We start from the raw sequence: 57,671 nt of genomic DNA, 5'->3' as shown, positions 1-57,671 counted from the left end.
CCACATAGCGGGTCTTGGCCAGGTTGGCTGCTTCGGCGCGATCGCGTGCGGACTGCAGTTCAGCATCGGTTCGGCGGTGCGCGTCGATCTCTTTGAGCAACAGCTGAGTTTGGCGCTCGGACTCATCTTGTGCCATACGCCGGCTGTCATTGGTCAGCACAATCCACCAGGCGCTGACGGCGGCCAGAGCTGCCAACAGGGCAAAAACCTTCAGGAACGGCCATTGCAATTCGGCCACATCACCTTGCGCGCTTTCCTGGGCATACACCAGGCCGAATAGAAACGCCATGGTCGCGCTCAAAGTGATGAAGACCATGAGGTAGTGGCCGAGCCGGAAGTTCACACGAGAGGCCATGCGAGCGGGGAGCAGCAGATGCAGCCAACTGCGGATCTGGTCGGCTCCCCTCGAATCTGTCTTGCAGCGGTCGTGGCAGCGTGATTCCAGAGAGCAGCACAGTGAGCAGATGGGGCCGCCAAAGGCTGGGCAACTCGCCATATCCTCGGACTCAAAGTGGTTGTTGCACACCACGCAGTTCACGGACTCGCCGGGCGCCCACTGGTCGTGCGGTTGGCGCGCCAGATAGTATCGACCGCCCGTCAGCGCCGCCAGCAAAGGAGAAAGCGCCATGGCCAAACACAGGGCAATGAAGGGTGAAAACGCTTGGGCCGCTTCTCCCATCAGCCCGGCATAGGCCATGCTGGAAATGGCTGCAGCGATCACCATCGAGCCAATACCCACCGGGTTGAAGTCATAGAGGTAGGCGCGGCGGAACTCGATCCCGCGCGGGCTGAGGCCCAGGGGCTTGTTGATGACCAGATCTGCCACCAGAGCACCCACCCAGGCGATGGCCACGTTGCTGTAGACGCTGAGCACCTTTTCAAGACCGCTGAAGACGCCAAGCAGCATGAGCAGGGTGGCAATAGAGACATTGAACACCAGCCACACCACGCGGCCAGGGTGGCTGCGTGTGACGCGGGCAAAGAAGTTGGACCAGGCTAATGAACCTGCGTAGGCGTTGGTCAGATTGATCTTGATTTGCGAGATGATGACAAACACCACCGTCACCGCCACGGCCAGTGCAGGCATGGACAGCGACTGCGTAAAACCGGCCAGGTACATCTGCGTTGGCTCAATGGCGTGCTGAGGCGCGACGCCAAGCTGCATGGCGGCAAATGCGAGGAAGGCGCCTCCTGCCATTCTCAGCATGCCCATGACTATCCAGCCGGGACCGCTGACCAACACCGCACCCCACCAGCGCCAGCGGTTCTCGCGGGACTTCTCAGGCAGGAAACGCAAAAAATCAACTTGCTCGCCGATTTGCACGACGAGCGCAAAGATGACCGTGGTGGCGGCGCCAAAGAGGAGTGGCGAAAATTCGCTGGAGCCTGATTTCAAGCCTTTGAGACTGGCGAAGTCGGTGAACATCTGGGGTTGCGCGAGCGCGATCCAGATGAAAGGAAAGACCAGCAGAAACAGCCATACAGGTTGTGTCCAGGCTTGCAATTTGCTGATCAAGGTAATGCCGCGAATGACCAGGGGCACTACCACCAGGGCGGAGACCAGATAGCAAACGGGCAATGACCAGCCGGTCGCCATCTGCACGGCAAGCGCCATGATGACGGCCTCCAATGCAAAAAATATGAACGTAAAGACGGCGTAGATCAGCGACGTGATGGTTGAGCCGAGATAACCGAAGCCCGCACCACGAGTGAGCAGGTCCATGTCCAGACCGTACCGCGCCGCGTAGTAGGCAATCGGCAAGCCAGTGAAGAAAATCACCAGCCCCACCACCAGAATGGCCCACATGGCATTGGAGAAGCCGTAGTTGATGGCAATCGCGCCTCCAATGGCTTCCAGGGCCAGGAAGGAGAGCGAGCCGAACGCGGTGTTGGCTACACGCCACTCACTCCACTTTCGGAAGGACCGTGGCGTGTAGCGCAACGCGTAATCCTCCATCGTCTCATCTGCAACCCAGGAGTTGTACTGCCGCCGGGAGGCAGAGATTTGTTGCGGGACGATGGGGATGGTGCGAGCAGTCCGGTTCATGGGGCTCAGGCGGCAACCTGCGGGAAAGTGGCTTTCAGTGGGCTTGGCACCAAGGCGGTGCATGGGTGGGTGCATGCACGCTCAAAGTGCGCACGGTGTTGGTGCCACCACGTCCCTGGAAAGTGCATGACGCACTGAACCGCAAGAATCATTCCAGCGGAGGCTTACGTTGTTTGACGTATGGGCGCGAATGCGGGTCAACCCTAATCTAGCGGCAAGTCGGCAACAGGCCGATTTCCTTAACCAGCCCTAGGAGTCCATCCATGAAAAAGTCCTCTCCCGAGTCCGACCGGTCTCTACTTGAGACGCCCGCAGCCAGCCGCCGCCGCATTCTCAAGACCATGGGCGCTGCAGGCCTGGCAGGCTTGCCGGCATGGAGCTTTGGCCAGCCAACTGCCTCGGTCAACACCACCAAGTTGGCCGTCACTGACAGCGAAGTGACCGTTGGCATCTTGCATTCGTCCACCGGGACCATGGCCATTTCCGAGACGGGCTCCATCCAGGCAGAGCAACTGGCTATTGATCAAATCAATGCTGCCGGGGGCATTCTGGGTCGCAAGATCAAGGTCATCAAGGAAGACGGTGCTTCTGATTGGCCCACGTTCGCGGAAAAGAGCAAGAAGCTGCTCATCAACGACCGCTGCGCCGCCATCTTCGGCTGCTGGACATCTGCCTCACGCAAGGCTGTGCTTCCGATTTTCGAGAAAGAAAACGGCTTGCTGTACTACCCCACGTTCTACGAAGGCCTGGAGCAATCCAAGAATGTGATCTACACCGGCCAGGAAGCGACGCAGCAAATTCTGTACAGCCTGGACTGGGCCAAGAAAGACAAAGGTGCCAAGACCTTCTTCCTGATTGGCTCCGACTACATCTGGCCGCGCACCTCCATGAAGATCGCTCGCAAGCACATCGAGAACTTCCAGAAGGGCAAAGTCGTTGGCGAGGAGTACTACCCCTTGAGCGCCACGAACTTCGGTTCCCTGGTGAACAAGATCAAACTGCAAAAACCGGACTGCATCTTCTGTGCAGTGGTAGGCGGCTCCAACGTGGCGTTCTACAAGGCGCTCAAAGCAGCGGGTTTGACTGGCGACAAGCAACTGCTCGTGACACTGTCGGTGACAGAGGACGAAATGACTGGCGTAGGCGGCGAGAACTTCAAGGGCTTCTATTCGTCCATGAAGTACTTCCAGACTCTGGACAACGAAAACAACAAGAAGTTCGTTGCCGCTTTCAAAGCCAAGTACGGCCCCAACGCCGTGATTGGTGATGTCACGCAGGCAGCCTACCTCGGCCCTTGGCTCTGGAAAGCCGCCGTGGAGAAAGCCAAGAGCTTTGACGTCGCCAAAGTGGTGGCGGCTTCGCCCGGGATTGAGCTCAAGACGGCACCTGAGGGCTACGTCAAGATCGACGCCAACCACCACCTGTGGAGCAAGTCGCGTATTGCACAGGGACAGGCGGACGGCACGTTCAAGGTGGTTTCCGAATCGCCCGATCTGATCAAGCCAGATCCGTTTCCAAAAGGCTATCAGTGATCCCCTGCACGGCGGCTTGACGCCGTGCAGTCCTCAAGAATTGCGTGCGGTCTGCCTGGAGTCAGCGCCGCCGCATCTTGAGGCCGTGAGTTTTGCATTCTTCGCTTCATTTTTCTCTCCGGAGTCGTACCATGGCTTTCAACGACATGCTCAACATTGGCCTGATGCAGGGTTTCGCAGGCTTGAGCCTGTTCGCCGTCCTGTTGCTCATGGGCCTGGGCCTTGCCATCATCTTCGGCCAGATGGGCGTCATCAATATGGCGCACGGCGAGTTCATGACCATTGGCGCCTACACGATCTTTCTGGGCTCCACGCTGGCTGAAATGCTGGGCGGGACCGCGACGTCGTGGTACTTCCCGATAGCGATCGTCGCAGCGTTCGGGTTCGCGTTTCTGGCTGGATGGCTGCTCGAATGGGCGCTTATCCGGCATCTTTATCAGCGCCCGCTGGATACCTTGCTGGCGACCTGGGGCGTCAGTCTTGCGTTGCAGCAGACGTTTCGCACCTTCATCGGCCCGAAAGAGGTCAGCCCCACGCTGCCTGAATGGCTGATGGGTTCCTGGGCACCTGCGGAGGGCCTGGACATTCCCATCAACGGCATGTTCGTGCTGGCGCTCACCTTTGTCGTGACCGTGGGAGTTTTGCTGGCGCTCTACAAGAGCCGTTGGGGCTTGAGGGTTCGCGCCACGGTGGCCAATCGCGGTATGGCCAATGCCATTGGCATCAATACACAAAAGACAGACCGCCTCACCTTCGCTATTGGCTGCGGCATTGCAGGCGCAGCAGGCGCGGCCTTCACGACCATTGGTTCCACCGGTCCCACTTCCGGCTCGCTCTACATCGTCGACTCTTTCCTGGTGGTCACATTCGGCGGTGCAGCAAGCCTGCTGGGTACGGTAATTTCTGCCTTCGGTATTGCACAGACGCAATCGATTTCAGAGTTCTTCATGGGCGGCTCCATGGCCAAAGTGCTCACGCTCTCCATCATCGTCGTGATCCTGATGTTCCGTCCACAGGGTCTATTCGCCAGCAAGATTCGCCGCTGATTACCAGGAGAACCTTTCATGAACACCTTAAAAGCCTGGATCAACCGATATCAGTTCGGAAGCCTTCTCATCCTGACCGGACTGCTGGTGGTGGTCCTGCCACTGTCGCTGGACATCTTCCGTCTTAACCTGGTCGGCAAATACCTGACCTACGCCTTTGTGGCCATTGGCCTGGTCATGCTCTGGGGCTATGGGGGTGTGCTCAGCCTCGGGCAAGGGGTTTTCTTCGGTCTCGGGGGCTATGCGATGGCCATGTTCCTCAAGCTCGAAGCCTCCGACCCGGAGAGCACCAAGATTCAGTCTACGCCGGGCATTCCCGACTTCATGGATTGGAACCAGTTGACTGAGCTGCCTACGTTCTGGCTGCCCTTCAAGAGCCTTCCGTTTTCCCTCGCGGCAGTCATTGTGCTGCCCACGCTGCTGGCGTTCGTCATCAGCTTCGCGATGTTCAAGAGGCGGGTGGGGGGCGTGTACTTCGCCATCATCACGCAGGCTGTGGCCCTGATTCTGACCGTGCTCATCATCGGCCAGCAAGGCTACACCGGCGGTGTCAATGGCATGACCGATCTCAAGACCCTGATGGGCTGGGACGTGCGCACCGACAGCGCCAAGTACATCCTGTACTTTGTCTGCGTGGGCCTGTTGCTGGCGTCCATCGTGCTCTGCCGATGGATCCAGACCAGCAAGCTGGGAACACTGCTGCTGGCTATGCGCGACAAGGAAGACCGCGTGCGGTTCTCGGGTTACGACGTCGCGAGCTTCCGTATCTTCGTCTTCTGCCTGGCCGCTGCGCTTTCAGGTATTGGCGGCGCCATGTTTACGCTGCAGGTGGGCTTCATGTCGCCCAGCTTCGTGGGCATCGTTCCCTCCATCGAGATGGTCATCTTCGCTGCGGTGGGTGGTCGGATGAGCCTCGTGGGTGCGGTGTACGGGGCCTTGCTGGTGAACTGGGGCAAGACCTACTTCTCGGAGACTTTTCCAGATATGTGGCTGTTCCTGGTGGCCGCGCTCTTCATCGGCGTGACCATGGCGTTTCCGATGGGCTTGGCCGGTCTGTGGGCCGACAAGATCGTTCCCTGGTGGAAGTCGCGCCGCACCTCTGTTTCCAAGGCGGGCGAGCTGCCGCCACCCAAGGCCAAGCCTATGCCCGTGACGCAGGAAGCTGAAACGCCTGCATCTTCCATCCCCGCGGCCTGAAGTGCCGGTGGGCTTGAGAAAAACCTGAGGATTCGCAAAATGGGCAATGTAGATTTCGCGTTGACGGTGGAGGATCTCACCGTCTCTTTTGACGGCTTCAAGGCCATAGACAACCTTGCTCTCTATATCGACAAGAATGAGCTGCGAGTGATCATCGGCCCCAATGGCGCTGGCAAGACCACGCTGCTGGATCTGATCTGTGGCAAGACGCGTGCAAGTGCTGGCAGCATCAAGTTCAAGGACGAAGAGATCATCGGGCTGCCCGAACATGTGCGCGTGCGCCGTGGCATAGGCCGCAAGTTCCAGACGCCTTCCATTTACGAGAACCTCTCCGTCTTTCAGAACCTGGAGGTGTCCTACCCCAGTGGACGTTCGGTGTTTGGCGCCCTCGCTTTCAAATGTACGGAGGAAGTGCGCTCACGCATCGAAGCGGTGGCGGCTGAGATTGGCCTTCCAGACAAGCTGGAAACCGAGGCCGGCTTGCTCTCGCACGGCCAGAAGCAATGGCTGGAGATCGGCATGTTGCTGATGCAGGAGCCTGAGTTGTTGATGCTCGACGAACCTATTGCGGGCATGAGCGCCAAGGAGCGCGATCTCACTGCAGAGTTGCTGCACCGAATCTGCAAGAACCGTTCAGTGATTGTGATTGAGCACGACATGGATTTCGTCAAGAAGATCGCCCACAAGGTCACGGTCATGCACCAGGGAAAGATTCTGGCCGAAGGGTCCATGGAAAAAGTGCAGGCCGATCCGAAGGTCATCGATGTCTACCTGGGTCACTGAGACCACGCGCAAGGGAGAAACGCAATGCTGAAAGTCAAAGATCTGTTCGTGGCCTACGGGCAAAGCGAGGCCTTGCACGGCATCTCGTTCGAAGCTGAGGCGAACGAAACGGTAGCGATCATGGGTCGCAATGGGATGGGTAAGACCACGCTGTTCAAGAGCCTCATGGGGGTCTTGCCCAGCAAAAGCGGCCAGGTCACGGTAGCTGGCCAAGACATCTCCAAAGACCCGAGCTTTCGCCGGGTAGCCAAGGGTATTGCCTACGTGCCGCAGGGCCGAATGATTTTCCCCACCCTGACGGTGACGGAGAACATCCAGACCGGGCTGGAGAACGCCAAGGACAAATCCATTCCTGACGAAATCTATTCGCTCTTTCCTGTGTTGTGGGATATGCGTGGGCGCAAGGGAGGCAACCTCTCCGGTGGCCAGCAGCAGCAGTTGGCTATCGCGCGCGCGCTGGTCACGAACCCCAAAGTCCTTCTGCTCGACGAGCCGACGGAAGGCATTCAGCCATCCATCATCAAGGACATTGCCCGCGCGCTCAATGAGATTCGCAAGATGCGCAAGTTGACCATCGTGGTGTCCGAGCAGGTGCTCTCTTTCGCGATGGATGTAGCCGATCGCCTGTTCGTGATCGAAGGCGGACGCCTGGTACACGAAACAGCCCGCGCAGATACAGACCAGGCACGCATCAAGTCCTATCTCTCCGTTTGATTTTTCAGTCTCAGGTCGCTCCAGCACTTAAAGCCAGGAGCCCACTTCATTTCCAGTTAACCACAAGGAGCATGTCATGGCAGAAACCCTAGTCAAGGTCGATCTTTCGCAACCCGCCACCACCAACGAAAAGGTTCACAACCGCTGGCATCCGGACATTCCCATGGCTTGCTGGGTCAATCCTGGTGACGATTTCATTCTCGAGACCTACGATTGGACCGGCGGGTTCATCAAGAACAATGACAGTGCCGATGACGTCCGTGATGTTGATCTGACCACGGTGCACTATCTCTCGGGACCCGTGGGTGTGAAAGGCGCCGAGCCTGGAGATCTGCTGGTGGTGGAATTGCTGGACATTGGTGCCAAACAAGACAGCCAGTGGGGATTCAACGGATTCTTCTCGCAGAAAAATGGCGGTGGTTTCCTGACCGATCACTTTCCCCTGGCGCAAAAGTCCATCTGGGATTTCGAAGGAATGTTCACCAAGTCACGGCACATTCCTGGCGTGCGCTACGCGGGTCTGATTCACCCCGGTTTGATCGGTACGCTGCCCGATCCGAAGATGCTGGAAAACTGGAATACCCGTGAGCAAAAGCTCATCGACACCAACCCCACCGGCAACCTGGCCAACCCTCCCTTTGCGGGCACCGCTCACATGGGTTCGTTGAAAGGTGAAGCACGCGACAAGGCCGCCGCCACGGGCGCACGCACAGTTCCTCCACGCGAGCACGGCGGCAACTGCGACATCAAGGATTTGTCGCGCGGCTCCAAAGTGTTTTTCCCGGTCTACGTGGATGGCGCAGGTCTGTCTGTAGGTGACTTGCACTTCAGCCAGGGCGATGGCGAAATCACTTTCTGCGGCGCTATCGAGATGGCCGGATGGGTGCACATGAAGGTGCAGATCATCAAGGGCGGCATGGCCAAGTACGGCATCAAGAATCCGATCTTCAAGCCCAGCATCATCACACCTGCCTACAACGACTACGTGATCTTTGAAGGCATCAGCGTCGACGAGAGCGGCAAGCAGTACTACCTTGATGTGAACGTGGCCTACAAGCAAGCTTGCCTGAACGCCATTGAGTACCTGAAGAAGTTTGGCTATTCAGGTGCGCAGGCCTATTCCATTCTCGGTACGGCTCCAGTGCAAGGGCATATCAGTGGCGTGGTCGATGTGCCCAACGCATGCGCGACGTTGTGGCTGCCGACGCAGATCTTCGACTTCGACATCAACCCCAATGCTTCGGGACCGATCAAGCACATTGATGGCAGCATCGATATGCCGATCTCTCAAGACAAATAAGGAAGCCGTCATGCCAACCTACGACTATGCATGTGATGACTGCGGCGAATTCGATGCGATTCGCAGGCTGGCAGATCGCAACGAGCCTTGTGACTGCCCGTGGTGCGGAACCGCTTCGCGGCGCGTCATGTCACAGGCGCCGGCCCTGGCCTGCACCACACCACAGCAGCGCCGTGCGGTGGAGCTCAACGAGCGATCGCGGCACGCGCCGCGCTCCTCGCGCGATGTGGATCCAGGCAACTACGGGCGACTGCGCCACCCCAGTGGTTGCGGTTGCTGCGGCACCAAAACCAAAGCCAAGGCCACCCCGGCGGAGCAACCAGCCATGAAAGCTCAGGTTGGCCGGCGCCCCTGGATGATCAGTCACTAAGAACTTAAGAGCGTTTCACCATGATCCACGGCGATATTTCGAGCAGTGACGACACAGTAGGTGTGGCCGTCGTGAACTACAAGATGCCACGCCTGCATAACAAGGCAGAAGTGCTGGCGAATGCCCACAAGATTGCCGACATGCTGATTGGCATGAAGCGGGGTCTACCCGGCATGGATCTGGTGATTTTTCCGGAATACAGCACCCAGGGGATCATGTACGACTCGCAAGAGATGTACGACACCGCGGCCAGTATTCCCGGCGACGAAACGGAGATTTTTTCGGCCGCCTGCCGCAAGGCCAAAGTCTGGGGTGTGTTCTCTCTGACGGGAGAGCGCCATGAAGAGCATCCCAACAAGGCGCCTTACAACACGCTCATCTTGATGAACGACCAGGGCGAGATCGTGCAGAAATACCGCAAGATCATGCCCTGGGTGCCCATCGAAGGCTGGTATCCGGGCAACTGCACCTATGTGAGCGAGGGTCCCAAGGGGCTGAAGGTCAGCCTCATCATCTGCGACGACGGCAACTATCCCGAGATCTGGCGTGATTGCGCCATGAAAGGCGCTGAACTCATCGTGCGCTGCCAAGGCTATATGTACCCGGCCAAGGAGCAGCAGATCCTGATCAGCAAAGCCATGGCGTTTGCGAACAACACCTATGTGGCGGTAGCCAATGCGGCGGGTTTCGATGGTGTCTACAGCTATTTTGGCCACAGCGCGCTCATCGGCTTCGACGGTCGGACACTGGGCGAATGCGGCGAGGAAGAGTATGGCGTGCAGTATGCGGCGCTGTCCAAAAGCCTCATTCGAGACTTTCGCAAGAACGGACAGAGCGAGAACCACTTGTTCAAGCTGGTGCACCGAGGCTATACCGGCATGATCAACTCGGGAGATGGCATACAAGGCGAAGCCAACTGCCCTTATGACTTCTATGCCCGGTGGATCAATGACCCCGAAGGCACGCGCAAGTCCGTGGAGGCTTTCACGCGCAGCACGGTGGGCACACCAGAGTGCCCCATTGAAGGCATCCCCAATCAGGAGCCTGAGCATCGCTGAGGTGTTGGTTGTGGAGGAGAGGAAAGTGGTGCCGCATCCGCTGGATGGATTTCGTTTGGTCCATGAGCCCTACTATGCCCCGGTAGCAGGCGAGATTGATCTCTTCGAGCGGGCATGGAAGCACCGCTTGCCACTGCTCCTGAAAGGGCCCACGGGTTGCGGCAAGACGCGATTCGTCGAGCACATGGCCTGGCGATTGGGCTTGCCGCTGATCACGGTAGCCTGCAACGAAGACATGACCGCCGCTGATCTCACGGGCCGCTACCTGCTGGATGCCGGTGGCACATTCTGGCAGGATGGGCCGCTGACCATGGCCGCCCGGCACGGGGGCATCTGCTATCTCGACGAGATTGTTGAAGCGCACGCCGACACCACGACGGCCATACACCCGCTGACCGATGCACGCCGCATATTGCCGCTGGAACGCCACGGCGAGTTGCTGCGCGCTCATCCTGATTTCCTGTTGGTGGCTTCCTACAACCCAGGCTACCAGGGAAGAGGCAAGGGGCTGAAAGCCTCCACGCGGCAGCGATTTGGGAGCTTTTCATTCGGCTATCCGGTGCCAGAGGCCGAGGCCGCGATCGTGGCGCACGAATCAGGCGTGGCGCTGGAAGTGGCCGAGCAGCTTGTGAAGCTGGCAGGGCGCACGCGCGACTTGCTGGACGATGGTCTCGATGAGGGAGCCTCCACACGCATGTTGATTCGTGCGGGGTATTTGATTCGCGATGGTGCAGACATCATGGATGCGGTGCGTTTGAACGTCACTCAAGCCCTTAGCGACGATCCTGAGGTGGAAGCCAGCCTGCATGCGCTGGCCCAAGCCTGTGTCGGCTGATCATCCTGATAACCTGGCGAGAGGCGAAGCGCTGCTTTTACACGCGCTTTCCGGCAGGTCCGGGCATGTGCAGCTCTTGCAAGCCGAAGAGGGTAACCAGGCTCTGGCCTTCGCTCGGCCCGTGTTGACCGATTCCGCCTTGCTGCTCACACCTGATCTGCCCAAGGCGGAGCGTTACGCCGCAGTGGCCCATGGCGCGGCGCACTGGTTGTATTCCACCCCAAACCAATCCACTGGGGCAATGAAGCCCATGGGACTCGCCGTCATATCGAGTCTGGAGGATGCTCGGGTGGAGCATCTTCTTGTTCAGCGATTTCCCGGCACGCGCCACTGGTTTCTCAACGCGCTGCGTGCGTCCTCCGCTGAAGGTCTGGGCTTGGAGGACTTGCTGGCGCGGCTTAGCCGTGCGCTCTGGGATGAAGAGTGGGTAGATCCCAATCCTTGGGTGGGCAAAGCGCGTGAGCGCGTGGCTCAAGCTGTAGCTCAGTTTGGCTGGGGCGATGCGGCTGTGTTTCGCCGATTGGCAAGCGTGCTGGCCAACGAACTGGGGCAGATGCGCGTGCGCATGGAGCCGAACCACAGGCAACCCATTGCCTACCGTGACGACCACAGCTGGCTTTGGCTGCACGAGGCGACCAGTGCGCAAGCGAGCACGGTAGAGACATCAAACGCTTCTGAAGGCTCAAGCTCTGGCGCTGCCGAGACCAGCCCGCAGCTTGCCACTCCGTCCATTCATTGGTACCCAGAGTGGGACTATCGAATCAAGCACCTGAAGCCTGCTTGGGCTGCAGTGCATGAGTATGCCAACGTAGCCTTTCCCTTGCCGGGAGCCGGTGCGCGTACCTCATCCTTGCTGAATGAAAACAGTTCCCGCCCCCTTAAGCGGCAGATGGATGGCTCGTCGCTGGATCTGGATTCCTGCGTGCGTCTACGCGTGGACCGAGCCATGGGTGCGGCACCTGATGGGCGAGTGTTTGAGCGCCCGCATGCGAGGCCGCAGCCTTTTGCCTTGCTCGTGCTGCTCGATCTCTCATCTTCCATGAACGCCGAACTTCCCCAAGGGGGCAGCTTGCTGGCACTTGCTCAGAGTGCCAGCCTGTCTGTCTTGAGAGTGGCCCGTTCCATGGGCGGAAGGGCTGCGATTCATGGCTTCAATTCGAATACTCGACAAGCCGTACGCTACGAATGCCTGCTGGACTTTGATACGCCCACGGGCGAAACAAGCCGCTTACACAGTGCGCAGGCCCAGCACTCCACTCGCCTGGGCAGCGCCCTGCGCCATGCCACGAAGCGCCTTGACGCGCGGGCAGAACACCATCGCTTGCTGTTGGTACTGACCGATGGTGCACCTAGCGATGTCGATGTTTTCGAGCCGCGTTATCTGGTCGAAGATGCACGCCACGCCGTGATGAAGGCGCACCGCGCGGGCATTCATACGATGTGCCTGGCGGGAGGGGGCGAAGACCGTCCCGCTATTGCCCGCATCTTCGGGCATCAGGCTCATGCCACTCAAGCCCTGCACCGCATGCCCCGGCAGTTGCAGGGAATGCTTCTGCGGGCTCTGCAGTAGATGCTGCGAATCTGGCTGGGGAGAAGCGAAAAGGAATGCGACGAGCCAACGCCCCTGTGATCCAGGGGCGCTGAGGCTTCAGAGAACGCCTTAGGCGGGAAACAGTTTGTTGGCTGTCTCGGCGATCAGTTTGCCTTGGTGGCGTGCACCGTCGAGTTCAATGGCGCTAGGCTGGCGCTGGCCTTGGCCACCAGCGATGGTGGTCGCGCCGTAAGGGCTGCCGCCCACGATTTCGTCGATGGTCATCTGACCGGCATGGCTGTAAGGCAGGCCGACCACCACCATGCCGAAATGCATCAGGTTGGTGATGATGGAAAACAGCGTCACTTCCTGGCCACCGTGTTGTGTGGCGGTGGAGGTGAATGCACCGCCTACCTTGCCATTGAGGGCACCCCGGGCCCACAACCCGCCGGCCTGATCCAGAAAAGCCGCCATTTGGGAGGGCATGCGGCCAAAGCGTGTAGGCGCACCAATCACGATCGCATCGTAGTTGGCAAGTTCTTCGACAGTGGCTACGGGCGCTGCCTGGTCCAACTTGAAATGGGCAGCTTTCGCCACTTCGGTCGGCGCAGTTTCAGGTACACGCTTGACGTCGACCTGGGCACCGGTGGCGCGAGCGCCTTCAGCCACGGCGTTAGCCATGGTTTCAAGGTGGCCGTAAGAGGAATAGTAGAGAACCAGAACTTTGGACATGATGACGATGATCGAAAAAAGGTTGAGAAGGTGTTGCGAAGAACGATCGTCTTCGTAGGGCTCAACCTTACCGGCAATCCGCGGTGACAAACACCCATCTTGGTTCAACACACTGTTTCACAGATGGGGGTAATCGACGGGAGCTGTAACTCCCTCATCCTCTGGCAGAGGGCGGGGCGGGGTCGGCCAACCGGTGAGGGCAAGCGGCGGTTGAGTTGTTGTCTGTGCTTTCTAATTACCTTCTGCTCTCTCATTGAGGTCGGAGGCCGGGGAGTGCGCCCGGCAGCGCAGCCACCTTCTTTCGGCCGGCGCTCCGGTGCTCCGCCAAAAGAACCTGGCGCAAGAAAAGGCGGCCCCACTGTCCGCGACCCTTCGCTTCGCTACGGGCAACCTCCGGTGCTCGGTCCAGGGGCGGTGCGGCAGAACTCGCTGCTTTCGCTCCGCTCAATACGCTCAAACAGCTGCCGCAAGCTAGTTCACGAAGCAAGAGCATCTTGCAGTGCTCTTGCCCGCCCCTGGCCCTGCGCTCCTCGGCACGGCCAAAGGGGTGGGACACCCACTCGGGCCATTGCTGCGCTCGGCCCTCGAATATCTGGTCGCTGGCGCGAAAAGACGCGATCAGCGGCTTTCAGTGATATCCGGCATCCGCCAGCACCTTGCCCTTGAACACGCTATACGACCAAGCGGTGTAACCCAGAATGAGCGGCAACAGAAAGACCAGGCCCCATAGCGCGAAAGCTTGAGATTCGGGTGGCGATGCCGCATCCCAGATGGTCAGTTGGGGGGGCACTATGAAGGGCCACATGCCCAGCAGCAAACCGGCAAAGCCGAGCAAAAAGAGCAGCAGCGTCCAGAGAAACGGTCGGGCGTCATGGGGCGTTCTGCCCGCCGAGGGCAGGGCGTCTCGCCAGAGCAGGAAAGCCGTGCCTAACGTGAGCACGGGCACAGGTGAGAGCCAGAGGAAGTTGTCAGCCGCAAACCAGCGCGACATCAGGCGAGAGTCCAGAAACGGCAGGCTGGCGCTCACCAGTCCCATGAACACCAGTACGGCCAGTACCAGAGGCCGCGCCATGCTTCGCGCTCTGCGGTGCAGGTCGCCTTCGGTTTTCATGATCAGCCAACCGGCGCCGAGCAGCGCGTAGCCGAACACCAAGGCGGCTCCGGTGAGTGTTGAGAAAAGGCCGAACCAGCCAAACGCCCCGCCGGTGTACCGACCATCGGTCAAGGGCAAGCCTGTGACCAGCGCCCCCAGAATGACGCCCTGCATGAACGCCGTCACGATGGAGCCCAGACTGAATGCAGCGCCCCAGGCACGCTTGGCAAACCCCTGACCCTTGAAACGGAATTCAAACGCCACGCCACGGAAGATCAGGGCCAGCAGCATCAACAGGACCGGTAGATACAAGGACGAGAGCACCACGGCGTAGGCTTTGGGAAATGCCGCCAACAGTCCGGCCCCTCCCAGCACCAGCCAGGTTTCGTTGCCATCCCAGATGGGGGCAGCCGTATTCATCATGTGATCGAGTTGCGCCTCATCTTTCGCAAAAGGCGCAAGGATGCCCAAACCGAGCACAAAGCCATCAAGCAGCACATACATCAGGACCCCGAAGCCAATGACGCCAAACCAGACCACGGGTAACCATTCGCTGGCAGTCATGGGGAACCTCTTTCGGCAATGTCGGATTCGTCTGCGGCAGACAGCGGACGCGCTGGCGTTTTCAAGCCTCCTTCTGGGTCCGGTGCTTTTTCATGGGGCTGGGGGCCCTTTTTCAGAAGGCGATACAAATACCAGATGCCCGCGCCGAAGACGACCGCGTAGACACTGGCATAGCTCGCCAGAGAAGTGGCCACCTGCGCCGTAGTCAGATTGGGGCTCACGGCCTCCGACGTGCGCATGAGCCCATACACCACCCAGGGCTGGCGTCCGATTTCGGTGACATACCACCCTGACAGCAAGGCGATGAACCCGGCTGGGCTGAGCAATCTCCAGGCGTTCAGGAGCAGGGCAGAGCGAAGCAGCCAGCCGCGCCACCATGCAAAAGCCGACACCGTGACCACCAGGAGCATGAGCATTCCCAGCCCCACCATCACGCGAAAGGCATAGAAAACCGGAGCCACCGGAGGGCGATTTTCTGGCGGCACGGCGGTGAGGGGGGGAATGGTGCCGTCGAGGGTGTGGGTCAGAATCAGGCTGCCGAGTCTGGGTATGGCGATTTCGTAGTCATTGCGTGCCTCGGCTTGCCGGGGTATGGCAAACAATATCAATGGCACTCCCTCGCCGGGGGGGCCATCTTCCCAATGTGCTTCCATGGCCGCCACCTTGGTAGGCTGATGCTTGAGCGTGTTCAGCCCGTGTTGATCGCCCACCAGCACTTGAAGCGGCACGGCAATCACGCCAAACGCGACCGCCAGTTTCAGCATGCGAGCGGCCAGATCGGGCTGTGTGCCGCGCCGCAAATGCCAGGCACTGACCCCACCAATGACGAAGCAGGTAGTAATAAAGGCTGCCAGCACCATGTGCGCCAGGCGGTAAGGCATGGAGGGATTGAAGATGATGGCCCACCAATCGGCCGGTACGAAAATTCCGCCCACCACCTCGTGGCCTTGCGGTGTATGCATCCAGCTGATGGCCGAGATGATCCAGAAGGTGGAAATCAGGGTGCCCAGGGCCACCATGCATGTACAGAAAAAGTGCACAGCTGCGGGCACCTTTTTTTGCCCGAACAGCATCACACCCAGAAAACCTGCTTCCAGAAAGAAGGCGGTGAGCACTTCGTAGCTGAGCAAAGGCCCTATCACGCTGCCTGCACGCTCGGAGAGCAGGGCCCAGTTGGTGCCAAACTGAAAGCTCATCACGATGCCAGACACTACGCCCATGCCAAAGGAAATGGCAAAAACCTTGACCCAGAATTGGTAAAGGTCCATCCAGGCTTGCTTGCGGGTGCGCAGCCAGCATCCTTCCAGGAACATCAACCAACTGGCAAGACCAATGGTGAATGCGGGGAAAAGAATGTGGAACGAAATGACGAATCCGAACTGGATCCGCGATAGAAACAGGGCGTCCATTCCTCATTCTGATCCCATTCGCCCTTATCTCCTATATGACAATTTGCCGCCCTGGGAAAAGGCCCGGCGGGCGATCTTCATGACATTAGGCAAGCATCGTGTAATCAGGGTATGGGATGATCAGAAAATAACGCCGCCGCGTTTTGTCAAAATACGCAGCGCGACTGATGCTCCCTGAACCGCCTTTTTCGGCAGTTCAGGCGTGGCAAGCAGAACCAGATTACCGGAGAAAACACATGAGCGACAAGACATCTACCATCGTCTACACCCTTACCGACGAGGCGCCATTGCTGGCGACAGCGTCGTTTTTGCCCATCATCCGCACCTTTGCGGCGCCTGCTGGTATTACCGTCGAAACAAGCGATATCTCGGTGTCCGGCCGCATTTTGGGTCAGTTCCCGGAATTTCTGAGCGAAGAACAGCGTGTGACTGACAATCTGTCCGAACTGGGCAAGCGCACACTGAAGGCTGACGCCAACATCATCAAACTGCCCAATATCAGTGCATCCGTGGCGCAACTGAAAAGTGCCATCAAGGAACTGCAGGAAAAGGGCTACAAGGTTCCTGACTATCCCGAGAACCCACGGGATGACAAGGAAAAAGACATTCTTGCGCGCTATAACAAGTGCATCGGCAGCGCTGTGAACCCCGTGCTGCGTGAAGGCAATTCCGATCGCCGGGCGCCCCGGGCCGTGAAGGAGTATGCGCGCAAGAACCCGCACAGCATGGCTGATTGGAGCCAGGCGTCACGCAGCCATGTCTCGCACATGCACAGCGGCGACTTCTATCACGGCGAAAAGTCCATGACGCTGGATCGCGCGCGTGACGTCAAGATGGAGCTCATCACCAAAAGCGGCAAAACCATTGTGCTCAAGCCCAAGGTTTCCCTGCAAGACCGTGAGGTGATCGACTCCATGTTCATGAGCAAGAAGGCGATCCTGGAGTTCTATGAAAAAGAGATCGAAGACGCCCACAAAACCGGCGTCATGTTCTCTCTGCACGTGAAAGCCACCATGATGAAGGTCTCGCACCCCATCGTGTTTGGTCACTGCGTGCGAATTTTCTATCGTGAAGCGTTCGAAAAACACGCCAAGACATTCGACGAGCTGGGCGTCAACGTCAACAACGGCATGGTTGATCTCTACAACAAGATCGCCACCCTGCCGCAGAGCACGCAAGATGAGATCAAGCGCGATCTGCACGCCTGCCATGAATACCGTCCTGAGCTGGCCATGGTGGACTCTGCCAAGGGCATTACCAACTTCCACTCCCCCAACGACGTCATCGTGGACGCTTCCATGCCCGCCATGATTCGCAACGGCGGCAAGATGTGGGGTGCTGATGGCCGCCTGAAAGACGTCAAGGCTGTCATGCCTGAGTCCACCTTTGCGCGTATCTACCAGGAGATCATCAACTTCTGCAAATGGCATGGCGCGTTTGATCCCAAGACCATGGGCACCGTGCCCAACGTGGGCTTGATGGCGCAGCAAGCAGAAGAATATGGCTCGCACGACAAGACTTTTGAAGTGCCAGAAGAAGGCGTTGCGAACATCACCGATCTGAACACCGGCGAAGTCTTGATGAGCCAGAACGTGGAGGCCGGCGACATCTGGCGTATGTGCCAGGTCAAGGACGCCGCCATTCGCGACTGGGTCAAGCTTGCTGTTTCACGCGCTCGCAATTCCGGCATGCCAGTCGTGTTCTGGCTTGATGCCTACCGTCCACACGAAGCGCAGCTGATCACCAAGGTCAAGATGTACCTGCATGAGCACGACACCAATGGCCTGGACATCCAGATCATGAGCCAGGTGCGTGCCATGCGCTACACGCTAGAGCGTGTGGCTCGCGGGCTGGATACCATCAGCGCCACGGGCAACATCCTGCGCGATTACCTGACGGACCTGTTCCCCATCATGGAACTGGGCACCAGCGCCAAAATGCTTTCCATCGTGCCTTTGATGGCGGGTGGCGGAATGTACGAAACAGGTGCTGGTGGCTCTGCCCCCAAGCACGTTCAACAGCTGGTAGAAGAAAACCACCTGCGCTGGGATTCACTGGGTGAGTTCCTGGCACTGGCCGTGTCGCTGGAGGACCTGGGCCTGAAAAACGGGAATTCCAAGGCGAAACTGCTTGCCAAGACCCTGGATGCCGCCACTGGACAACTGTTGGACAACAACAAGAACCCCAGCCCCCGCACCGGGCAGCTTGACAACCGTGGCAGCCAGTTCTACCTGGCCATGTACTGGGCCCAGGAGCTGGCAAGTCAAACCGAAGATGCCGAGCTGGCTGCCCGCTTCAAGCCCCTGGCCAAAGCGCTGACCGAAAACGAGCAGACCATTGTCAAAGAGCTGGCCGATGTCCAGGGCAAGGCAGTCGATATCGGTGGATACTACAAGCCAGATACAGAGAAACTTGCCAAGGTCATGCGCCCCAGCGCTACCTTTAACAAGGCGCTGGAAACTGTAGGCGCCTGAGTTTTTCACGGCTCGTTCCAGCATGAGACGTCCGGGAAAGCTCGCGCTTTCCCTGGCGTCTTTTTTATTCCTACAGGAAACTACATGAGTACCGATTTCCCCGCTGTTGTTCTGAATGAGGCCCAAAATCGCTTCGAAATGGTTGTGGATGGCCACACGGCCTTCGAGGTTTTCGAGCGATTTCCTGGCGGCATTGCGTACTTGCACACCATCGTTCCCAAGGAGTTGGGTGGCCGGGGAATTGGAAGTGCTTTGGTCAAGCACATCCTCGACTACGCGGTAAGCCATGATCTGAAGGTTCGGCCTGATTGTTCCTTCGTGAAGGCCTACATCGACAAACACCCTCAATACCAGGCCATTTCCCTGGCCCACATCGCGAGGTAAGCCATGACTTCTTTTGCCCCTGCTCAGCGTTACACCAGCCGTATCTCCGTCGTCGGTGAAGATACCCCGGTCGCCCGGGCGCTGCCCTACCGTGAACGCCGGACTGTTGGCGCATGGTGCTTTCTGGATCACGCTGGGCCTCAGCAATTCGCGCCCGGCAAAGGCATGCACGTGGGGGCACATCCGCACATTGGCCTGCAAACATTCACCTGGTTGATCGAAGGCGAAGTGGTTCACCGTGATTCTTTGGGTAATGAGCAGATCATTCGCCCTGGTCAGGTCAATCTCATGACAGCTGGACGCGGTATTTCGCATACCGAAGACTCGCTGCAAGATGGCACCAGGTTGCATGCAGCGCAACTCTGGATTGCTTTACCCAAGGGAGAGCACGAACGTGAGCCGGCGTTTGAGAACTATCCAGATTTGCCTCGCCTTGATGTGGGTGGATTTCGTGCCACGGTATTGGCGGGCACTGCCTGGGATCAGACTTCTCCCGCCAGCATTTACTCCCCGTTGGTGGGCGTCGATTTCTCTTCTGACGGCGCGGCACTCACTGAAGTGCCTCTTCGCGCTGATTTCGAATACGCCGCCATGGCCTTGCGTGGCAGCCTGTCGGTGGGCGGCGAATCGATACAACCTGGCGAATGGCTGTACTACTCGCCAGGCCGTACCACTTTGGAGGTGGCTTGCGAGGGCGAGGCGCAACTGCTGTTGCTTGGCGGCGTGCCCTTTGGCGAAGACATCATCGTGTGGTGGAACTTCGTGGCGCGTACCCAGGCCGAACTTGAACAGGCGCTGGCAGACTGGAATGCCCATCCCAATACCGGCGGCCGGTTCGGAAGCGTTCGGCCAGGCTGTCTGGCGGCGCCCTTGAACGCCCCCAGCCTGGAAGGCGTTCGGCTCAAGGGGGGCTGAATACCGGCCTGCTGCGGTCAGCTAAATGGCCGCCATGCCAGTTCAATGCCCAGCAAGATCAGGAACAGCAAAAAGAACTGCTTGAAGCGTTTGGGGCTGATGCGCGCGCGCACTTTCTGACCCAGCCACATGCCGGCCAATGACGGAATGATGGCCAGTGCGGACAGGCCCCATTGATCCAGCTTGAACGCTCCATGCGCCATCAAGCCCAGGGCCAATGCCACGGTGGATACGGTAAAAGAGAGGCCTAGAGCTTGAACAAGTTCGTCCTTGTCTAGCCGCAAAGCCTGCAAGAACGGCACTGCTGGCATGGCAAACACGCCAGTGGCCCCCGTGATCACCCCTGTGACAAGCCCGATGATGGGAGACAGCCAGGACTCCAAGCGTGGTGGAACGGCAAGATCCGGGGATACCAAGGCATACGCCGCATAGGCTATGAGCAATAGGCCCAGCGTTGTTCTCGAGAGGTTGGGGTCTACCCAGACCAGCAGAGCCGCCCCCGCCACGGTACCCAGCACAATGCACAGCATCATGGGCCACAGCCGGCGCACCAGTCTCCCCGTAGACGGGCCTGCAAAAAGTTGCCAGACATTGGTGACGAAAGAGGGCATGACCAGCATCGCCGCTGCGGTGGCTGGGGGCATGCCGGTGCCCAGCAGCCCCATGGCGACTGTGGGCAGGCCCATACCCGTCACACCTTTGACCAGGCCTGCGGCAAGGAAGGTAAGAGTAAAAAGCACCAGGGGCATGGAAAATTCGTTCATATATGCATTGGAGCCGCACCAGCGATTTCAGACAATGCGGTATTTTCAGTCTATCCTTCGGCCAATCCGAAGTCTTGGGAAGGTGGCCCTTCTGACCTTTACCTTCCGATCTTCTGACCGACTGAGCTTTAAAGCCTATGAGACTCGATATTGCCGACCTCCACCTGTTCCTGTGCGTGGTCGACGCGGGCAGCATCACCCATGGGGCCGAGCGCGCCAATCTGGCTTTGGCCTCCGCCAGTGAGCGCTTGCGTAACATGGAAGCAGATTCGGGTGTCCGGCTACTCGAGCGGCGCGCGCGTGGCGTCGCTGCCACTGAAGCAGGGGAGGCGCTGGCCCACCATGCCCGATCGATTTTGAGGCAGCAGGCTGTTCTCAAGGACGAGCTGAGGGATTTTGCCGCCGGGGCGCGGGGTACGCTTCACCTGTACGCCAACACCGGCGCGCTGACGGGCCTGGTGCCCCAAAAGCTTGCGCCCTGGATGGCGCAGAGGCCACGGCTGCATGTCGACTTGAAAGAGCGTACCAGTGAGGAAATTGTCCGGCTTATCGCTGCAGGCTTGGCCGAAGCTGGGATCGTTTCGGACGCAGTGAAACCGAGCGCTGTGCAAGCAGGCCTGGTCTTGCAACCGGTGGCCAAAGACCATCTGGTGCTGATCGTGCCTGCACAGCATCGTCTCGCAGCACAGCGTGCGGCTTGTCTTGGCGATATCCTGACGGAAGCTTTCGTCGGGCTCGCGCATGGCAGCGCCCTGCAAGATCATGTCGATGAAAAGGCTCGCGCTATCGGTGGGGCGTTGGCACTGCGCATTCGCATGAAGACGTTCGAAGGCCTGTGCGAAATGGTGGCGCATGGCATAGGGCTGGCCATCGTGCCGCAAACCATTGCAAGCCGGTACAAGCGAGGCATGGGCTATCGAACGCTGGTCCTGACGGACGACTGGGCCCGCAGGCGGTTATGTCTTTGCTATGGCGATTGGCAGTCCTTGACCCCTGTCATGCAAAGTCTGCTTCAGCACTTGGCCGGGCCAGGCTGAGGGCAGACTGAGGGTAATCAGCCACTGATTGAGCAACAGACGTTTCGCAAGTCAGCGCTTTACCTCGAACACCGGCCCCCGAAGCTTGGCACCCGCGCGCACATGCCGCTGCTCAAACCACCCCTTGTTCATCTCCAGCACGTAGCGAACGGGCTTGACCGAGCAATGGCTGGACTCATCCAGCGGCTTCATATCCACCAGATTGGCAATCGTGCCATCGTCGAGTATGAAAGCGGCAGTGAGCGGAATCAACGTATTCTTCATCCAGAAACATTGCACAGCTGGTTGCTCGAAAATGAACAGCATGCCTTCGTGCTGAGGCATTTCGCGGCGGTGCATCAGGCCGATCTGTCGCTGCTCGGCTGTGGCGGCGACCTGGGCATCGATTCTCAGCATGCCTGCGGAAATGGTGGTGCGCGCAAGATCAAGCTGGGGCGATCCCACAGGCTCGCGTTGAGCAAGGGCGGGAACGGTCGTCATCAACGCGGCGAAGCCGAGCAACAGGCTGCGAATGAAAGTGGTCATAAGCGTCAGTTCAAAAGTCAGAGCCATTTCGGCTCATTCACAAAGTTTGGGGCGGATGGTAATCCGTGGCGGCTAGAATCATTTTTTCCTCAGCAGGTCTTGCTCACCACGGGTTCAAAAATCTATCCGAAGATAGGTTTGCAACAGGCCCCAGGAGCAGGGGCTTGCCGCCAGTGACCCATTTTCAGCATCGCGGAGACGACAAGCATGTATCAGCACATCAAGGTACCCCAGGACGGCCAGAAAATCACGGTCAACCAGGATTTTTCGCTCAACGTTCCAGATCATCCCATCATTCCCTTCATTGAGGGAGATGGTACTGGTGCGGACATTACGCCGGTGATGATCAAAGTCGTGGACGCTGCGGTCGAAAAAGCCTATGAAGGACGCCGCAAGATCCACTGGATGGAAGTCTACGCTGGTGAAAAATCCACACGCGTATATGGTCCCGATGAGTGGCTGCCCCAGGAAACCCTGCAGGCGGTGCGCGATTATGTGGTTTCCATCAAGGGGCCGTTGACCACCCCCGTGGGCGGCGGTATTCGTTCGCTGAATGTGGCCCTTCGCCAGGAGCTGGATCTGTACGTCTGCTTGCGCCCGGTGCAGTACTTCGAAGGCGTGCCGTCACCGGTCAAGGAGCCGCAGAAGGTGAACATGGTGATCTTCCGCGAGAACTCGGAAGATATTTACGCTGGCATCGAGTACGAGGCCAAAAGCCCCAAGGCGGCCAAACTCATCGAATTTCTCACCAAGGAGATGGGTGTCACCAAGATTCGGTTCCCGGAGACTTCAGGCATTGGCATCAAGCCGGTTTCCATCGAAGGCACAGAGCGGCTGATGCGCAAGGCGATTCAGTACGCCATCGACAACGACAAGCCCAGCGTGACCATCGTGCACAAGGGCAACATCATGAAATACACCGAAGGTGGCTTTCGCGATTGGGCCTATGCGCTGGCGCAGAAGGAATTCGGCGCGGAGTTGATCGACGGCGGCCCCTGGTGCAAATTCAAGAACCCGAACACCGGCAAAGATATTGTGATCAAGGACGCCATCGCCGATGCGTTTTTGCAGCAGATCCTTCTTCGCCCGGCAGAATACAGCGTAATCGCGACCTTGAATCTCAACGGAGACTACATATCCGATGCGCTAGCTGCCCAGGTCGGCGGAATTGGCATTGCACCTGGGGCCAATATGAGCGACAGCGTGGCATGCTTCGAGGCCACGCACGGCACAGCGCCTAAATACGCAGGCAAGGATTATGTCAATCCAGGCTCCGAGATCCTTTCGGCCGAAATGATGCTGCGCCACATGGGTTGGAAAGAGGCTGCCGATCTCATCATTACCAGCATGGAGCGCGCCATCGAGAGCAAGAAAGTGACCTATGACTTCGCACGGCTGATGGACGGTGCCACTCAGGTCAGTTGCTCCGGCTTCGGGCAGGTCATGATTGACCACATGTAGGAATCGCCGTTTTCATGAACGCTTGAGAGAGCGTTCTGAAGTTTGGTTGCCCAGCTAAGAAAAATGCCACCTCAAAAGGTGGCATTTTTTTGGGTACTGTCACAGCGGTGTGCTTCACGCAGCGTCTGACCGAGCTTGATCCGCACTCTGCGAGTAGCCGAGGCCCCCACTGGAGCCTCAGCAGGCGCTGTCTGCGACTTAGTAGCGTCGGCGCAGACGTCTCATACCCACCATGCCGAGTAATGAAGCCAGCGAACCCAGACCCAGCCAGCCCATCACTGGAACGGGGACGAGCGAAGGGGGCGATACAGTCACGGTGGCGGTCGTGCAGACAGCGTCATCGGGAGCAGTCAAGCACACTTTGTATTCGTAGGTCACCACTGTAGTGAGCCCCGTAGCAGGCGGCGTGTAGGTGCAAACCCCTGCGGAGCAAGTGACTGAACCAACGGGTGGGGTCGAAGTCACCTCCACCGAGCTTGGATCGACTGTACCCATGATGCCGGTGTCGTTGGCGGTCACATCAATGACACCAGGGCTGGTGTTGCTTATCAGGGTGATCGAGTCATCCCTGGCTGCAATCGTGGGAGGCGGTGTCACCGTCACTCTCGCAGTGTCGCAAACCGTCTCGTTCGGGGCTGTCAGGCAAACCCTATACACGTAGGACACCTGTGTTGTCAGCCCGCCCGGAGGGGGCGTGTATGTGCAGACCTCAGCGATACAAGCGACAGTTCCCGAAGACGGCTGCGTTTCTATAGTCACCGAGTTCAGGTCTACCGTACCGCCCGTTCCGATGTCGTTGGTGGTCACCGTGGTTGATCCGGGACTGAGGGCAGACGGCAGGAAGAGCGAATCATCTTCTGCGGTAATCGTAGGTGGTACGAGGTTGATAACGGCGGCGTTATTGGTAGAAATGGGATCTGGCGGGCTCCCGGCAGTAGGCTCCGCAGTGATCGTATGGGTGTCAAGTGCGGTCACGCCAGGGCCTGTCCAGGTCACGGTGTACACCGCAGACTGTCCGGACGCCAGGGGCTGGGTGGTGTCGATGGGCCCAGTGCCAGATGCTGTCGCGCAGGGGGTGCCTACTGGCTGTACCGTACAGGTCCAGCTGGCGGACGAACCGCCCGCCGTTCCAGGCAATGGGTCGGAAATAGAGGCTGTTGTGGCGTCCGGCCCGTGGTTGTACACATTGAACGTGTAACTGTAGTTATTCTGGGTGCCTGACGGAGTGGCGGTGACAGGGTTGGCCGAAACAATGATTTCAGCCAGGGCCTGACGACTCATGGTGAAGAGCGTGTCGTCCCAAGATGCTCGGCCGTCAGCATTGGCTGCCGTGCGATACACATAAAACCGCAAAGCGTACGCAGTGCCTGGTAGCAAGGTAATACCGGGGCCCGGCACCGTCTGTACGCGAACAAACTGAAAGTCTGTGCCACTGATGGCACTTACGTCGTCTATCTGCTGTATCGGGCCACCTACCGGGTTGCCGGCGCTGTCGACCACGTATGCTACATATCCATAGGCACGCGGATGCGTGTTGGAGTTGTAATTCCATCTTTTTGCCGTGACCACCGTATTGACGTAGAACAGGGCGGTGGAGGCGGTTAGATCCGCATGAAGCATTGTCCCTGTTGTGAACGGGAACTCCACATATTGCTGCTGCGCCACTGCGGTGGCGGCGCTGGTGTTGGTCGGCGACAGGCCGGAGATGATCTGGTAGTCCGGGTAGAGTGAGTCAGGCGCTGCGCTCAAGCTCGCGCTAAATGCCTGATCGCTGGTGCTGGACAAAAACGTCGTGTCGTGGGTGTCGGAAATGGGTGGGCCTATTCCGTCGGGGCCAGGGGATCCAGGGTACCAATCCTGGGTCCGCGTGCCTGCAGGCTTGTTGCTCATCCAACCTGCGACCCAGCCGTTCACTCCCCCATAATTTGTAGGGGCAAAGACATATTGCTGCGCGAAACTGGCAGTAGACGCCGTTGCCAATATCAACGAGGCAAGGACAAGATTAAGTCGACGACCCTTAGTTAAACGCTCAAAAATCATATGTCCCGCCTCCTGAAAACTCGGACTGTAATTGAGTGTAAACCAAAGACCTTTGCAATTTCGCAACCAGGGGTCCGGTGCGAGGTCGACTCTCCTCTTACGCGCAAAAGCTTTCGCGATTAAGTCCTGAGATAGTGCAGGAAGATTTTTGAGTAAGGAGCTGCTCGGGAACGAGATTGGCCATCACATTCGGCATTCGATATCGTCGCACTTTAGCCCGCGTACAAGTTGTGCGGCCTCGGTTGAATCGTCCTTGCATGGTCCATCATGCAAATACCAGCCCTTGGGAGGTTCAAGTTCAGGCTCCAGCCTCTATATGAGCGTCTCCGCCAGCTGAACTGGCTGCAGCTTCGGGGAGGGGAGCTTCCGATTGTTCCGCCTGAATGTGCAGCGCCAATAGACCTTTGGGGCCCTGGTCGAGCTCAAAGCTCACTCTGGCACCTTCTTTGAGGGTTTTGAAGCCGTCCATCTCAATCGCTGAGAAGTGCGCGAAGGCATCCGGGCCACCGCCGTCGGGTTCGATGAAGCCGAACCCCTTAAGGTCATTGAACCACTTGACTTTTCCGCTGGGCATGGCTTGTCTCCTTAACTTCCGTTCTTATTTCCTCAAGTTTGCTGTAACAGCTTCCTATTTGTCAACATTCGTGACCAATTTGGCTCTTCAGCACCTCTGCTGGCACGGCTCTTGCAATTCCTGAAGGGAACCTCATTTTTGAGATATGGGTAGCCTGCGAGGATGTAATCTGCAAGGGGTGGCGCCGCTGGCGATGCTGTCGCTGCAGGTGTCCGCCATGCGATTCAGATTTCGCGCAAGTGTTTCTGCGAGCGTCCTTGTATGCCATTCAGCCAGCCCGATAGAATCATTTTCATGGCCACATCCAATCCGATCAAACCCCCCTCGGGGCCCCCTGTCCCTTCTGCACCCGCTCAAACGCCTGAGCGGGGCGGCGATGTTGTGCTGGAGCGTGTACCGCAAAAAGTCAAACCACCGCAGATGCATCAGGTGGTGATGCTCAACGATGATTTCACCCCTATGGAATTCGTGGTGGTCGTCATCCAGGAGTTTTTCAGCAAGGACCGAGAAGCGGCTACGCAGATCATGCTCAAGATCCACCTGGACGGAAAAGGTGTCTGCGGCGTTTATTCGCGTGATGTTGCTGCTACAAAAGTTGATCAGGTTATGGACGCAGCCCGGCAAGCCGGGCACCCACTTCAGTGCGTCAGCGAGCCTGCTGAGTAGCAGACTGTTGAATATCACCGAACTTCCCCCATTTTTGACTATCGAAACGTCGAGACATCACTGCAGTTCGGTAGTAAGGTTACGGCGTAAACAAGGAAACCATCATGATTGCCCAGGAACTGGAAGTCAGCCTGCACATGGCCTTTGTCGAGGCACGGCAACAGCGCCATGAATTCATCACTGTCGAGCACCTGCTGCTCGCCCTGCTGGACAACCCCAGCGCGGCGGAGGTTTTGCGTGCCTGTTCAGCCAATATTGACGATTTGCGCAAGTCGCTTGCCAACTTCATCAAGGACAACACTCCACAGGTCGCCGGCACCGACGACGTGGACACACAACCCACGCTGGGTTTCCAGCGCGTGATTCAGCGTGCCATCATGCACGTTCAATCCACGGGCAACGGCAAGAAGGAAGTCACAGGCGCCAACGTCCTGGTGGCCATCTTCGGTGAGAAAGATTCACATGCCGTCTACTACCTGCATCAGCAAGGCGTGACGCGGCTGGATGTGGTCAATTTCATTGCCCACGGCATCCGCAAGAGCGATCCGCCTGAAGCCAGCAAACCCGCTGAGGGCCAGCCTGGTGCCAGCGAAGGTGAAGAAGGTGGCGAGAAAAATGAAAAAGCCTCGCCGCTGGAGCAGTACACCCAAAACCTCAATCAGGCTGCCAAGGAAGGCAAGATCGATCCTCTGATCGGGCGCGACTATGAAGTAGAGCGCACCATTCAGATCCTCTGCCGCCGTCGCAAGAACAACCCCCTGCTGGTGGGTGAGGCTGGTGTGGGCAAGACAGCCATCGCCGAAGGCCTGGCTTGGCGCATCACTGAAGGCAGCGTGCCCGAAATCCTGGCCGAAGCCAATGTCTACTCGCTCGACATGGGTGCGTTGCTGGCAGGTACCAAGTACCGTGGCGATTTCGAGCAACGGCTCAAGGGCGTTCTCAAGAACCTCAAGGACAAGCCCAACGCCATTCTGTTCATTGACGAGATCCATACCCTGATCGGGGCCGGTGCGGCTTCGGGTGGTACCCTGGATGCGTCCAACCTGTTGAAGCCTGCGCTCTCCAGTGGGCAGCTCAAGTGCATAGGCGCCACAACCTTCACGGAGTATCGGGGCATCTTCGAAAAAGATGCTGCGCTCTCGCGGCGGTTCCAAAAGGTCGACGTGGTCGAACCCACTGTGTCTGAGACCGTGGACATCCTGAAGGGTCTGAAGTCGCGCTTCGAAGAGCACCACAGCGTGAAATACGCCTTGGCTGCGCTGCAGGCTGCGGCGGAGCTTTCGGCCAAGTACATCACGGACCGTCATTTGCCAGACAAGGCGATTGACGTCATCGACGAGGCCGGCGCGGCGCAGCGCATTGCATTGGCGTCCAAGCGTAAGAAGACCATTGGCAAGGCTGAGATCGAAGAAATCGTGGCGAAAATCGCACGCATTCCTCCGGCCAACGTCAGCAATGACGATCGCAGCAAGCTCCAAACGCTGGAACGCGACCTTAAATCGGTCGTCTTCGGTCAAGACCAGGCGCTGGACATTCTGGCCTCCGCCGTGAAAATGGCGCGTTCGGGTCTGGGCAAAGGTGACAAGCCTATCGGTTCGTTCCTGTTCTCCGGCCCTACGGGCGTGGGCAAGACCGAGGCTGCGCGTCAGTTGGCCTACATCATGGGTGTTGACCTGATTCGCTTCGACATGTCGGAATACATGGAACGCCATGCTGTCAGCCGCCTTATTGGTGCGCCTCCCGGCTACGTTGGTTTCGACCAGGGCGGCCTTCTCACCGAGGCCATCACGAAGAAGCCGCACAGTGTGTTGCTGCTCGATGAGATCGAGAAAGCGCATCCGGACATCTTCAACGTGCTCCTGCAGGTCATGGACCACGGTACTCTGACCGATAACAACGGACGCAAGGCCGACTTCCGCAACGTCATCATCGTCATGACGACGAACGCGGGTGCCGAGACCATGAACAAGGCGACCATCGGCTTCACCAACCCGCGCCAGGCGGGCGACGAGATGGCCGATATCAAACGCCTGTTCACCCCTGAGTTCCGCAACCGGCTGGATGCCATTGTGGGCTTCAAGGCGCTGAACGAGCAGGTGATCCTGCGCGTTGTCGACAAGTTCCTGCTCCAGCTCGAGCAGCAACTGGCCGAGAAAAAGGTCGATGTCACCTTCAGCGACAAGCTGCGTAAGCACTTGGCCAAGAAGGGCTTTGACCCGTTGATGGGCGCGCGGCCTATGCAGCGGCTCATTCAGGACACTATCCGCAAGGCACTTGCAGACGAGTTGCTATTCGGCCGTCTGACAGATGGCGGACGCCTGAGTGTGGATCTGGACGAGAAGGACGAGGTGTTGCTGGACATCACTCCCACGCCCAAGAAGGACAGGGCGCGTGCTGAGCCTGCCGAGCCAGAAGAAGAAGTCGCAGCAGATTAAGGTTTTTCCTTAGTCCTCATGAAAGCCGGTCAGTTGATCAACTGACCGGCTTTTTTCTTGGTACGCTCATGCCCAGGTCAAGGTAGCATTGGGCATCAGGGCGTCTTGGCAGCCCGATCTCCACAGCAAGCAGATGCATTCTTTTAAGGATCAGGGCGTGAAGACCAACAGCGGGTTCACTTTTTCAGCGGTATGTGCGAGCCTTGGCCTCGCATTGATGCTGTTTGGTGCCCCCAGTGGCGCCGAATCCCGCTTCTTTTCACGAGACATTACTGCCAAGGCACCCCGCGTGTTTTCCGTGCAGGCCAAAGCCCCCACATGGGCGCTTGGTGACGATGGACTCGATAGTGATGGCGATCCCCGTTTCACACTGGACCACCGCGCGACCAAGGGCGACATCAGTTTCACCTTGCAAGAACAGACGCTGGAGAATGACCCGCCCCCTCACGACGCTTTTTGGCAGGCCTACGTCAAAGGCGCCAAGCAGCGTTTAGCGGTTTTCATGGAAGTTCCTGTTCCGCCGGAACTCAAAATGCCACCTGGTTTTGAATGCCACGCGAGCGAAGAGCCGCTGATCAAGAAAACCGAACTGGAAGTCACCCACATCATCTGCACCACGGCCCGCAAAGCAACGAATGTCATGCTGCACATCTGGCTAGACAAGGGTATTGCGTGGCAAAAGCATGCAGCTGAAGTGAATGAGCTGCTGGCGACTGTGACACCGAAGCCGTAAAGAAACGGCTCTTTCTTGCCCCTACTTTTAGTCACGGCTTGTTTTGTTGCACGCCGTTAGGCAGTTCGCGCTTATGGCACCATCGGCTCCTTCAATTCGCCTCCAAGTCCTTCCATGCTGGATGACCAGACCCTGCGCCAGTTCCACCCCGTTGTGATGACGCCTAGTCATGACGGCAAATACTTCTACAACTATGTGCTGTCCTTGCTCAATTTCAGCCATGCCTGTGGCGGGGTGGGCATGCCGCTACAGGTCTACCTGACGCACGGCGAGAGCCTGGTCACCCGAGCGCGAAATAACACCGTAGCTGAATTTCTTGCAAATTCCCAATGGACTCACTTGTTCTGGATCGATTCCGACATCGGGTTTTCGCCGGAGGCCGCCCTGAGGTTATTGCGTTCAGGCTACGACGTAGCGGCTGGTGTTTATCCGCTTAAACGTCAGAACTGGCCAGACGGCGATGCCGAAGCGCGCCTGAGCCGAGAGGAGTACGAATTGCGAAGCCGGCGCTACACGGTCAATACGCATCGAGGCGAAAAGCTTGAACGCATCGACCTGCAAGTCCAGCCAGATGGTTTCATGGAAATGAATGAGGCACCTACCGGTTTCATGGTCATCAAGCGCAGCGTGTTTGAGCGCATGATGGCGGCTTATCCAGATTTGCAATATGTCCCGGATTCCCAGGGCGTGATCGACCGAGGTCTGCACTATCTGTTCTTTGATACCAGCGTCGACCCGGTTTCTCGCCACTATCTCTCAGAGGACTACCATTTCTGCCGACTGTGGAATCGTCTGGGGGGCAAGGTCTATGTTGACGCCTGCTCTAACTTGACTCATCAAGGATCAAAACTGTACACCGGTAACTTTGCAAAAACCTTGATGGGTGCGCCGGAACTCGCGGTAGGGGCACCGGCAGGTAGCACGCTGCATGTCTCTGGCCTCGAGCATCTGCGCGAAAATCCGCACGGCGCTGCGTGATATGCGTCATGCGAGTTATCTGGATTTTCTGAGCTGACTTAAAAATATATCGGATGAGCAACCACACTTTTCTCTGGCACGACTACGAAACATTCGGAGCCAATCCGCGCCGTGACCGGCCTTCGCAGTTTGCCGCGGTGCGTACCGACGCCGCTCTGAATGAAATCGGCGAACCCATGATGTGGTATTGCCAGCCTGCGACCGACTCGTTGCCGCAACCCGAGGCCTGCCTGATCACCGGGATTACGCCGCAGCAGTGCCTGACCGAGGGCATGCCTGAGCACGAGTTCGCGGCCCGCATACATGCGGCGCTGTCAGAACCTGGGACGGTAGGTGTGGGCTACAACTCCATCCGCTTTGACGACGAAGTCAGCCGGCACCTTTTCTGGCGCAATCTGCGTGATCCGTATGGGCGTGAATGGCAGAACGAATGCGGCCGCTGGGACCTGCTGGATGTCGTCCGTTGCGCCCATGCCCTGCGACCCGAGGGCATTGAATGGCCCAAGGGGGACGACGGTCTGACCTCTTTCAAGCTGGAGAGGCTCAGCGCAGCCAATGGCCTTTTGCATGAGGCAGCGCACGATGCGCTCTCTGACGTACGGGCCACCATCGCGCTGGCTCGCCTTTTGCGACAGGCGAACGAAAAACTCTTTGATTTCTGCCTTTCTCTACGCAAGAAAGACCGTGTGGCACAGGAGCTGCGCCTGCCAACCACACTGTCCAATGCCCGGCCGTTTCTTCACGTGTCCGGTATGTTCGGTGCTGCACGAGGTTGCCTGGCGCTGATGGCCCCCTTGGCCATGCATCCCAGCAACAAGAACGAGCTTCTGGCTTGGGATCTGTCCGCGGACCCTTCAGAGCTGGCGGACATGAAGCCTGAGGTCATTCGCCAGCGCATGTTCACGGCCGCTGCGGACTTGCCTGAAGGCTTGACCCGCCTGCCCATCAAGAGTGTGCATCTGAACAAGTCGCCCATCGTCATCAACAATCTCAAAATTCTGAGCCCTGAACTGGCTCAGCGCTGGGGCATTGATATGGCCAGCGCCGAGCGGCACTTCGAGCGCCTGCGGGCGCTGCCAGATATGAGCGCGATGTGGCCGCAGATCTATGAAAGGCCACGGAGCACTGAGCCTGTGGACGTCGACGAAGATCTCTACGGCGGGTTTGTCGGCAGCGGTGATCGGCGCCGTCTGGACGGACTGCTGCGCTTGCCGCCAGCTGAGTTGGCGCTGGCACGCGCCGGCTTTGATGATGCGAGGCTGGGCGAACTGCTGTTTCGCTACCGCGCCCGCAACTATCCAGAGACCTTGAACGAGGCGGATGCAGAGCGCTGGCGCGCTCACCGCGTCGCAAGATTGATCGACGGTGAAGGCGGCGCCATGACCGTGCAGGCGCTCTTTGATCGCATTGATACGCTCAGCGAAACCGTTGATGAGCGCGGGCAGGAAGTGCTGGAAGCTCTGTACGAGTGGGGAGAGCACGTCGCTCCCGAGTGATTAGCGCTTCTGGCTGCCCCCCTGGGAGCGCCAAGCTCCAGCTTGGCAATTTGGAGGTATCTGCGAGCGCTGAAGTGCCAAGCTGGAGCTTGGCGCTCCCAGGGTGGGCAGCTCAGTCGAATACGAGGCTTGCGTGGGTGGAGCTTCAGCGCCTTCGGTGCCGGTGCTGGAGTCAGTTGGTATTTCCTGGGAGCGCCAAGCTCCAGCTTGGCAATTCGGAGGTATCTGCGAGCGCTGCAGTGCCAAGCTGGAGCTTGGCGCTCCCAGGGTGGGCAGCTCAGTCGAATACGGGGCTTGTGTGGGCGGAGCTTCAGCGCCTTCGGTGCCGGTGTTGGAGTCAGTTGGTATTTCCTGGGAGCGCCAAGCTCCAGCTTGGCAATTCGGAGGTATCTGCGAGCGCTGAAGTGCCAAGCTGGAGCTTGGCGCTCCCAGGGGGCAGCCGCCCGGCTCAAGACCTTGGGGTCTCAGGGTTCAAGGCGCACCACTTCCAAAAGCCGATCCAGCCCACCGGCGTTGATCGCCACCATGGCCTTTTCACGTACAGCCGGCTTGGCGTGGTAAGCAACAGAAAGGCCCGCCACACCCATCATCGGCAGATCGTTGGCTCCATCGCCCATCGCTATCGCCTGTGAAGGATCAATGCCCAGATCTGCGCATGTTTGCAGCAGCATTTTTCGTTTCTCATCGCCGTCGCAGATGTCTCCCCAGGCCTGATCCACCATCCGGCCGGTGAGCACGCCATCTTGCTCTTCCAACACATTGGAGCGCGTCGAATCGATCTTCAGGCGGTCCCTGATCCGATCGGTGAAAAAAGTGAACCCGCCAGAGACCAGCAAGGTTTTCAGCCCCGCTGCCTGGCAGGCCGCCACCAGTTCAGCCGCCCCGGGGTTCAGCTGCAGACGTTCGTCATACACCTGCTGCATATGCGCCACAGTCACGCCTTTCAAAAGGGCCACGCGGCGTCTAAGGCTTTCCTTGTAGTCGGTGATCTCGCCCCTCATGGCCGCTTCCGTAATGGATGCTACTTCCGCCTTGCGACCGGCTGCGTCGGCGATCTCGTCCACGCATTCGATGTTGATGAGGGTCGAATCCATATCGAACGCGATCAGCTTGAAATCCCGCAGCTTCAGCGGCGGCACAAAGCCTTGGCAAACAAGTCCCGGGGCCTGCGCGATGGCATCGGCGGTGTTCGATGTGGTTGTCATGGTGCTCTTCATTCGATATCTAAAAATAAGTCTTTCAATGGGGCGGAGACCCCAGAATCCAGGCGGGTCAGCGGTTCCTGGGTCGCTTGTGCGCGTCAACGGCAAATGGGAAAACCTCAGACAAGGTTCTGCTTTCAGGCAGTACGTACACCACGCCTGGCCGTGTTCCGAACAGTGGCTTGATGTGCCTGTCGTAGAAGTCTGCAGGAATGTTCACGCAGCCAAATGAAATTCGATTGTCAGCCACATCTTCCGTGGCCAGTCGCTTGACGCGGTTCTCGCCTGGTACGTTGCGTACCCTGTGCAGGGACATTGCTGCGTCGTAGTCCAGCCAAACGATGTCTTCGCCGTTGAGATTGCGCCCCGCTTCGGTCACAAAGCGGCCACTCGCAGTGATCTTCTCGTGCGGGCGAATTTTGCTCAAGGGCCGTGTTCCGATGTCGTCAGGCGCCACGTCACCCCGCGCTTGCCCCACCAATACCGGGCTGCGGTCCAGGAGCTTGCCGTGGGCGTCGAAAATCCAGAGCGTAGCCCTTGGTTTGTCGATCACCCCGAACGCTCGGCCTTCGGCATCGTTGGCCTGCATGACGTCAGCCGCAAAATCCCGGATGGCGGGCGGTGGCGCTGCGACCTCGGCAGTCCATCCAGCATTACTCCAACTCAGCAAGGCCGAGCACATGAGCGCTTGTACGAACTTCATGCCTGGTTGATGGCCTGTACGGTTAAGGAGCATGGTCGGCCGCTTGGTTGGATTAAAGCAGGAAGTGTTTCAAGCTTCGACGGTGGTGGGCTTTCCCAGATTCCGAAGTACGTCGCGCACCATCTGCGCACGCGCATTCGGGTCTGCAAGCTCCCGCTCTATGCGGAGTTTGTCATTGCCTGCGAGCTTGATGTGACGATTTTTCTGGATCATTTGAATGATGGCCATCTGGTCGATGGGCGGATTCGGCTTGAACGTGATGCTGATTGCGCCTGGCCCGGCATCGACCTTTTGCACACCGTAGGGCTGTGAGAGTACACGCAGACGGTGTACGTCGATCAGCGTCTGGGCCTGCGCAGGAAGTTTGCCAAATCGGTCCACAATCTCTTCAAGCAATGCGTCGATCTGGTCGTTGGTCTTGGCCGTGGCCAGTTTCTTGTAGAACGATAGACGCAGATGGACGTCCCCGCAATAGTCATTGGGCAGCAATGCTGGTGCGTGCAGGTTGATCTCCGTGGTGGCCTGCATGGGGCTCAGCAGATCAGGCTCTTTCCCTGCCTTGAGGCTCTTGACTGCCTCCGACAGCATCTCGTTATAGAGCTGAAACCCGATTTCCATCATGTTGCCGCTCTGGTTTTCGCCGAGAACTTCACCGGCACCGCGGATCTCGAGGTCATGCATGGCGAGGTAGAACCCGCTTCCCAGCTCTTCCATCTGTTGAATGGCGTCCAGACGCTGAGATGCCGCTTTTGTCAATCCGTCGATTTCCGGGACCATCAGGTAGGCGTAGGCCTGGTGGTGGCTACGTCCCACGCGACCACGAAGCTGGTGCAACTGTGCCAGGCCAAATTTGTCGGCCCGTGCGATCACGATGGTATTGGCCGTGGGCACGTCGATACCCGTTTCGATGATGGTCGAGCACAGCAGAACGTTGAAGCGCTGCGCGACGAAGTCGCGCATGACGCGTTCGAGCTCGCGCTCGGGCATCTGGCCGTGAGCGATCGCGATGCGGGCTTCAGGAAGGAATTTCTCCAGCGATTGGCGACGGTTCTCGATTGTTTCCACTTCGTTGTGCAGGAAGTACACCTGCCCGCCGCGTTTCAACTCGCGCAAAACCGCTTCACGAATCACGCCGGTGCCTTCGTTGCGCACGAAAGTCTTGATCGCCAGCCGTCGTTGAGGCGCAGTGGCAATCACGCTCAGATCACGCAGGCCTTCCAGTGCCATGCCCATGGTGCGCGGAATGGGTGTCGCTGTGAGCGTGAGTACGTCGATTTCGGCGCGCAGCTGCTTCATGGCCTCCTTGTGGCGAACACCAAAACGATGTTCCTCGTCAATGATGAGCAGGCCAAGATTCTTGAACTTGGTTTTTTCGGACAGCAACTTGTGTGTGCCCACCACGATGTCCACACTGCCATCAGCGATGCCGTTCAAAGCGGTGGTGACTTCCTTGGGAGAGCGGAAGCGGCTGATCTCCGCAATCTTCACGGGCCACTTGGCCATTCGATCCTGCAAGGTCTGGAAATGCTGCTCGGCCAGCAGGGTGGTGGGCGCCAGAAAGGCCACTTGCTTGCCCCCTGTGACGGCCACAAAGGCTGCACGCAACGCGACTTCGGTCTTGCCGAAACCGACGTCCCCGCACACCAGACGGTCCATGGGCTGGGGGCTGATCATGTCCTGAATCACAGCGTGGATGGCGGCTTTCTGGTCGGCCGTCTCCTCAAAGCCGAAATCGGCAGCGAACTGCTCGTAATCCTGAGGCGAATAACGGAATGCGTGACCCTCACGCGCCGCGCGGCGCGCGTAGATGTTCAAGAGCTCAGCCGCGGCGTCGCGTACCTGCTCAGCCGCTTTGCGCCTGGCTTTTTCCCATTGACCGCTTCCCAGTTTGTGCAGGGGAGCCTCATCGGCTGAAACGCCGGTGTATCGCCCGATCAGATGCAGTTGAGACACGGGCACATAAAGCACGGCGTCGTTTGCATACTCAAGGTGCAGGAATTCCTGCAGGGCAGGGGACCCGTCGGAGTTCTTCCCGCCCAGATCCATGTTGATCAGCCCCTTGTAGCGCCCTATGCCGTGCTGGGTGTGCACGACCGGATCTCCTACATTGAGCTCGCTCAGGTCCTTGATGAGCGCTTCGACGTCACTGACCTGCTCTTGTTTCCTGCGCCGACGTGCGACCGAACCCGTGGCAAACAGTTCTGTTTCGGTGACAAAGTCGATACCGGCCTCAACCCAGGCGAAGCCTTGGGCGAGGGCGGCGGTCACTATGCCAATTTTTTCGTCTGGCGTGGACTCAAACTCAGCCAGCGAGTCGAATGCGGGCGGATTGAGCCCGGAGGCTCGCAAAAAATCCAGCAAGCTCTCTCGCCTGCCATCGCTTTCGGCCAACAACAGAACACGCTGTGGCACCGACGCAATGTGCGCCTGAAGCCGAGCTAGAGGGTCGTCAGCGCCTCGAACGACTGTAAGAGGCGGGAGTGCGTCAAATTCGGCAAAGGCACTGCCAATGAGGCCGTTAGGCAGCTCTGCCGGCGAGGCCGCTGCCGCTGGAGAAGGGCGCATTGCCAGTTGGGCATGTGGCTTGGCCGCCAGATAGAAGCTCTCGGCATCAAGAAAGAGGGTGTCAGGCGGGAGCACTGGCCGCTCCGGGTCGCCTTGCGCCAGGCGGAAGCGCTCACGCGTATCTTGCCAAAACTGCTGGAATGCGGCTTCCAGATCACCATGCAGCGCGAGGGTGGCACCGTCTCCCAGGTAGTCAAATACGGTGGCTGTTTGATCGAAGAACAGGGGCAGGTAGTACTCAATGCCCGCGGTCGCCACACCGTTGCCCATGTCCTTGTAGATGCGGCTCTTGGTAGGGTCGCCTTCGAGCAGCTCGCGCCAGCGGTTGCGAAATTTCGCCCGCGCCGCATCATCCATGGGAAATTCCCGGCCCGGCAACAGGCGCACCTCTGGTACAGGGTAGAGGCTGCGCTGCGTGTCCGGGTCGAAACTGCGAATGGAGTCGATCTCATCGTCAAACAAATCCACCCGGTAGGGCATCAGGCTGCCCATGGGGAACAGGTCAATCAAGCCACCGCGCACTGCGTATTCGCCGGGAGCGGAGACCTGCGTGACATGCGTATAGCCTGCCAGAGTCAGTTGTGACTTCAGCGCTGCTTCGTCCAGCTTCTGCCCGGTCTTGAAATGGAACGTGTAACCCGCCATGAATTCCGGGGGGGCGAGGCGGTACAACGCCGTAGTCGCCGGCACGAACACCACATCCACTTCGCGTTGCTTGATGGCCCACAATGTCGCCAGACGCTCGCTGATGAGGTCCTGGTGCGGAGAAAAGCTGTCGTAGGGCAGTGTCTCCCAGTCGGGAAACATGGCCGTACGCAAGCCTGGGCTAAAAAAAGCCAGTTCGTCCTGAAATCTTCTGGCGTCGGAGGGGTCCGCCGTGAATATGGCCGTGAGGCGCCCAGCGGCTTTCTCTTGCGAGGCCAATTGAGCCAGTATCAGGGCATCGGCCGAGCCTGGGGGGCGGGGTAAGGTAAAGCGCTTACCTTGGTTTAGTTTGGGCAGATCCATGGGGAGATAGAAGCGACAAAACCCCCGGCCAGCCTGGACGGGGGTGTAGAGCGAATTTTACGGAAACCTGCAAGAACGTGTTTGTCATTCAGCAAGGGTCATCCTGGCTGTGAGGGCACTCGCGCGGGGTTGGGTAAAGCCATGTGAGCGATGCGAGCCAAGTGTGGGCGCTGCCCGGAGCCTCCCAGGCTCTATAGTTCGGTATGAGCGCCACGAAAATGCAATTGGACCAGCCAACAGGCCATACTGAAAAGCCTCGCAAATGCTATGCACTCCTGCCCTGCGCGGGTATCGGCTCGCGCGCGGGCACAGCCCAGCCCAAGCAGTACGAGCCTGTAGCCGGCCAGTCTATGGTGGAGCACACTTTGCAGGCTTTCGCCTCGGTTGAGCGCACGGTTTGCATCCTGGTGGTGGTGGCAAGGGGTGATTCGTTTTTTCAGTGCCCTGCGCCCCCCGTGGCAGTGGCTCATTGCGGTGGTCAGACCCGGGCAGAAAGCGTGTTCAACGGATTGGATTGGCTTCTTGCGCAAGGAGCAGATCCACAAGACTGGGTGTTGGTCCATGACGCTGCCCGCTGTCTCATTACACCAGCACAGATCAACGCGCTGATCGATGCCTGTATGCCAGACCCTGTAGGGGGTTTGTTAGCGCTGCCTTTGCCGGACACTTTGAAAGATGAGCGAGATGGTCGCGTGAACTCAACCATTGATCGCCGCCAGAAATGGCTGGCACAAACCCCTCAGATGTTCCCAATTGGCGCCCTCCGGCTCGCTCTGGCTTCCCATCTGGAAACAGGTTTTTCCGGCATCACCGATGAATCCAGCGCCATGGAGGCTTCGGGGCATCGTCCGCTTCTGGTACCTGGAAGTGCAAGCAATTTCAAAGTCACCTATCCGGAGGATTTTGCTTTGGCTGAAGCTGTGCTGGCTGCGCGCGCCAGCGCATAGTGGCAGTCCTCTCTCTTTCGCTTTCTGGAAAAAAGACAGATGAACGCTAGTTTCACCCCCCCTTTTCGTGTCGGCGAAGGCTGGGACGTACACGCCATGGTCCCTGGCCGTGCGCTCATACTTGGCGGTGTACTCATTCCCCACACGCACGGCCTGCTGGGCCACTCAGACGCAGATGCACTGTTACATGCCATCACCGACGCACTTCTTGGTGCGGCAGGCCTGGGGGACATTGGGCGGCATTTTCCCGACACCGACCCGGCTTTCAAGGGGGCGGATTCTGCAACTTTGCTGGCGGAGGCCGGCAAGCGGGTCAGACAGGCCGGATGGCAAATAGGCAACGTGGACAGCACTGTGATTGCACAAGCGCCGCGCCTGGCACCCTACATCGAATCCATGCGGCAGAAGATCGCGCAAGTGTTGCTTGTGTCGCCTTCGCAGATCAACGTCAAGGCCAAGACCGCCGAGCGGCTGGGGCCAGTGGGGCAGGGCGCTGCCATCGAAGCGCGTGCTGCTGTGCTTATTTACGCATAAGCTGCACCAGGTCACGGCAGGTGCTGACAGGCCCAGCAGGGCCTTCCTAGCGCTTTTTCTTGGGCGTCGGCCGTTGATCCACTGCTTTTTGCAAGCGTATGGTGGCGACCAGCCCTCCGGTTGAGCTGTTGCTCAGTACCAGGGTGCCTCCCATGTGACCAACCATCTTCGTCACGATGGCCAAACCCAAACCGGCGCCCGTCGCAGAAGTTCGGGCTGTATCCCCACGAAAGAAGGGGCGGGTCAACTGGGGCAGCAATTCGTTTCGTACGCCGGCACCATGGTCGCGTACACGCAATGTCACCCATTGCTCACGTGCTGCAGCCAATATATGCACACGCGTGACGCCTGTCTCAGGGCTCTGCCCGTACCTCCGCGCATTCTCAAGCAGGTTCGAAAGTACGCGCGACAACTCGATTTCATCAGCCATGACGCGAAGATCTGCCGGCACTTCTATCTTGACGTGCATGTCCTCGCGTGAGGTGAATGGCAGGGCGCTGACGCTCACCAGATCTGCCAGAGGTATTGCCTTGAGATTGACATGGTCAGGCCTCGCATAGTCAAGGAACTTGCCAATGATGGTGTCCACTTGCGCGATATCAGCGGCCATGTGCTCGCGTGCTTCAGGGTCCGGCACGCTCATTTCGGTTTCCAGTCGCAAACGTGCCAGGGGTGTTCGCAGGTCGTGAGAAATGCCTGCAAGCATCTCAGCTCGGTTCTGCTCGATCATGGACAGCTGATCAGCCATGCGGTTGAACCCGATGTTCACGGCCCGGACTTCGCTGGACAACACGCCTTCATCGAGCCGGCCGCGCTGGTAATCGCCGTCACGGACGCGCGCTGCGGCAATGGACAGCAGGCGAAGAGGCCTGTTGATCAGGCGGGCGAGCAACGCGGCGCCAATGAGTGAAAGAACGCCCAGCGTAGCTAGCCACAGCAGCCATGTACTTCCGCCCAGCAGTGCTCCGACGCGTGAACGATCCATCAACAGCCAGTAGGAGTCCCCTTCAATTCCGAAGCCCACCCATAGACCGGGCTCGTCGTTGACACGGCCGGCCACCACCGTATCAGGCCCCAGGCGTGCAATGAGCTCTCGGCTCATGCGTTGCTCCAGCTCGGTATTCGCGAAAAGGTCGAATTTGTCCCCAGGCTCGTGCGGCAATATGCGTACTTTTTCCTGCTCGGCCAGCGTTTTGATGAGCGAGACGCGAGCGATGGCGTCGGAATGGACGAGAGCCGCACGGGAGAGATTCACCAGCGAGGCGACCTGCCTGGCGTTGTCTATGACCCGAGGCTCGTATTCCAGGGTACGAAATAGTTGGTACCAGCCAACCGAGGTACCTAGCAGCAAGAGGCTGAGAAGGAAAAAAGTCCGCCAGAACAGGCTAAAGCCTCCCCTGACCATTCCTGATGATTGCCCTCCATCCAGAGGCGCATTCATCGAATCCAATGGCGAAGCCTCCGGCTCGTGCGAGACGCTGGATTCATAAAAATCGGAAGCCGCCGCCATTAAGTTCCTTCAGGAGAGGGGTTTAGCCTGCGCCATCGGGAACGAATACGTAGCCCACCCCCCAGACGGTTTGAATATAGCGCGGGCTGGCAGCGTCTTGTTCAATCAGTTTGCGAAGGCGAGAAATCTGCACGTCGAGGCTTCGGTCAAAAGGCTCAAACTCGCGTCCACGAGCCAATTGGGCCAGTTTCTCACGGGAAAGCGGCTGACGCGGGTGGCGCACCAAGGCTTTGAGCATGGCAAATTCGCCTGTGGTCAGAGAGATCTCTTCACCATTTTTGTGCAGCGTGCGGGCACCCAGATCGAACTGGAACGGGCCGAAGGCCACGCTTTCGTTCTCTGCGGAAGGCGCACCAGGAGCCTCTTGTGGGGGGCGGCGTCGCAATACGGCATGAACGCGCGCCAGCAACTCACGAGGGTTGAAGGGTTTGCCCAGGTAGTCGTCCGCTCCGACCTCAAGCCCCACAATGCGGTCGACATCTTCGCCCTTTGCGGTAAGCATGATGATCGGAGTCTTGTCTCCTGTCGCCCGGAGCCGACGGCATACGGACAATCCGTCCTCACCTGGCATCATCAGATCGAGAACAATCAGATCAATTGTGTCCCGCAACATAATGCGCGAGAGTGCCTTGGCATCTTCTGCCACGATCACTTCAAAGCCTTCCTGCGACAGATAACGTCGTAGCAAGTCACGGATTCGCGCGTCGTCATCAACCACGGCGATTTTGTCGGTTCGGTGTGCAACCTGGCTCATTGTTGTCCTCGGTCGTATTTGTAACAGGCCCATTGTTACAGTGAAATCGTCGGCATTTGGGGTTTTCCCTTGCAGCTTTTCACAGAGTTACAAATGTTGCCCAGGCTTCGGCAGATTAGAAGGACAAATACGATGCCCCTATGCGAAAGTTCTAGCGTTATGGCAAAAAAAGTCGTTAATGTTTTCTTGAGTGCTGCCGCATTGGCTCCTTTGGCACCTCCGACTATGGCTCAAACCGCCGGAGATACTGCTTTGAACGCGCAACATACCAATGAAGCGCCAGCCCAATTTCCGCCTAGCCACAGAAGCGCCTTGTGGACCGCAGTGCAGACTCTGCAAAGAGACGTCAGTGCGGAATCCGCATTGGCTGGCCGTCGCCTCACGCCTGCTGAGCGCTCAGAGCTAAGAGACCAGGTCCGGCGAGCGGCAGGAACGTCTGAGCCGGGCAGGGGGGCCGACGAAGTGCTGACCAAGCCTGAAGGTTTTGCTCCGCGGCGGTGAGCCTTTTAAGACGCTGAGACCTGCGGTGAGAGGGCTGCCCGAACAAGGGGCGGGATACCTGCCGAAACAACGGCCAGGGTAAACGCGGGAACGTTTCGTCGCGTTATGCTGTCTTTCCATTACTCTGCATCTTTCTTTTCTTCCTCAATTTTCATGTTCGTAGATGGCCATGCGTTCAGCCCTAGCCTGCCATCCCGACGCACATCAGTTTTTTAATGAACGGATCCTAGAAGTGAAAAACCTCCACGTTCGCACACTGCTGCTTGGCATTTCTCTCCTTGCTTGCACAGCCATTGCCCATTCACAAACCTCGGGAACTGTGATGAATCCATCGCAAAACGTTTTCCACCTGTCTGCTGCCGGACAGGTGGAAGTGGTTCAGGACACATTGATGCTCACGCTCACCTCCACCCGTGAGGGAGCCGAGGCTGCCGCGGTGCAGGCCGAGTTGCGTAAAGCGCTGGACAGCGCGCTTGCCGAAGTTAAAAAATCTGCACAGGCAGGAGAGATGGACGTTCGCACGGGTAGTTTCAGTGTCAATCCGCGCTATGGCAAAGAAGGCAAGATCAACGGTTGGCAGGGTCGAGTCGAGTTGATTCTGGAAGGCAGGGATTTTCCCCGCATTACCCAGGCTGCAGCCCGCGCCACGACCATGTCCATTGGCAACATTTCCTTTGGCCTTAGCCGAGAGCAACGTGCCAAAGTGCAGACTGAGGCTCAGGCCCAAGCCATCGAGCGATTCAAAGCGCGCGCGATTGAAATCACCAAAGCGTTTGGCTTTGCCAACTACAGCTTGAGGGAGGTTACCGTCGATGCCAGTGACTCCGGCTTTCCAGGTCCACGCCCCATGGCGATGGAAGCGCGGTCATTCTCCAAGTCCGCTGATGCGGCGCCTGTCGCCGTGGAGCCCGGCAAGAGCATCGTTCAGGTCAACGTGTCGGGGTCTGTGCAAGCACGCTGAGCGGGCAACTTCTCAAAAGCGTTCTGTCGTTTGGAGTGCCCAAGCCCACCCTTCCACATCTTGATGGAACCTCGGTTTTGTATTTTCTTCATCCGAGATAGGGCGGTGTGGGCTTGAGGTCGTGTGGCCACCGCACTGCCGCCCTCGAACGGTTCGAGAAACGTCAGCCAGGTAGCAAGACCTGACCCCATAACCTTGAAGCTGTACCCGGAAGAGGTGCAAACCTAGGGTTTTTCTGGGGTCCAGTCCGCTTTTCCAAGGCTTGGTATCCCGTACATTCATGCGCCTGCGCAATTGAATTACGATTCCAGCGTCCCCACGTGAATTGAAGTTTGGCTGAACCGCGCGGCTGACTCCAGGGTCATCCCGCGTCAACACCACTCGAATGAGTTCGGTGTGGCGGCGGTTCGATTCTTGCTAGACAGGATTCTTGACCAACTTCTTATTTGGCTAACGTCCAATTCGCGACGCCAGTTATTACCGCCTCACCATGACCGAGCCTACACTGCACTACGTCCAATGTTCAGATTCCTCTAGCGGACATCGGATGGCCTGGTGGCAATGGGGAGACCCCACAGCGCCGCGGCTGGTTGTATGCGTGCATGGACTTTCTCGCCAAGGACGGGATTTCGATGTGGTGGTGCAAGCACTTATTCACCGCGCAGAGGAAATGGGTCAGCCGGTGCGCGTGGTCTGTCCCGATGTGGTGGGAAGAGGCGAAAGCGATTGGCTGAAAGACCCTATGGGCTATCAGTTCACGACCTACGTGGGTGACATGCTCACCATGCTCGCGCAGCTTCATCAAAGCGCGCCGGTAGAAACTCTGGATTGGGTGGGAACGAGCATGGGTGGCATCATCGGCCTCTCGCTGGCCGGCCTTCCCAACCTGCCTTTGCCCGTGCCGATTCGCCGATTGATACTCAACGATGTGGGACCCACCATCGAATGGGCCGCCCTGGAACGAATTGGCGAGTACCTGGGCAAGAGCGCCAACTTCGCTTCTGTCGAACAAGCTGCCGCTGCCATGCGCGCCATCTCGACAAGCTTTGGCCCCCATACGGACGAGCAATGGCTTGACCTTTCGCGACCCATGCTCAAAGTGCTTCCCGAAGGAGGCTTTCGACTGCACTACGATCCAGCCATTGCAGTGCCCTTCAGGCACGTTACACGCGAGGCATCGGTTCAAGGCGAGGCCGCGCTGTGGCAGATTTATGATCGGATATCGGCTCAAACGCTGGTATTGCGTGGTGCGGATTCGGATTTGCTTTCAACGGCTACCGCGCAGGCCATGAGCCATAGAGGCCCCAAGGCGCGGGTGGTCGAGTTTGCGGGCGTAGGCCATGCGCCTACGCTTGTCGCCCGTGAGCAGGTGCTCGCGGTGCTGGATTTTCTGCTTCCCTCATCCGCTGACAGGCCTGAGTCGCCATGAAGCAGCTGCCTCCACTTTCGCCAGAGCCTGGCCAGCGCGTTGCCGCTGTGATCACGGCGACGACGAGCGCCATGCCTTCTCCTGATGGCGTGCGGGCTCGGGCCAGGGCTTTTGCCGAACCGCTCATTGGGGATGAAGTCGCTGGATCTGGGGAGAATCTGCTGGCGCACGCAGACGCTGTCGCCGGCATTCTTGCCGAGATCGGTGGCTCGGAAGCCATGCAGGCGGCCATCTACCTCAGCTACGCAAGTCCTCAGCTCAACCGCCCCGCAGAAGTCATTGGGAAGGCATTTGGTGAAAGCTTTGCGCGGCTCGCGGTGGAAACTGCCAATCTGGAGCGTGTGCAACAGCGTTCGCGCGCTGGCCGCCAGGAGCTTTCTGCAGATTCTGAACAGGCCGGCCAACAGACTGAAAACGTGCGCAAGATGTTGCTCGCTTTCAGTCGCGATTTGCGTGTGGTGCTGCTCCGGCTGGCCTCACGCCTTCAAACCCTGCGCCATTGCGCAGCGTGCCGGCAGCCGCCTTCGCCGAGTTTGCTGCGCGAATCGCACGAGATCTTTGCGCCTCTGGCCAATCGGCTGGGCATCTGGCAAATCAAATGGGAGATGGAAGACCTCATCTTCCGTGCGCAAGAGCCAGAGACCTACAAGCTTGTAGCTTCGCTCTTGGATGAGCGCCGCGTTGAGCGCGAGGCCGCGATGGCACAGCGCCGCAACGACATAGAAGCCGCTCTGCGTGCTCAGGGGATTGACGCCACCGTATCAGGGCGTCCCAAGCACATCTCCAGCATCGTCCGGAAGATGCGCGGCAAGGAGCTTGATTTCAATCAAGTGTTTGACGTTAGAGCTCTTCGGGTGCTGGTTCCTACCGTGGCGGATTGCTATGCAACGCTAGGCTGGGTGCATGAACATTACACGCCGCTCCCCGACGAATTCGACGATTACATTGCGCGGCCCAAGATCAACGGCTACCAATCCTTGCATACCGTGGTGCGTGATGCGGACGGCCTGGCCTGGGAAATCCAGATCCGAACGCCAGAGATGCATCAACATGCCGAGCATGGCGTTGCGGCCCATTGGGCCTACAAGGAAGCGGGCACCAAGGGGTACACCGGGGTGTCAGCGGCCAGCGACTATGACGCCAAGATTGCGGTGTTACGCCAGTTGTTGGCATGGGAGCGTGATCTGACGGGTGGCGAGCCACAGCAAGGCCTATTTGATGAACACATCTATGTACTGACGCCCGAGGCGGCCATCGTCGAGTTGCCTGCGGGCGGCACCCCCGTCGACTTCGCTTATACGCTGCACACGGAACTGGGTCACCGTTGCCGCGGAGCACGCGTAGACGGTGTGATGGTGCCGCTCAACACACCGCTGCAAAACGGCCAGACGGTGGAAATCAATTCTGCCAAGGAGGGCGGTCCGTCACGCGACTGGCTGAATGCCGATCTGCACTACCTTGCGAGTTCTCGCGCCAAGTCCAAGGTGCGCGCCTGGTTCAACGCTCAATACACGCGTGAAACCGTGGCTCGCGGGCGTGAAATGGTTGAAAAACTTTTGCAACGAGAAGGCCGTACGGCGCTGTCTCTGGAGCAATTGGCAACGGACCTGGGTTTCAAGACTGCAGATAATCTTTTTGAGACCGTGGGCAAGGACGAGTTCTCGCTGCGCAGCATCGAGACCGTGCTGCGCCCGCCTGAACCACAGCCAGATCCAGACGAGCAGGTTCTGTTGCGCAAGGTGCGTCCTGCCAGCTCCACGCGGGGCGGTGTGCTGGTGGTGGGGCTTGACTCCCTGCTCACACAACCCGCGCGTTGCTGCAAACCTGCGCCACCAGATGAGATTGCAGGCTTTGTGACGCGTGGCCGAGGCGTGAGCGTTCACCGACGAGACTGCGCCAATTTCCGCGAACTTGTGGCGCGGGACCCTGATCGGGTGATTGAAGTCGGCTGGAGCGATTCCAAGGCTCGCCAGAGCTTGGCCTATCCGGTGGACGTCGCTGTCGAAGCCACCGATCGTCAAGGCCTGCTCCGCGACATTTCTGATGTTTTCGCTCGCGAGAAAATGAATGTGATCGGCGTCAAAACGCAGTCGGTTAAAGGCTGGGCCTGGATGACGTTCACTGTGGAAGTGGCCGACACCGCGCGCCTGGCGCAGGTGTTGCGAACGGTGCACGATGTACCTGGTGTGAGAGTTGCCAAGAGACGTTAAAAAGCTGTGCTATACTCGATGGCTTCGAATCTTTCAGGCGCGTAGCTCAGCTGGTTAGAGCACCACCTTGACATGGTGGGGGTCGTTGGTTCGAGTCCAATCGCGCCTACCAACTAACCATTGGTATAAAAGCCTTCTAGGTCAATGACTTAGAAGGCTTTTTATTTGGCTGAAGCGTTCTGGCGCTTTCTTTGGCAGTGCGGGGAGTGCAGGGCTCGTTTAGACTTTCCAACATCAATGGGAGTCTGATCATGGCAACTGAAGGCAAGCTCAAAGGCCCGGCCTCTTACTTTCCGTCTATCGAAAAACAATACGGCAAACCTATCAACCATTGGCTTGAGCTTGTGGACAAGCAAGACGGCCTGAAGCACATGGAAATCGTCGCCTGGTTGAAGTCCGAGCATGGGCTAGGACACGGTCATGCCAACGCCATCGTGGCGCATGCGCTCGCTCAAAAAAACAAATGAGATTGAGCGCTGCACTTCAAGCAGACCCACCTCGATCAGCTCACGCAGTGAAAGGGCGGGTGTGTGCGGCTTGGGACTACAGTCGCTGGTGGCTTCGCTCAAGGCCAGGTTGCTGACCAAGGCGGTGTTGCGCGTGGATGATTCGGCGCGGAATCCGCTACCAGGGCAATGTGAAAGTCTTGCAGTTGGTAAACGACTTGATCGCCTCCTGAACACCTTCCTTGTAGCCGAGGCCTGAGTCCTTGATGCCGCCAAATGGAGTCAGCTCGATGCGGTAACCGGGCACTTCCCAGAGATTGACGGTGCCGACCTGCAGTTCCTTGGCAAAGCGTGTCGCGTCGTCCAGGCGGTTGGTACAGATGCCCGACGACAGACCGAATGCTGTGCCGTTGGACATACGGATCGCCTCATCGATGTCCTTGAACGTCATGATGGGCGACACGGGGCCAAAGGTTTCCTCGCGCACCAGGGTCATCTCCGGCCGCACGCGGTCCACAACGGTGGGGGAATACAGCGCACCCTCACGCGCATTGCCCACCAGCAGGCGCGCGCCCTGGGCGACGGCCTCGTTCACGACTTTCTCGAAATGGCGGGCTGCAGCCTCATCGATGACCGTACCCATCTCGTTGGTCTTGTCCATGGGGTCGCCATAGCGCCATGCCTTGGTTTTGGCCACCACGCGTTCGGTGAACTCGGCCGCCACTTTCTCATGCACCAGCATGCGCTTGACCGCTGTGCAGCGCTGGCCTGAGTTCTTGTACGACCCCTGCACCGCCAAGTCACTGGCCTTGTCCAGGTCGGCATCGTCCATCACGATCAGCGGATCGTTCCCACCCAGTTCCAGCACCATGCGCCGGTAGCCCGCTTTGGAGGCGATGTACTTGCCGATGGCAACCCCGCCGGTGAAGGTAATCAGGTCGACGTGCGGATGGATCAGCAGCTCGTCGGCGATCTCGCGGGGGTCGCCTGTCACCACCTGCAGCATTTCCACTGGCAGGCCTGCTTCATACAGCAAGTCGGCGAAATAGTAGGCCGACAGTGGCACCTTCTCCGATGGCTTGAGCACCATGCGGTTGTTGGTAGCCACGGACGGCACCACCTTGTGCGCCACCTGGTTCATAGGGTGGTTGAAGGGCGTGATGGCCGTGATCACGCCTAGCAGCGGATCACGCGTGGTGATCACCTTGCGCTTCTTGCCGTGCGGCGTCAGGTCGCAAGAGAACACCTGTCCGTCGTCGCGCAGGGCCTCGTTGGCGCCAAAATTCAGCACGTCGGCCACACGCCCGATCTCGTAGATGCTGTCTTTCTTGGACAGGCCGGACTCGGTGGTGATGATGTTCGACGCCTCGTCAGTGCGCTCGCGCAGCAGCGCCGCCGCGCGGTTGAGGATGGCAGAGCGCTCGTAGCGCGAGAGCGTAGGCACATAAGCCTTGGCGATGTCCATGGCCCGGCGCACATCCTCCACGCTGGCCATGCCTACCGTGCCCACGCGTTCGCCGCTGTAGGGGTTGATGACGTCTATTGTGCGTGCCGTGCGCACCTTGGCGCCGCCGATGCGCAAACCCTCCGCGCGGAAGTCCGCGATTTCCAAAATGGAACTCATGCTGCCTCCTTGAGCGCTTCGGTGGTTCCAATGAAGTTCTTGCCTCGTGCCCCGGTCAGCGCGTGGGCCACCATCTGCTGCGCCTGGTCCTCACTGACGCCGTAGTCGGCAAATCGCGTCTTGACGCCCAGTTTTTCGATGAAACGTGCCAGTCTGGCTGGCGCGCCTGCAAGCTCTCCAAGCGCTCGCGCCAGTACTGCATCGCGCTCCGGATTCTGGCCGATGGCCCGCTCCAGCACCATGGGCAGCGGAAAGCTGCAGGCGATGCCGTGCGGCAAGCCGTAGCGCAGCGTCATCTCGTAGGAGATCGAGTGCGCCAGGGCTGTGCGGGTGTTCGAAAAAGCCATGCCGGCTTTCAGCGCAGCCAGCGCCATACGGCCCCGAAGTGCTTTATCGTCCGGGCGCGCCATCAACTGGGGCAGCGCGTCAAGAATTTCATGCACCGCAGCCACCGCAAAGGTATCGGATACAGGGTTGGCATTCACATTCCAGATCGACTCCAGTGCGTGCGACAGCGCGTCCAGCCCGCTTTGCAGAGTGACTGGCGCGGGCAACGACAGCATGAGTTCGGGGTCGATCAGGGCGATGGTGGGCCAGGTCTCTGGCAAGTGCAGCGAGTATTTCTTCTGCGAGCCACGGTCCCACACCGTGGCCCAGGGCGTCACCTCGCTGCCGGTGCCGGCGGTGGTGGGCACGGCGATCAGCGTTTTGGTCTGGGGCGGCGTAAAGGCCTTGCCGGATGCCAGCAGCGTCACCAGCTCGCTAAAGCGCCCGCTGGGCGTAGCCACCATCAAGGCCTTGGCGGTATCGATGGCGCTGCCACCGCCCACGGCGATGATCACCTCGGCAGCGGCATTGCCGCCAGACCAGAACGTGTCATACAGTGCCTCCAGTTCCGCCACATCGGGGTTCGGCCTCACATCATCGATCACGCCGGCCAACTGATTACCCAGAAGGGCTTCGATGCGAGCGACCAGGCCGAGCTGGCGGGCTTCAGGAAAAGTGATTAGCAGCGCGCGGCGACCATCCAGGAGGCCAGGCAAGGACGACAGTGCCCCGGCCCCGTAGACGCTGCGTACGGGGTTGAAGTATTCAAGTAGCATGGGGAGACCTCTAGACTGAAGGAGCGGTGTGGTTGAGCGCGAGGTCGAACACGTCAAAATTGCGCAGGCGCCGGCCGGGTTCGACGTTTCTTAATGGGCGGTTGAACAGCAGTGGCACCTTTTGCTCCGAGATGCCGCCGTGCGAGCGCAGCGGCACCGTCAACCCGCTCAGATCGTGTCGGGCTGCGCTGGTGCCCAGCACCGTGAGATGGTCAGAAACCACTACCAGATCGCCGATGCGGTCGCCTGCCAGCTCGAAGCGCTGCACGGCCTCTTCGCGCGTCAGCACCACTTCCACGCCTGGTAGAGCGGTGAGCGCACTGCGCACCCCTTCCAGCGTGGCGCCGGCATTGACGTATATGGTCGCGAACGAGCCCAGCGCCCCGTGGTGCACCACGTATGGGTCGGTGATCGGCAGGATCACCCGCGTGCTGCCTGCGCCGAGTTGAGCGTCCAGCTCCTGCTGCAGGTAAACGACGCGCGGGTTACCGGCGGCGTCGGTCTTGGGACTCATCCCATGATCGGCGGTAAGCCCGATGACCGCTCCCAGCGCGTCGAGCTGGGAGAGGTAGCCGTCCATCATCGCGTAGAAGGCGTTGGCCTCCGGCGTGCCGGGGGCGCACTTGTGCTGCACGTAGTCCGTGGTCGACAGGTACAACAGGTCCGGCCTGCGGGTCTCCATCAGGCGCACCCCGGCCGCGAAGACGAACTCGCTGAGGTCCGCGCTGTAGACGGAGGGCACGGGCTTGCCCACCAATTCCAGGACGTTGTCAATGCCACACTCGCCCACCGTCGCCTTGTCCGCTTTCTCGGCCGAAAAGCAGATGCCCTTGAGACCGTGGCCGAGCATGGTGCGCAGCTTGTCCTTGGCCGTCACTGCGGCCACCAGCGCACCGGCATCGGCAAAAGCGGCCAGCAGCGTCGGGGCACGCAGGTACTCGGGGTCATTCATCATGACTTCGCGGTCTGCGGCCACGTCGTAGAAGTAGTTGCCGCAGATGCCATGCACGGACGGTGGCACACCGGTCACGATGGACACATTGTTCGGATTGGTGAAGCTGGGCACCACGCAGTCTCCGATCAGCGAGCTGCCCTGGGCCAGCATGCGTTCGAGATACGGTGCCACTCCTGCCTGAATGGCTTGCGTCACATAGTCGGGCTCGCAGCCATCTACACAGACCACCACCACCGGGTGCTTGGGTTTGGCGTATCGTCGGCCATTGGCCTGCACGGTATCGATTACAGCGGTATTCATCAACGAGCTCCTTTTTGAATCCAGGCACGCAGCCGGGTCGAGATGTAGTCAGCCACCATGACCATCGCGATGATCACGGCGATACAGGTGGCGGTGTCCTGGTACTGGAACAGTTTCATGCTGCCCACCAATTCGAAGCCGATGCCACCGGCGCCCACCATGCCCAGCACGGTGGCTTGGCGCAGGTTGGTCTCGAAGCGGTAGAGGACGACGGCGATCCATGCGGTGACCACCTGGGGGAGCACGGCGAATATGATGGTCTGTATGGGGCCGGCCCCTGTGGAGCGCAGCGCCTCGATGGGGCCCTGGTCGATTTCCTCGATGGACTCCGAGAAGAACTTGCCCAGCATGCCCGCACCATGTACCGCCAGTGCGAGCACGCCCGGGAACGGACCCAGTCCCACGGCGGCCACGAACACGAGCGCCAGAATGATCTCGTTGACACCCCGCGTGACATTGAACACCTGGCGGGTGAACTGATAGACCACGATGTTGGGGGTGAGGTTGCGTGCGGCGAAGAAGCACACGGGGATCGCGAGGATCACGGCGAGCAGTGTTCCCCACACGGCGATCTGGACGGTTTCGATCGCGGGAACGATCAGCTTGTCCAGAAACGCCCAGTTGGGTGGCAGCATCCGCCCCAGGAAGTCACCGATCCACGGAAGGCCCTTGGCCAGCTCGCCGAAGCTGACCTGCGCCCCCCTTGCCGCCCACCACAGAACGCCGATAAACGCCGCACCGATACCGATGCGCGGCCACCACCCCAGCCCACCGCTGGGCCGGGCCACCAGAAATGTGTAAGAACCGATGTTCATGCTCCTGCCTCCTCGAGTTCCAATGGGCGCAGTGCGGGCGCGGGGATGGCGGTTGCAGCAGTCGAACTGCGGCTGTGGCTGTCGCACTCGTCCAGGCCTGGGTAGATTTTTCGCAGCACCTCGTCCGTGAGCCCTTCCGGTCCGCCGTCATACACGATGCGCCCGCCCGATACACCCACGATGCGTTCGCCGAACTCGCGCGCATAGTCGATCTGATGCAGGTTGCAGACCACGGTGATACCCAATTCGCGGCTGGCCTGCTTGAGGTAGTTCAGCACCGTGCGCGAGGTCTTCGGGTCCAGGCTGGCGACGGGCTCGTCGGCCAGGATGACCTTGGGTTGCTGTGCCAGTGCGCGCGCAATGCCCACGCGCTGCTTTTGTCCGCCCGAGAGCGTGTCGGTGCGCAATTCGGCCTTGTCCTGCAGTTCTACGCGGCGCAGGCATTCCCGCGCGATGTCCACATCCTTGCGCGGGAAGAACTGCAGCCACGAAAGCAACGAAGGTAGCGACCCCATACGGCCCGTCAATACGTTCTTTTGTACCGAAAGGCGTGGCACCACGTTGTAGTGCTGGAAGATCATGGCCACTTGGCGGCGCAGCGCGCGCAGGCTCGCGCCGCTGGGCTGGGCCAGTTGCCCGTCGATGTGGACTTCGCCGCTCGTAGGCTCGGCCAGACGGTTGATGCAGCGCAGCAGCGTCGACTTGCCGGCACCCGAGGGGCCCAGCACAACCAGGAATTCTCCCCGGGCCACGTCGAGGTCGATGCCCTTGAGCGCATCGAAGTCGCCGTAGCGCTTGTTCAGGCCACGGATCTTGATCATTTCATGGCCTTCAGGTCGAGGTTCAGTATCTTCGCGGTCTCGCGAATGATGTCGTAGGCTTTGTCGTTCGTGGGATGAAAGCCGTTGAGCATTCCCTGGTCCGACCAGGGGATGTCCTTCACATCCAGGAAAGCGGCCTGCACGCGCTTCTTGAGTTCAGGGTCGAGATCCTTGCGCCACACCGTAGGCGACTCGGGAATAGGGTCCGATTTCCACACGACCACCAAGTCCTCGCGCTTGGCCAGGCCCTTGCCAATCGCAGCGTCGAGGATGCGGTCGGCGATCGTCACGGCTTCGATCTTCTTGTTTTGCACTGCCACGGCATTGGAGTCATGCGAACCAGAGAAGACTACCCGGCCAAAGTCCTTATCGGTGTTGAAGCCCAGCTTCATCAGGCCGGCCTTGGGGAACAGGTGTCCAGACGTGGAGGTTGGGTCCACGAAAGCAAAGGTCTTGCCCTTGAGGTCGGCCACCGTCTTGATCCCGCTGTCCTTGTGGGCCACGATGAGGGAGTGATAGAAGGCGCGGCCGGCTTTCTTGGTCTCAGCCACAGCGAATGCCTCGATGGGCGCTACGGTCGTGCCCATGACGTACGAGAAGGGTCCGAGGTAGGCCACGTCCAGCCGCTTGGAGCGCAGGGCCTCGATCACACCGTTGTAGTCAGCGGCCACGAAGGGCTTGACCGGCATGCCCAGCGATTTGGACAGCATGTCCATCATCGCTTGGCTGTTGGCAATCATGGCGCGCGAATCCTCAGAAGGAATGAGTCCTACTGTGAGGACCTTTGCGGCCCTGGCGGTGTTGAGGCCGACAAGCGGTGGGGTTAGCAGCAGGGATGTGCTGGCCAAGAGAGATCTGCGTGTAAGTTTCATCGTTGTCTCCTGTATGGGTTTGAACCTCTTTTTGCACGGCCTACCAAGCGCGGTGCATGGTGCAAATGTCGGAGGTACGGGACTATCTGGCAAATTCAAGTTTTTTCACCGTTCTATTCATTCAATCTATAGTTAGCCCGGGATAACACGGAGGTGACTGCCATGCGTTTGACGCAATTGAGGTCTTTTCATGCTGTGGCTACCGAAGGGAGCTTTACCCGCGCGGCCCAGCTTCTGCACGTGAGTCAGCCCACGGTGACCACGCAAGTTCAGCAACTCGAGGAGTTGTACAAGGTGGAGCTTTTTCACCGCACTGGACGGCGTATTCGTCCGACGGAAATCGGAGAGCGCTTGCTCCAGCTTTCGCGTCAGATGTTCGATCTGGAGCATGAAGCCGTACAAGTGCTTCGAGATGCCGGTGAGCTGCGATCGGGGCGCTTGCGCGTTGCGGCCGTAGGCCCGTCACATGTGACAAAGATGCTGGTCGCGTTTAACCAGAGATATCCGGAAATTCAGATTTCAGTAGGAACCGGCAACTCGGAGGATGTGCTGAGCCGGCTGCTGGACTATCGGGCGGATGTCGGTGTCCTGGCACAGGTGCTCAAAGACAAGCGCTTCGTGTCGGAGCCCTACAGCGAACACCCCATCGTGATTTTTTGCAATACAAACCATCGCTTCGCGCGCCGTCGCAGCATCCAGACCGCGGAGCTGGAAGGGGAGAAATTGATATTGCGCGAACAGGGGTCCACCACGCGCAAGGCGATCGAGTTGGCACTCAAGGCTGCGAATGTGCAGCCTACGGTAGTCATGGAGGTTGCCAGCCGAGAGATCATCCGGGAAGCCGTTCTTCAAGGCCTGGGACTTGCCGCGGTTTCGGAAGTGGAATATGTGCCCGGTTCAGGTTTGCATGCGGTGCGGATCAGCGACGCGCAAATTCGAACTTATGCCCACGTCGTCTGCTTGGCAGAGCGCAGAGACACGCGCCTGATACGGGCGTTTTTCGACATTATCGGGAGTGACGCCTAGTGATTTGGTGGGGCTGGTCATCCGGCCGTGACGGATTTGCAGAGACACCCGGATCTGCGCAGTCGCTACACATGTGCGCTCTATCCTACGCTCCTGAGACCACGATGACTACCTGAGATGCTTCCTGAGCTGATTAGCATGGATTCACGACAAACCCTAGGCACGAGTGGCCTTGGATTTCTTCCTTTTAATCAAGCCATACAGGAGCATCTTTATGACTATTCCTAACACCATCTCCAGCGTGATTTCTTCGGATCGCGTCCAGGGCACCAACGTCTACAACCCTGACGGTGAAAAGCTGGGTTCAATTGAAAATCTTCAGATTGACAAATTGTCAGGCAAGGTGAAGTACGCCGTAATGGAATTCGGTGGCTTTCTAGGCATGGGAACGGATGTCTATCCGCTACCCTGGGAAACGCTGAAATACGACCCCAATCTTGGAGGCTATGTGGTTGGGCTTACGAAAGACCAACTTGACGGCGCCCCACGGTATGGGCGTTCGGAAGCCCAGGACTACGATGAAGCGTATGGCCGACGCGTGAATGAATACTACGGCGTACCTTGGATCTAACGAACCAGTCGTTATAGGTCTGAGATAGATTCGTTAGCCCGCCTTGAGCGGGCTTTTTTTGTTGGGCTTGCGCGGTTGGTTCTGTTCAAATGCGAGGCCATTCAGATGCGGCCTCAAACTCCGTTGCTCCGCTTCTTCGGTGCCTTCGCATTCGCACCTGGGACGGTCATGCTCCAGCTTGCAATTGGTGTTAACTTTCAACGCCGCAGGCCCAACTGGCGCTTGGCGACCCAAGAAAATTGCCAATTCTCATGAAATCACCAAGTACCTCTTAACGCGATTGCGTGTGGAGTTTCATCGCGTCTTCATGTAGCGCCTCGTTCAATTGGTCCACCACCGTGGTCCAGAGAGCGTCAGCCTTGATTTGCTCGGCGAGAAATTGGCGCTGGGAATCGTTCCAAAAGGGCGCTTCAGCGAGCGCCACATCACTGTCTAATTGATGCGATTTGATGAAGTCCGCGATGGCTTGATCGCTCTCATCCAGACCAAGCTGAAGGAATAAGTTACTCATTCGGGGGGTAGCTGTATCCATCGGTACTCCTGAACTAAAAAATTGGGGTAATACACATCTTTATAGATTGAAAAAGTCTTCCGCAACGTCATCCAAAGCCTCGTTTGGTGTGCGTACAGCCTGGTGTTTTTTGAAAACTACGACGAAGTGCAACACGTTGTAAGAGTGTGCGCCATCCCCGCTATTGCTTACCAGCAGTTTCTGGAAGGCAAGTTCAGATGGATAGAATCACAGCGGATCAAACACGAGTTTGACTTGGTGGACGATAGCTCTTGATTTGCGTGGTTTCCATGCATTTAGCTATTCGGTCGAATTGGGTTCTTGTTCCAAAATCGGCTTTAGGGGGCGCTCCACAAAGGCTTGGAGCTCCAGGGGAAACTGAGCATAAGCAGTTTTTCTTGTACACCAAGCCAAATGTATTTCAGTCATGTCCGTATCGCGGGAAGCCTGCGGATATCGAAAGCCCTTCTATGAAGCATCCTGAACTGATTCCTGTCATTCTGTGCGGTGGTAGCGGCACGCGCCTTTGGCCTTTGTCGCGTGAGTCCTATCCCAAACAGTTTCTTGCGCTCCAGGGCTCAGGTCACTCAACCATGCTTCAGCAAACCGCTCTGCGATTGAAGGGCATGAGTTCCGCCGTTACGGTGTCCACTCGTCCTGTGGTGGTGTGCAATGTCGAGCACCGCTTTCTCACTGCGCAGCAACTGGCGGAGGCAGGTATAGAACGCCCTCGAATCGTGCTCGAACCCGCAGGCCGGAACACTGCGCCCGCGTTAACTTTGGCGGCACTTTCCTGCTGGTCCCCAGACGCGCCCGAAGATGACCCCGTGCTGATCGTCATGCCTGCGGACCATGTCATTGAAAATGAGGCCGCGTTCTGCCGTGCGGTGGAGAAAGCATGGGAATCCGCAGGCCGCGGCGCCATGGTCACCTTCGGCGTGGTGGCAGATAAGCCAGAGACGGGCTACGGATACATTCAGCAGGGTGAAGACAACTCAAATGGCGTTCATCGCATTCGCAGCTTCGCGGAAAAGCCGGATGCAGCCACCGCCCAGCGCTATCTGAAAGAGGGGGGATATCTCTGGAACAGTGGCTTGTTTGTTGTCAAGGCCAGCGTCTGGCTAGACGCCATGCAGCGCTTCCGGCCAGACATTCTCTTGGCATGTAGGGAGTCCATGTCCAACTCCACGGCGGATCTGGATTTCATCCGTCCGGAACCTACTGCGTTTACCGCCTGCGCTTCCGACTCCATCGACTATGCCGTCATGGAGCGCCTTCCGGCGGATCTCATGTGCGGAATCGCCGCTAACGTCGTCCCGCTCCAAGCGGGTTGGTCAGACGTCGGTGCATGGGATGCTCTTTGGCAGGTGCTCGACCGTGACGCTCAAGGCAATGCAACCCTAGGTGAGACACTCAGCATGGAATCACGCAACAGCTTGCTGGTCTCCAATGGCCGATTGGTCGTTGGCGTTGGACTGGAAGACATGGTAGTCGTTGAAACAGCAGACGCGGTTCTGGTTGCAGCAAAAACCCATACACAAGACGTGAAGCGGGTTGTGTCCGTACTGAAAAAACGCAGTCAGGGCTTGGCAGAATCACATCGCAAGGTG

General features: G+C 58.7%; 50 protein-coding genes and 1 tRNA gene (2 of these 51 cut by a window edge). 31 read left to right on the top strand and 20 right to left on the bottom strand.

The genetic code is table 11. The annotated features are described in order from the left end of the window. A protein-coding gene (locus tag ABIE13_RS17890) for a hybrid sensor histidine kinase/response regulator (RefSeq protein WP_354446421.1) crosses the window boundary here: on the bottom strand, positions 1-2,047 show its 5' portion. It extends 1,442 nt beyond the left edge of the window; the window shows 2,047 of its 3,489 coding nt (coding positions 1-2,047); the start codon lies at positions 2,045-2,047; its stop codon lies off the left edge, out of view. Positions 2,048-2,310: 263 nt separating this feature from the next. On the opposite strand from ABIE13_RS17890, the gene urtA reads away from it, so the two are divergent. From urtA to ABIE13_RS17840, 10 genes are all read left to right on the top strand, one after another. Then, positions 2,311-3,579 (top strand): urea ABC transporter substrate-binding protein, encoded by a 1,269-nt coding sequence (gene urtA, locus ABIE13_RS17885; protein WP_354445906.1) that lies wholly within the window; start codon positions 2,311-2,313, stop codon positions 3,577-3,579. Between the two features lie 131 nt (positions 3,580-3,710). Further along, positions 3,711-4,625 (top strand): urea ABC transporter permease subunit UrtB, encoded by a 915-nt coding sequence (gene urtB / locus ABIE13_RS17880; RefSeq protein ID WP_354445904.1) that lies wholly within the window; start codon positions 3,711-3,713, stop codon positions 4,623-4,625. An 18-nt stretch (positions 4,626-4,643) separates the two neighbouring features. After that, on the top strand, positions 4,644-5,822 hold the full coding sequence (urtC, locus tag ABIE13_RS17875; RefSeq protein ID WP_354445902.1) for an urea ABC transporter permease subunit UrtC: 1,179 nt from the start codon (positions 4,644-4,646) through the stop codon (positions 5,820-5,822). 39 nt (positions 5,823-5,861) lie between these two features. Then, a complete protein-coding gene (gene urtD / locus ABIE13_RS17870) occupies positions 5,862-6,605 on the top strand; it encodes an urea ABC transporter ATP-binding protein UrtD (RefSeq protein ID WP_354445900.1) in 744 nt (247 codons plus the stop codon). Positions 6,606-6,629: 24 nt separating this feature from the next. Continuing rightward, entirely contained in the window at positions 6,630-7,319 is a 690-nt protein-coding gene (gene urtE, locus ABIE13_RS17865) for an urea ABC transporter ATP-binding subunit UrtE (RefSeq protein WP_354445898.1), read from the top strand. Positions 7,320-7,395: 76 nt separating this feature from the next. Then, complete coding sequence (fmdA, locus tag ABIE13_RS17860) at positions 7,396-8,619, top strand: formamidase (RefSeq protein ID WP_354445896.1); 1,224 nt, start codon at positions 7,396-7,398, stop codon at positions 8,617-8,619. Positions 8,620-8,629: 10 nt separating this feature from the next. Further along, entirely contained in the window at positions 8,630-8,989 is a 360-nt protein-coding gene (locus ABIE13_RS17855; RefSeq protein WP_354445894.1) for an FmdB family zinc ribbon protein, read from the top strand. 20 nt (positions 8,990-9,009) lie between these two features. Beyond that, on the top strand, positions 9,010-10,047 hold the full coding sequence (locus ABIE13_RS17850; RefSeq protein WP_354445892.1) for an aliphatic amidase: 1,038 nt from the start codon (positions 9,010-9,012) through the stop codon (positions 10,045-10,047). A gap of 28 nt (positions 10,048-10,075) precedes the next feature. After that, the gene (locus ABIE13_RS17845) at positions 10,076-10,882 is read left to right on the top strand and encodes a CbbQ/NirQ/NorQ/GpvN family protein (RefSeq protein ID WP_354446419.1); all 807 of its coding nucleotides are present in this window, start codon (positions 10,076-10,078) and stop codon (positions 10,880-10,882) included. Continuing rightward, entirely contained in the window at positions 10,854-12,452 is a 1,599-nt protein-coding gene (locus ABIE13_RS17840) for a nitric oxide reductase activation protein NorD (RefSeq protein ID WP_354445890.1), read from the top strand. The genes ABIE13_RS17845 and ABIE13_RS17840 overlap by 29 nt, the downstream gene beginning before the upstream one ends. A 90-nt stretch (positions 12,453-12,542) precedes the next feature. On the opposite strand, the gene wrbA is transcribed toward ABIE13_RS17840, so the two are convergent. The 3 genes from wrbA to ABIE13_RS17825 all read right to left on the bottom strand — a co-directional run bounded on the left by wrbA (position 12,543) and on the right by ABIE13_RS17825 (position 16,211). Beyond that, positions 12,543-13,145, bottom strand: a complete 603-nt coding sequence (wrbA, locus tag ABIE13_RS17835) for an NAD(P)H:quinone oxidoreductase (protein ID WP_354445888.1) — start codon at positions 13,143-13,145, stop codon at positions 12,543-12,545. A 628-nt stretch (positions 13,146-13,773) separates the two neighbouring features. Then, a complete protein-coding gene (cydB, locus tag ABIE13_RS17830; protein ID WP_354445886.1) occupies positions 13,774-14,802 on the bottom strand; it encodes a cytochrome d ubiquinol oxidase subunit II in 1,029 nt (342 codons plus the stop codon). Next, a complete protein-coding gene (locus tag ABIE13_RS17825) occupies positions 14,799-16,211 on the bottom strand; it encodes a cytochrome ubiquinol oxidase subunit I (RefSeq protein ID WP_354445884.1) in 1,413 nt (470 codons plus the stop codon). Before ABIE13_RS17825 ends, cydB begins: the two co-directional genes overlap by 4 nt. Before the next feature lie 236 nt (positions 16,212-16,447). On the opposite strand from ABIE13_RS17825, the gene ABIE13_RS17820 reads away from it, so the two are divergent. From ABIE13_RS17820 to ABIE13_RS17810, 3 genes are all read left to right on the top strand, one after another. Continuing rightward, on the top strand, positions 16,448-18,685 hold the full coding sequence (locus tag ABIE13_RS17820) for an NADP-dependent isocitrate dehydrogenase (RefSeq protein WP_354445882.1): 2,238 nt from the start codon (positions 16,448-16,450) through the stop codon (positions 18,683-18,685). Between the two features lie 84 nt (positions 18,686-18,769). Beyond that, entirely contained in the window at positions 18,770-19,069 is a 300-nt protein-coding gene (locus tag ABIE13_RS17815; RefSeq protein WP_354445880.1) for a GNAT family N-acetyltransferase, read from the top strand. A 3-nt stretch (positions 19,070-19,072) separates the two neighbouring features. Next, positions 19,073-19,984: a pirin family protein gene (locus tag ABIE13_RS17810; RefSeq protein WP_354445878.1), complete on the top strand. Its 912-nt coding sequence runs from the start codon at positions 19,073-19,075 to the stop codon at positions 19,982-19,984. Positions 19,985-20,001: 17 nt separating this feature from the next. Here the strand turns inward: ABIE13_RS17810 and ABIE13_RS17805 are convergent, their stop codons facing one another. Continuing rightward, positions 20,002-20,748 (bottom strand): sulfite exporter TauE/SafE family protein, encoded by a 747-nt coding sequence (locus ABIE13_RS17805; protein WP_354445876.1) that lies wholly within the window; start codon positions 20,746-20,748, stop codon positions 20,002-20,004. A gap of 137 nt (positions 20,749-20,885) precedes the next feature. Between ABIE13_RS17805 and ABIE13_RS17800 the strand changes: the two genes are divergently transcribed. Continuing rightward, entirely contained in the window at positions 20,886-21,785 is a 900-nt protein-coding gene (locus tag ABIE13_RS17800; RefSeq protein WP_354445874.1) for a LysR family transcriptional regulator, read from the top strand. Positions 21,786-21,836: 51 nt separating this feature from the next. Here the strand turns inward: ABIE13_RS17800 and ABIE13_RS17795 are convergent, their stop codons facing one another. Next, positions 21,837-22,337 carry a DUF192 domain-containing protein gene (locus tag ABIE13_RS17795; protein WP_436278438.1) on the bottom strand — a complete coding sequence of 167 codons (501 nt, stop codon included), beginning with the start codon at positions 22,335-22,337 and terminating at the stop codon, positions 21,837-21,839. A gap of 180 nt (positions 22,338-22,517) precedes the next feature. Between ABIE13_RS17795 and icd the strand changes: the two genes are divergently transcribed. Beyond that, on the top strand, positions 22,518-23,771 hold the full coding sequence (gene icd / locus ABIE13_RS17790; protein ID WP_354445872.1) for an NADP-dependent isocitrate dehydrogenase: 1,254 nt from the start codon (positions 22,518-22,520) through the stop codon (positions 23,769-23,771). Positions 23,772-23,969: 198 nt separating this feature from the next. Here icd and ABIE13_RS17785 read toward each other — a convergent pair whose 3' ends face one another. Then, positions 23,970-25,661 carry a hypothetical protein gene (locus tag ABIE13_RS17785; RefSeq protein WP_354445870.1) on the bottom strand — a complete coding sequence of 564 codons (1,692 nt, stop codon included), beginning with the start codon at positions 25,659-25,661 and terminating at the stop codon, positions 23,970-23,972. Between the two features lie 448 nt (positions 25,662-26,109). Then, on the bottom strand, positions 26,110-26,385 hold the full coding sequence (locus ABIE13_RS17780; protein WP_354445868.1) for a cold-shock protein: 276 nt from the start codon (positions 26,383-26,385) through the stop codon (positions 26,110-26,112). 285 nt (positions 26,386-26,670) lie between these two features. Here ABIE13_RS17780 and clpS point away from each other — a divergent pair, with 285 nt between their 5' ends. The 5 genes from clpS to sbcB all read left to right on the top strand — a co-directional run bounded on the left by clpS (position 26,671) and on the right by sbcB (position 32,693). After that, positions 26,671-27,051, top strand: coding sequence for an ATP-dependent Clp protease adapter ClpS (clpS, locus tag ABIE13_RS17775; protein WP_354446415.1), 381 nt, complete (start codon positions 26,671-26,673; stop codon positions 27,049-27,051). 104 nt (positions 27,052-27,155) lie between these two features. Further along, positions 27,156-29,486: an ATP-dependent Clp protease ATP-binding subunit ClpA gene (clpA, locus tag ABIE13_RS17770; RefSeq protein WP_354445866.1), complete on the top strand. Its 2,331-nt coding sequence runs from the start codon at positions 27,156-27,158 to the stop codon at positions 29,484-29,486. Between the two features lie 133 nt (positions 29,487-29,619). After that, positions 29,620-30,219 carry a hypothetical protein gene (locus ABIE13_RS17765; protein WP_354445864.1) on the top strand — a complete coding sequence of 200 codons (600 nt, stop codon included), beginning with the start codon at positions 29,620-29,622 and terminating at the stop codon, positions 30,217-30,219. 114 nt (positions 30,220-30,333) lie between these two features. After that, positions 30,334-31,197: a hypothetical protein gene (locus ABIE13_RS17760; RefSeq protein WP_354445862.1), complete on the top strand. Its 864-nt coding sequence runs from the start codon at positions 30,334-30,336 to the stop codon at positions 31,195-31,197. 53 nt (positions 31,198-31,250) lie between these two features. Beyond that, on the top strand, positions 31,251-32,693 hold the full coding sequence (gene sbcB, locus ABIE13_RS17755) for an exodeoxyribonuclease I (RefSeq protein WP_354445860.1): 1,443 nt from the start codon (positions 31,251-31,253) through the stop codon (positions 32,691-32,693). 464 nt (positions 32,694-33,157) lie between these two features. On the opposite strand, the gene serB is transcribed toward sbcB, so the two are convergent. From serB to mfd, 3 genes are all read right to left on the bottom strand, one after another. Continuing rightward, positions 33,158-33,898, bottom strand: a complete 741-nt coding sequence (gene serB / locus ABIE13_RS17750; protein WP_354445858.1) for a phosphoserine phosphatase SerB — start codon at positions 33,896-33,898, stop codon at positions 33,158-33,160. 67 nt (positions 33,899-33,965) lie between these two features. Beyond that, complete coding sequence (locus tag ABIE13_RS17745) at positions 33,966-34,598, bottom strand: L,D-transpeptidase (RefSeq protein WP_354445856.1); 633 nt, start codon at positions 34,596-34,598, stop codon at positions 33,966-33,968. 69 nt (positions 34,599-34,667) lie between these two features. Continuing rightward, positions 34,668-38,171, bottom strand: coding sequence for a transcription-repair coupling factor (mfd, locus tag ABIE13_RS17740; RefSeq protein ID WP_354445854.1), 3,504 nt, complete (start codon positions 38,169-38,171; stop codon positions 34,668-34,670). A 203-nt stretch (positions 38,172-38,374) separates the two neighbouring features. Between mfd and ispD the strand changes: the two genes are divergently transcribed. Together ispD and ispF are read left to right on the top strand one after the other, a co-directional pair. Continuing rightward, the gene (ispD, locus tag ABIE13_RS17735; protein WP_354445852.1) at positions 38,375-39,118 is read left to right on the top strand and encodes a 2-C-methyl-D-erythritol 4-phosphate cytidylyltransferase; all 744 of its coding nucleotides are present in this window, start codon (positions 38,375-38,377) and stop codon (positions 39,116-39,118) included. Positions 39,119-39,157: 39 nt separating this feature from the next. Continuing rightward, entirely contained in the window at positions 39,158-39,652 is a 495-nt protein-coding gene (ispF, locus tag ABIE13_RS17730; RefSeq protein ID WP_354445850.1) for a 2-C-methyl-D-erythritol 2,4-cyclodiphosphate synthase, read from the top strand. A gap of 46 nt (positions 39,653-39,698) precedes the next feature. Here ispF and ABIE13_RS17725 read toward each other — a convergent pair whose 3' ends face one another. Together ABIE13_RS17725 and ompR are read right to left on the bottom strand one after the other, a co-directional pair. Then, positions 39,699-41,093, bottom strand: coding sequence for a sensor histidine kinase (locus ABIE13_RS17725; RefSeq protein ID WP_354446413.1), 1,395 nt, complete (start codon positions 41,091-41,093; stop codon positions 39,699-39,701). Positions 41,094-41,184: 91 nt separating this feature from the next. After that, complete coding sequence (gene ompR / locus ABIE13_RS17720) at positions 41,185-41,916, bottom strand: osmolarity response regulator transcription factor OmpR (RefSeq protein WP_354445848.1); 732 nt, start codon at positions 41,914-41,916, stop codon at positions 41,185-41,187. 252 nt (positions 41,917-42,168) lie between these two features. On the opposite strand from ompR, the gene ABIE13_RS17715 reads away from it, so the two are divergent. The 6 genes from ABIE13_RS17715 to ABIE13_RS17690 all read left to right on the top strand — a co-directional run bounded on the left by ABIE13_RS17715 (position 42,169) and on the right by ABIE13_RS17690 (position 47,484). Then, on the top strand, positions 42,169-42,417 hold the full coding sequence (locus tag ABIE13_RS17715) for a hypothetical protein (protein ID WP_354445846.1): 249 nt from the start codon (positions 42,169-42,171) through the stop codon (positions 42,415-42,417). Positions 42,418-42,739: 322 nt separating this feature from the next. Next, on the top strand, positions 42,740-43,378 hold the full coding sequence (locus ABIE13_RS17710) for an SIMPL domain-containing protein (RefSeq protein WP_354445844.1): 639 nt from the start codon (positions 42,740-42,742) through the stop codon (positions 43,376-43,378). Between the two features lie 490 nt (positions 43,379-43,868). Next, positions 43,869-44,807: an alpha/beta fold hydrolase gene (locus ABIE13_RS17705; protein ID WP_354445842.1), complete on the top strand. Its 939-nt coding sequence runs from the start codon at positions 43,869-43,871 to the stop codon at positions 44,805-44,807. Continuing rightward, positions 44,804-47,017 carry a RelA/SpoT family protein gene (locus ABIE13_RS17700; RefSeq protein WP_354445840.1) on the top strand — a complete coding sequence of 738 codons (2,214 nt, stop codon included), beginning with the start codon at positions 44,804-44,806 and terminating at the stop codon, positions 47,015-47,017. The genes ABIE13_RS17705 and ABIE13_RS17700 overlap by 4 nt, the downstream gene beginning before the upstream one ends. Before the next feature lie 35 nt (positions 47,018-47,052). Beyond that, positions 47,053-47,129, top strand: a tRNA-Val gene (locus tag ABIE13_RS17695). Positions 47,130-47,268: 139 nt separating this feature from the next. Next, positions 47,269-47,484 (top strand): DUF4287 domain-containing protein, encoded by a 216-nt coding sequence (locus ABIE13_RS17690; protein ID WP_354445838.1) that lies wholly within the window; start codon positions 47,269-47,271, stop codon positions 47,482-47,484. A gap of 157 nt (positions 47,485-47,641) precedes the next feature. Here the strand turns inward: ABIE13_RS17690 and phnY are convergent, their stop codons facing one another. Genes phnY through phnD form a run of 6 tightly spaced genes read right to left on the bottom strand, consistent with a single transcriptional unit; the run spans position 47,642 to position 53,953 of the window. Continuing rightward, positions 47,642-49,087, bottom strand: a complete 1,446-nt coding sequence (gene phnY / locus ABIE13_RS17685) for a phosphonoacetaldehyde dehydrogenase (protein ID WP_354445836.1) — start codon at positions 49,085-49,087, stop codon at positions 47,642-47,644. Next, complete coding sequence (gene psrA, locus ABIE13_RS17680) at positions 49,084-50,190, bottom strand: iron-containing alcohol dehydrogenase PsrA (protein WP_354445834.1); 1,107 nt, start codon at positions 50,188-50,190, stop codon at positions 49,084-49,086. Before psrA ends, phnY begins: the two co-directional genes overlap by 4 nt. A gap of 10 nt (positions 50,191-50,200) precedes the next feature. Next, complete coding sequence (gene phnA / locus ABIE13_RS17675; protein WP_354445832.1) at positions 50,201-51,445, bottom strand: phosphonoacetate hydrolase; 1,245 nt, start codon at positions 51,443-51,445, stop codon at positions 50,201-50,203. Beyond that, a complete protein-coding gene (gene phnE, locus ABIE13_RS17670) occupies positions 51,445-52,260 on the bottom strand; it encodes a phosphonate ABC transporter, permease protein PhnE (RefSeq protein WP_354445830.1) in 816 nt (271 codons plus the stop codon). The genes phnA and phnE overlap by 1 nt, the downstream gene beginning before the upstream one ends. After that, the gene (gene phnC / locus ABIE13_RS17665) at positions 52,257-53,081 is read right to left on the bottom strand and encodes a phosphonate ABC transporter ATP-binding protein (RefSeq protein ID WP_354445828.1); all 825 of its coding nucleotides are present in this window, start codon (positions 53,079-53,081) and stop codon (positions 52,257-52,259) included. The genes phnE and phnC overlap by 4 nt, the downstream gene beginning before the upstream one ends. Then, entirely contained in the window at positions 53,078-53,953 is an 876-nt protein-coding gene (phnD, locus tag ABIE13_RS17660) for a phosphonate ABC transporter substrate-binding protein (RefSeq protein WP_354445826.1), read from the bottom strand. Before phnD ends, phnC begins: the two co-directional genes overlap by 4 nt. A gap of 162 nt (positions 53,954-54,115) precedes the next feature. Between phnD and ABIE13_RS17655 the strand changes: the two genes are divergently transcribed. Together ABIE13_RS17655 and ABIE13_RS17650 are read left to right on the top strand one after the other, a co-directional pair. Then, positions 54,116-54,979, top strand: coding sequence for a LysR substrate-binding domain-containing protein (locus ABIE13_RS17655; protein WP_354445824.1), 864 nt, complete (start codon positions 54,116-54,118; stop codon positions 54,977-54,979). 214 nt (positions 54,980-55,193) lie between these two features. Continuing rightward, positions 55,194-55,550 carry a PRC-barrel domain-containing protein gene (locus ABIE13_RS17650; protein WP_354445822.1) on the top strand — a complete coding sequence of 119 codons (357 nt, stop codon included), beginning with the start codon at positions 55,194-55,196 and terminating at the stop codon, positions 55,548-55,550. Between the two features lie 271 nt (positions 55,551-55,821). Here ABIE13_RS17650 and ABIE13_RS17645 read toward each other — a convergent pair whose 3' ends face one another. Beyond that, positions 55,822-56,082, bottom strand: coding sequence for a DUF2789 domain-containing protein (locus tag ABIE13_RS17645; RefSeq protein ID WP_354445820.1), 261 nt, complete (start codon positions 56,080-56,082; stop codon positions 55,822-55,824). Between the two features lie 449 nt (positions 56,083-56,531). Here ABIE13_RS17645 and ABIE13_RS17640 point away from each other — a divergent pair, with 449 nt between their 5' ends. Next, on the top strand, positions 56,532-57,671 hold the 5' portion of the coding sequence (locus tag ABIE13_RS17640) for a mannose-1-phosphate guanylyltransferase/mannose-6-phosphate isomerase (RefSeq protein WP_354445818.1). It continues 354 nt past the right edge of the window; only the first 1,140 of its 1,494 coding nucleotides appear in the window; it begins with the start codon at positions 56,532-56,534; the stop codon falls past the right edge of the window.

It is taken from the genome of Ottowia thiooxydans (assembly GCF_040548795.1).
GTDB classification, from domain to species: Bacteria; Pseudomonadota; Gammaproteobacteria; order Burkholderiales; family Burkholderiaceae_C; genus Ottowia; species Ottowia thiooxydans_A.
Note: the sequence above shows the minus strand (reverse complement) of the source record. Positions and strands in the feature narration are given on the sequence as shown.

Coding starts and splice junctions, on each gene's coding strand:
- urtA (WP_354445906.1), top strand. CDS start 2,311: ATGAAAAAGTCCTCTCCCGAGTCCGACCGGTCTCTACTTGAGACGCCC.
- urtB (WP_354445904.1), top strand. CDS start 3,711: ATGGCTTTCAACGACATGCTCAACATTGGCCTGATGCAGGGTTTCGCA.
- urtC (WP_354445902.1), top strand. CDS start 4,644: ATGAACACCTTAAAAGCCTGGATCAACCGATATCAGTTCGGAAGCCTT.
- urtD (WP_354445900.1), top strand. CDS start 5,862: ATGGGCAATGTAGATTTCGCGTTGACGGTGGAGGATCTCACCGTCTCT.
- urtE (WP_354445898.1), top strand. CDS start 6,630: ATGCTGAAAGTCAAAGATCTGTTCGTGGCCTACGGGCAAAGCGAGGCC.
- fmdA (WP_354445896.1), top strand. CDS start 7,396: ATGGCAGAAACCCTAGTCAAGGTCGATCTTTCGCAACCCGCCACCACC.
- ABIE13_RS17855 (WP_354445894.1), top strand. CDS start 8,630: ATGCCAACCTACGACTATGCATGTGATGACTGCGGCGAATTCGATGCG.
- ABIE13_RS17850 (WP_354445892.1), top strand. CDS start 9,010: ATGATCCACGGCGATATTTCGAGCAGTGACGACACAGTAGGTGTGGCC.
- ABIE13_RS17840 (WP_354445890.1), top strand. CDS start 10,854: ATGCGCTGGCCCAAGCCTGTGTCGGCTGATCATCCTGATAACCTGGCG.
- wrbA (WP_354445888.1), bottom strand. CDS start 13,145: ATGTCCAAAGTTCTGGTTCTCTACTATTCCTCTTACGGCCACCTTGAA.
- cydB (WP_354445886.1), bottom strand. CDS start 14,802: ATGACTGCCAGCGAATGGTTACCCGTGGTCTGGTTTGGCGTCATTGGC.
- ABIE13_RS17825 (WP_354445884.1), bottom strand. CDS start 16,211: ATGGACGCCCTGTTTCTATCGCGGATCCAGTTCGGATTCGTCATTTCG.
- ABIE13_RS17820 (WP_354445882.1), top strand. CDS start 16,448: ATGAGCGACAAGACATCTACCATCGTCTACACCCTTACCGACGAGGCG.
- ABIE13_RS17815 (WP_354445880.1), top strand. CDS start 18,770: ATGAGTACCGATTTCCCCGCTGTTGTTCTGAATGAGGCCCAAAATCGC.
- ABIE13_RS17810 (WP_354445878.1), top strand. CDS start 19,073: ATGACTTCTTTTGCCCCTGCTCAGCGTTACACCAGCCGTATCTCCGTC.
- ABIE13_RS17805 (WP_354445876.1), bottom strand. CDS start 20,748: ATGAACGAATTTTCCATGCCCCTGGTGCTTTTTACTCTTACCTTCCTT.
- ABIE13_RS17800 (WP_354445874.1), top strand. CDS start 20,886: ATGAGACTCGATATTGCCGACCTCCACCTGTTCCTGTGCGTGGTCGAC.
- ABIE13_RS17795 (WP_436278438.1), bottom strand. CDS start 22,337: ATGGCTCTGACTTTTGAACTGACGCTTATGACCACTTTCATTCGCAGC.
- icd (WP_354445872.1), top strand. CDS start 22,518: ATGTATCAGCACATCAAGGTACCCCAGGACGGCCAGAAAATCACGGTC.
- ABIE13_RS17785 (WP_354445870.1), bottom strand. CDS start 25,661: ATGAGCAACAAGCCTGCAGGCACGCGGACCCAGGATTGGTACCCTGGA.
- ABIE13_RS17780 (WP_354445868.1), bottom strand. CDS start 26,385: ATGCCCAGCGGAAAAGTCAAGTGGTTCAATGACCTTAAGGGGTTCGGC.
- clpA (WP_354445866.1), top strand. CDS start 27,156: ATGATTGCCCAGGAACTGGAAGTCAGCCTGCACATGGCCTTTGTCGAG.
- ABIE13_RS17765 (WP_354445864.1), top strand. CDS start 29,620: ATGCATTCTTTTAAGGATCAGGGCGTGAAGACCAACAGCGGGTTCACT.
- ABIE13_RS17760 (WP_354445862.1), top strand. CDS start 30,334: ATGCTGGATGACCAGACCCTGCGCCAGTTCCACCCCGTTGTGATGACG.
- sbcB (WP_354445860.1), top strand. CDS start 31,251: ATGAGCAACCACACTTTTCTCTGGCACGACTACGAAACATTCGGAGCC.
- serB (WP_354445858.1), bottom strand. CDS start 33,898: ATGACAACCACATCGAACACCGCCGATGCCATCGCGCAGGCCCCGGGA.
- ABIE13_RS17745 (WP_354445856.1), bottom strand. CDS start 34,598: ATGAAGTTCGTACAAGCGCTCATGTGCTCGGCCTTGCTGAGTTGGAGT.
- mfd (WP_354445854.1), bottom strand. CDS start 38,171: ATGGATCTGCCCAAACTAAACCAAGGTAAGCGCTTTACCTTACCCCGC.
- ispD (WP_354445852.1), top strand. CDS start 38,375: ATGAGCGCCACGAAAATGCAATTGGACCAGCCAACAGGCCATACTGAA.
- ispF (WP_354445850.1), top strand. CDS start 39,158: ATGAACGCTAGTTTCACCCCCCCTTTTCGTGTCGGCGAAGGCTGGGAC.
- ABIE13_RS17725 (WP_354446413.1), bottom strand. CDS start 41,093: ATGAATGCGCCTCTGGATGGAGGGCAATCATCAGGAATGGTCAGGGGA.
- ompR (WP_354445848.1), bottom strand. CDS start 41,916: ATGAGCCAGGTTGCACACCGAACCGACAAAATCGCCGTGGTTGATGAC.
- ABIE13_RS17710 (WP_354445844.1), top strand. CDS start 42,740: ATGAATCCATCGCAAAACGTTTTCCACCTGTCTGCTGCCGGACAGGTG.
- ABIE13_RS17705 (WP_354445842.1), top strand. CDS start 43,869: ATGACCGAGCCTACACTGCACTACGTCCAATGTTCAGATTCCTCTAGC.
- ABIE13_RS17700 (WP_354445840.1), top strand. CDS start 44,804: ATGAAGCAGCTGCCTCCACTTTCGCCAGAGCCTGGCCAGCGCGTTGCC.
- ABIE13_RS17690 (WP_354445838.1), top strand. CDS start 47,269: ATGGCAACTGAAGGCAAGCTCAAAGGCCCGGCCTCTTACTTTCCGTCT.
- phnY (WP_354445836.1), bottom strand. CDS start 49,087: ATGAGTTCCATTTTGGAAATCGCGGACTTCCGCGCGGAGGGTTTGCGC.
- psrA (WP_354445834.1), bottom strand. CDS start 50,190: ATGCTACTTGAATACTTCAACCCCGTACGCAGCGTCTACGGGGCCGGG.
- phnA (WP_354445832.1), bottom strand. CDS start 51,445: ATGAATACCGCTGTAATCGATACCGTGCAGGCCAATGGCCGACGATAC.
- phnE (WP_354445830.1), bottom strand. CDS start 52,260: ATGAACATCGGTTCTTACACATTTCTGGTGGCCCGGCCCAGCGGTGGG.
- phnC (WP_354445828.1), bottom strand. CDS start 53,081: ATGATCAAGATCCGTGGCCTGAACAAGCGCTACGGCGACTTCGATGCG.
- phnD (WP_354445826.1), bottom strand. CDS start 53,953: ATGAAACTTACACGCAGATCTCTCTTGGCCAGCACATCCCTGCTGCTA.
- ABIE13_RS17655 (WP_354445824.1), top strand. CDS start 54,116: ATGCGTTTGACGCAATTGAGGTCTTTTCATGCTGTGGCTACCGAAGGG.
- ABIE13_RS17650 (WP_354445822.1), top strand. CDS start 55,194: ATGACTATTCCTAACACCATCTCCAGCGTGATTTCTTCGGATCGCGTC.
- ABIE13_RS17645 (WP_354445820.1), bottom strand. CDS start 56,082: ATGGATACAGCTACCCCCCGAATGAGTAACTTATTCCTTCAGCTTGGT.